Genomic DNA, 42,643 nt, shown 5'->3' on the forward strand with positions numbered 1-42,643 from the left:
ACAACAATCAGGGCGGCCCATAGAGGCCACCCGGGAGTCTTGCATGTCTGACGTATTCGACCCACGGGCCTTTCGTCGCGCCTTGGGCAATTTTGCCACTGGCGTGACCGTGGTCACCGCCGCCACCGTCTCCGGGCGCAAGGTGGGCGTGACGGCCAACAGTTTCAACTCGGTATCCCTCGACCCGCCGCTGGTGCTGTGGAGCATCGACAAGCGCTCCAACAGCCATGCCGTGTTCGAGGAGGCCAGCCACTTTGCCGTGAATGTGTTGGCGGCGGACCAGGTGCATCTATCCAACAATTTCGCGCGCCCCCGTGAAGACCGCTTCGCCCTGATCGAATACGAGCCGGGGGAGGGAGGCTCGCCGGTATTCGCCGATTGCTCGGCGCGTTTTCACTGTGAGAAATACCAGCAGGTGGACGGCGGCGACCATTGGATCATGATCGGCAAGGTGGTGGCCTTTGATGATTTTGGCCGTGCGCCGCTGCTCTATCATCAGGGCGCCTATGCCGAGGTCCGGGCGCTGCCTCCGTGCGCGCCCGAGGCGGTTTAGAACGGCACGGCGACCACCAGTTGGCTGTAGACATTGGTGCCGTTGCCGCCGATCTGATTGCCGCCGTTTTCGGCTGATTTATTCGGTTTGTACAGGCCGAGCAGCGGCGTGATGATCAGGTGCTCGTTGACGGCCCATTCGGCATACAGGTCCAGTTCGCGGCCATCCAGGTTCAATTGGCCGCGGGTGCTGACGGTGTTGTAGTCGAAGAACAGCGCCCCAAGCGTGACGTTCTCCAGTGGCTTGACCTTGAGCGCCACGTGCTGCACGGCGGTGTTGCTGTTGAAGGGGCCGGAATAGTTGCCCGCTACTTCGCCCTGCACCCAGGTGCCGTAGCCACGGTTGAAGCCTGAGAACATGCCGTCCCAGTTCTTCGAATAACGGGCGTAGCGGTAGGTCAGGTCCGGTGACCACGGCAGGTTGGTGAAGGTGTAACCGGCTTCGGCGTAGCCGGCATTTTCCTGGCCGTCGCGACGGCTTTGGCGCGCCAGTTCGAAGGCGAAGTGCGCGTTGTCGATACCGGCATTGCCGGTGCCGCGCAGGCTGTAGAGGTTCATGCCTTTGCGCTGGCGCTGCAGGTCGGTGGCGAAGCGCTCATCCACATCGATGCCGTGAATATAGGTCAACCCCAGGGTGCCCGGCGCGGCACTGTATTCCAGGGTGCCGGCGGCCATTTCGGTGAGGGCCTGGGCGCGGTTGTCGGATTTGATCCACATCAGGCTGCCATGCACGCCGTCCTTGCCACCCAGGCGAATCACCGCCGTCTTATCGAAGGCATGGCGTGCGGCGATGTAGTAGGCGCCGCCGCGATTGAACTCGCCGTCGCCCACACCGTTGCCCAGGTTGGGGCCGTCGTCGTTAAGGATAAAACCGTCGCCCAACATGATGATCTGGCGGCCAAACGACAGGTCCACACCGTCCTTGCCCAACACCGGGAACAGCTCCCCGGACCGCCAGCCGGCGAAGGCTTCGTCAAACTTGGTGGTGCGCTCGGTGCCGTTGGTCAACCCGGATGCGTCGCCATCGCCCCAGGTACCGGAACTCACCAGGTTGGCCGTGCCATACACACCGCCCAGGTTGCCCAGGCGCTGTTCGACGCTCAGGCCGTACTTGATGAACGCCTCACGCCAGGTGGAGCCGCCGCTGCGCCCATCGTAGTTCTTCGGGCTATTGAACATACCGTACACGGCGAGGAAGTTGCCGGTGACCTGAGTGTCGGCGTCGGCATACAACTCGATGGCCTGCGCCTGGCCCACCAGCAGTGCCACGCCCAGGCCGACCGTCTGGCGCAGGCGGCGGTTTTTCAGTGTGTGCTCCATTGTTATTGACCCCATCTTGGTTAAGAGTGAGGACGCATTAGGGCGAGCGGTATGAGGCCAAGTCTTTTCCCTGCGTGCCAGGCAATTGACTCTGGCCGCCAGGCCACACGCCCTGGCAGGCAGCAACAAAACCGGCGGCAGACAGGGGCAAGACGATCAACGGGAGTGGGGCGCAGAGTGCCGACACATTAAAAAAACCGCTTCGAGGACCCCTCCATGTCGATCAACGACCGACTCACCGCACACCTCAACCGGGGCACGGTAGGTTTTCCCACTGCGTTGGCCAGCACCATCGGCCTGATCATGGCCAGCCCGGTGATCCTCACCGCCACCATGGGTTTCGGCATCGGCGGCAGCGCCTTTGCCCTGGCGATGCTGCTCGCCGTGGTGATGATGCTGGCCCAGGCCACCACCTTCGCCGAGGCCGCGTCGATACTGCCTACCACCGGTTCGGTGTACGACTACATCAACTGTGGCATGGGTAGGTTCTTTGCGATCACCGGGACCTTGTCGGCCTACCTGATCGTGCATGTGTTCGCCGGCACCGCCGAAACTATCCTCGCCGGGGTCATGGCCCTGGTGAACTTCGAACACCTCAATACCCTGGCAGAGTCGGCCGGCGGCTCGTGGTTGCTGGGCGTCGGTTTCGTACTGGTGTTCGGCGTGCTGAATGCTTTTGGCGTCAGCGCATTTGGCCGCGCCGAGATCATCCTGACCTTCGGCATGTGGACCACCCTGATGGTGTTCGGCGTACTGGGCCTGATCGCCGCGCCGGCGGTGCAGTTGGAGGGCTGGTTCGGCGAGTCGTTGGTGGGCACCGACCTGGTTACCGTGCTGTCGCTGGTGGGCATGGCGATGTTCATGTTCGTGGGCTGCGAGTTCGTCACCCCACTGGCGCCGGACCTGCGCCAATCGGCCAAGGTGATGCCACGGGCGATGATGCTCGGGCTGATGGGCGTGGCCACCTGCATGTTCATCTATGGCGCGGCGATGAAACGCCAGGTGGAGAACGTGGTGCTCGATGTGGCGTCCGGCGTTCACCTGTTGGACACACCCATGGCCATTCCCCGGTTCGCCGAACAGGTGATGGGGCAGATAGGCCCGTTGTGGCTGGGCATCGGTTTTCTGTTCGCTGGCGCTGCGACCATCAATACCCTGATGGCCGGCGTGCCGCGCATTCTCTACGGCATGGCAGTGGATGGCGCCCTGCCCAAGGTGTTCACCTACCTGCATCCGCGCTTCAAGACGCCGCTGTTGTGCATCCTGGTGGCCATGTTGATCCCGTGCCTGCACGCGCTGTACCTGGGCGGCAACACCGACAACATCATGCACCTGGTGCTGGCGGCGGTGTGTGCCTGGAGTTTCGCTTACCTGTTGGTGACGCTGTCGGTGGTGATCCTGCGCATTCGGCGTCCGGACTTGCCCCGCGCCTATCGCTCGCCGTGGTTCCCGCTGCCGCAGATCGTCTCCAGCATCGGCATTCTGTTGGGCATGTGGTTTATCACCCCGCCCGGCATGAACCCGGCGGACATCTACGTGCCGTTTGGCGTGATGCTCGGCGTGACGGCCACCTACGCGCTGTTCTGGACCCTGGTGGTGCAGAAGGTCAACCCCTTCAAGCCCGCCTGCGTAGAGGAGGTGTTGGCCAAGGAATTCAATCACGAACCGGGGCACGCCCATGCAAGTTATAGCGACCTTGCGGCAAAAACTGTTTGAGCTGTTTCGTGCTGACCGCGCACCCAGTGGGTATCGGCCGGGGGTGACCCTGGCCCACCTGCGGCGTGATCTGGGCCTGGCAACCCTTGAAGTGGACGGTGTGGCCTTCGAAATTGTCGAGCGCACCGAGTCGCAGTTGTTGATGCACCTGGTGCTGACCGAATATGTCCTGCGCGCTCCTGCTGCAGCGGGTGGCGCTGGCAGCTTCGAAGTGCACCATGGCGGCGCGATCCGTCGCAGCGGCATTCATGTGCGGCGCCGCTCTGGCAATCAGGCACTGGGCCGTGAGTTGCAGGCGCGTCTGCTGGCTGACAGCACGTTGTTCCAAGCGTTAATGCCGCTGGATTTCAAGCGCCTGCGCATCGAGCTGCACGACCAGCAATGGTGCTTTCGCCTGGAGCATATGGGCGGCAGCGAGGTGGTCAACCGCATGCCGGCGTTTCGGCGCTACATTGCGCTAAGCCGTGCACAACGCGAGCATCTGCTCGCCACATTGGTCGGCCTGCACAGGGTACTGTCGAATCTCTGATTGGCACCATTAGTGCTTCTGCAAAGGGCAAACAGGTTGTTGTTGCGTGCATATAGATAACATGTTAACTATTGCGCAGAACAACAAGAATAACGCCACTGCGGAGACACCCCATGAGCATCCCACAGCATGCACCCGACGGGCTCGACAGCTGGAACCGCGAACTGCGCGCCGCGTGCGGCCACTTCGATACTCAGCTGGCTTTCAACCGGTCGCTGTTTATTGGCGAGATCCACAACCTGTCGCGTGGCTTGGCCATCCTGCGCACCAACGCCGGGCTGATCAAACGCCCGACGCACCAAGCCGACCATGACAACGACCAGGAATGTTTCCTGGTCAGCCAGCGCAGCGGCTACTCCCAGATCACCCAAAACGACCAGACCGTACAACTGGCCCCCGGAGAAATGCTGTTGATGGACTCGGTGGGCTCCATCGAAATCACCCCCTTCGGCCTGATCGAACACGCCTCGTTGTCCCTGTCGCGCAGTGCGGTGTGCAAGCACCTGGGTGGCCAGGCACGGGCCTTCGGCAAGATCTCCTCGACCAAAGCCTGCGGGCGCATGCTGCATGTGCTGATGGACCAACTGTGCAAGGACGACACCGACGAAGACGCCACGCAAGTGGAAGCGCTGCAAGCGGCCTTCGTCTCGCTGTTGGGGTCGGCGTTGGAGCAGGGCGATGAGTGTCGCGAGGGCGTTGCTGCGTTGCACGGCAATAACCTGCGCAGCTATGTACAAAAGGTCATCGATGAGTCCCTGAGCCAGCCAGGCCTGAGCCCGATCGGCCTGGCCAACCGCCTGAATATTTCGGTGCGGCATCTGTACCGTCTGTTTGAAGAACAGGACGACAGCGTCTGCCGCTATATCCAGCGCGCACGGCTCAAGCGCAGTGCGGATGACTTGACCAACCCGTTCCTGCGCAGTGAGTCGATCACCTCGATTGCGTACAAATGGGGCTTTACCGACTCGGCGCATTTCAGTCGGTCGTTCAAGAAGCAGTTCGAGGTGTCGCCCAAGGAGTTTCGTTCCAGCCGGTTGCAGGCGGTGGGGGCATAAACAGCTCCTCGTGATCGTTCCCACGCTCTGCGTGGGAACGCCGCCCCGGACGCTCCGCGTCCCGCTCCAGAAGTCGTGACGCGAAGCGTCACAGGATGCATTCCCACGCAGAGCGTGGGAATGATCGGGTTTCAGATTTCGGGCAGCGTCGCGCCACCGTCCACCACCAACGTCTGCCCGGTGATATAGCCCGCCAGGTTAGAGGCCAGAAACACCATCGCCCCGGCAATATCCGCTGCCGCGCCCAGGCGCCCCAGCGGCACACGGCGGGCGATGCTGTCATTCACGGCCGCATCGCCCAGGTTATCCATCGCCGGAGTGGCGATCATGCCGGGCTCCACGCCGTTGACCCGCACATTCAACGGCGCCAGCTCCAGCGCGGCATTGCGGATAAACCCATTCACCCCGGCCTTGGACGCCGCATAGTGGCTCAGCCCCGGGTAACCCACCCGGTTGCCGGTGACCGAAGACGTCACCAGCACGCAGCCCCGGCCTTGCTCGCGAAACCTCGGCAACGCCGCCTGGGTCAGCCAGAACAGCGCCGACAGGTTCACCGCCAGGGTGCGCTCCAGGATCGTTGGGGTGATGTCGGCAAAGGCGGTCAGCGGAAAGTACCCGGCGTTGTGCACCAGTACATCCAGTTGCGCCAAGCCTTGGACGCAAGCAAACACCGCTTTGGCATCCGCCAGGTCAACGCCAACGGCTTCAACTTGATGCCCCCGTGCGCACAACCGGGCAGCCACGGCTTCAGCCTGTTCAAGCAGACGGTCAGCAATCACCACCCGCGCACCGCGTTGGGCAAAGGCCTGGACGATGCCCAGGCCAATGCCCTGGGCGCCGCCGGTGACCAGCACGACCTGGCCGCTGAAATCCAGGTCATTCGTCATGGGCAGGCTCCAGGCGCGTAAACGCCAGCGTCGGCACGTCGACGATGCTGGCCCCACCGTCCGCCACCAACGTGGCGCCGGTAATGATCGAGGCGTCGTCGCTGGTCAGGAAGCGGCACACCTTGGCGATCTCGTCGGCACGGGCGGCGCGCCGCAGCGGGACATCGGCACACACCCGTGCATAGGCCTGCTGCAAGGTCTCGCCGTACGCCTCCATCAACGGCCGCATCTCCGCGTCGGCCATCGGCGTGTGCACCCAGCCTGGGCACACCGCGTTCACGCGCACGCCATGGGGGCCATAATCACGGGCCAGCGAGCGGTTGAGCCCGAGCAGCGCATGCTTGGCGGTGGTGTAGCCACACACCTCGGGGCCTGCCGCCAATGAGGCGATGGAACCAATCAGCACCATGTTCCCGGCGCTTTCCTGCAACAGCGGCAGGCAGGCGCGGGCGCTGTAGAACGCACTGTCGAGGTTGCTGCGCAGCGCGCCTTCCCAGGTGGCCGGGCTGGTCTGGGTCGCGCTGCCTAGCCCGTGGCCACCGGCACAGGCCAGCAGCACATCGAGGCGCCCGCAGTGGCTGCGGATTTGCTGGATAAAGCCGTCCCAGGTGTCCGGGCAGGCGGCATCGCCCACCAGGATCAGCCCGCCGGTGTCCTGCGCCACCTGTTCCAGGGGCTCACGACGCCGACCGATCAGCACCAGCCGTGCGCCTTCCTGTGCGTACAAGCGTGCGCAGGCAGCGCCGATGCCGGTGCCGGCCCCGGTGATCACCACCGTGCGCGGCTCAGTCACGGGGATACTCCGTGCGGTTGAGCACCTGGCAATAGGAACTGATCGGGAAGTTCGACAGCGCGTCGAAGGACGCCCCGGCATAGCCGAAGATCTTGCCGTCGCTGCGGTGCTGTTGCAGGTCGATCAGCACCAGGCCGAGGGTCGGTACGATCTTCTCCTGCCAGACGAACAGGTACAGCTGTTCGGCGATCTTGTAGTAATGGCAGCGGTCGGTGTCGCACAGGCCTTTCTCCACGCCCTCAAGGCATTGCCAGGCGTAGAATTGCGGGTTGAGGTAGATGTGTTCGTAGACCTCGCTGGGGCTGTAGCGATAGTGGTTGCGCAGGCCGACCAACTCGTCGGTGGGGGCGTGCAGGCAGTGGCCATCCTGCCACGGCCGGTCGAGGCTGCCGTGGAGGAAGTCGACCTGTACCGAGGTCAGCGGTTTGCCGGCCAGGGCACGGTGGTAGAGGCCTTCGTGGGTCTCTGCTGGTTCCGGCATACGGCCAATCACCGCGGTAAAGGAGGCATTTGGTGTGTCCAGCACCAGGCTGATCGACCAGCTTTGCCCGGCCTCGTGCTTGATAAAGTCCACCAGGTACAGGCCCGGGCGAATCGAGCTGGCGCGGTAGGCGGCGCTGCCGCTGGAGTGGCCATCGGCGGCGTGCCAGGCCAGGCGTTCCTGTTCGAAGCGGTGTTCGATCTGCCAGCCATTGGCAAAGTGCAGGGTGAAGGTCTGGCCGGCCAGGTCGGCCAGGTTCGGCAGGATGAACGCCTCGGGTGCAAACCCCTCAGCCAGGGCGCCCACGGTGATCCAGTCAGATGAATTCGACATGGCAACGCCTCCCTTACACGACGGCGAAGTAGTGTTTGACGAAACTCTCGCTGACCACTTCCCACAGCACCGGCGTGCCCTTGGTCACGAACCAGCTGTCACCGGCCTTGTAGCGGGTGGATTGGCCGGTGGACTCGTCGGTCAGCACCACTTCGCCGGTCACTACTGTGGCTTGCTCGGCGAAGGGGTAGACCATGCGGAACTTGCCCTGGGTCGTGCCGAAGTACGCACTGCTGACCGCATCGGTGGGCGCGCCAAAGGTCATCTTGCCGAAGGCGCGGACGTCGCCTTCGAGGATTTGCGAGCCGAGGTCGGCCACGGTGCCCCAGGCGTCGAGTTCCGACAGCTGGACGTTGTGTTTCAGGGCGGTAAGAGGCATGGCAGTGGTTCCTGTGAGTGAGAAAAGAGGGTTAGCGGCGCCCATTCCAGTAGCCGGAAAGTTGGTGCCAGGATTTGCCCGCCGTCAGCAGCAGGGGGCGAATCGCGTCCTTGCCGATGATGGTGGGGCGGTGAATCGAGCTGACCAGGTCATAACGCGCCGAGCCTTCGCTCATGCCTTCGGCCAGTACCTTGCAGATGATGTGGCTGGGCGTGACGCCAAAGCCGGAATAGCCCTGCACGAAAAACGCATTGCTGCGCCCCGGCAAGGTGCCCACTTGCGGGAACAGGTTCGGGCTGCACGCCATCGGGCCGCCCCAGGCCAGGTCGATTTTCACGTCCTTGAGGTAGGGGAAAATCTTCAGCATCAGGTGACGGTTCCAGGCTTTCAGGTCGCCGGGAATGTGCTCCACCAGGGGCGTCGCGGCGCCGAACAGCAGGCGGTTTTCGTTAGTCACGCGGTAGTAGTCGATCACCGGGCGGATATCGCTGTAGGCCCCACGGATCGGGCTGATGCGCTGGATCAACTCCTCGGACAACGGCTCGGTCATCATCTGGAACGCGTAGGTGTTGATGGTCGAGCGGTGCAGTTCTGGCTCCAGCTTGTTGAGAAAGCTGTCACAGGCCCACAGCAACTTGCTGGCGCGTACCGAACCGCGACCGGTGCGCACGGTGATGCGCTCGCCGTAGCTGACTTCCAGCGCCGGGCTGTTCTCGAAGATCTTCACGCCATGGCTGGCCAGTGCGGTAGCTTCGCCCAGCAGCAGGTTCAGCGAGTGCACATGCCCGCCACCCATGTGCAACAGGGCGCTGGTGTAGGCGGTGGAGCCGATGATCTGCTGCACATCGGAGCCGCCGAGAAAGCGGATTTCGTGCTGGCTGTTGATCGACTTGAAGTCTTTCTCCCAGGCGCGCAGGGTTTTTTCCTGGCGGGCGTTGAAGCCCATGTAGCCGTAGCCGTGGCAAAAGTCTGCATCGATGTTGTACTTGGCGATGCGGTTCTTGATGATGTCGGCGCCCAGGTCGCTGATCTCGAACACTTGGCGCAGCCCGTCTTCGCCCACGTCCTTCTTGATCTTCTCCAGGTCATGGCCGATGCCCGCCATGATCTGCCCACCGTTGCGGCCCGTGCCGCCAAAGCCCAGGTAGCGCGCTTCGAGCACCACAATGTTAGTGATGCCTTTTTCCGCCAGCTCAAGGGCCGTGTTGATCCCGGAAAAGCCGCCGCCGATGACCACGACGTCTGCGTCGATATCCTGTTCCAGGGTGGGGAAGCTGAGGTTGTATTTCTTGGTGGCGGTGTAGTACGTGGGGGTTTCGATGTTGATCATGGCGCAGCCTGAGAAAGTGAAGGAAGGCGCTAAAGCGGATGCCTCCATTAGGGCCCCTGGCGGGCTGGAAGTCTTGATCCTGCGTGCCCGGTTTTTTGATTCAGCGCGCCACGGGCGAGGGCACCTACAAGTTATAGCGCGCTCGCCGGCCGGGAATGTTAGAGTTTCGTTAAACTATTAACTAAATACTTCGTGACCCTGAGCCCTATGTCCACACCTCGACAATCCCTGACCCTGGCCTTGCTGCAAGCGCGCGAGGCCGCGATGAGTTTTTTCCGTCCATCCCTGAATGAACACGGCCTGACCGAACAGCAATGGCGCATCATCCGCATCCTTGAACAGCATGGTGAGTTGGAGATCTACCAACTGGCGGAACTGGCCTGCATCCTCAAGCCGAGCATGACCGGCGTGCTGGTGCGCATGGAAGCGGCCGGCATGGTGCACCGGCGAAAGGCCGAACAGGACCAGCGCCGGGTGCTGATTACCCTGGCGGACAAGGGCAAAGCGAGTTTTGAGTCCATGAGCCAGTGCATGGAGGCCAACTACCAGCGCTTGCAGGATCAGTTTGGCGAAGAGAAATTCCAGACCTTGTTGGGGTTGCTGGATGACTTGAAGAACATCAAGCGCTGACCTAGTGACTGAACCACCACCGGTCAACGGTGGGAGCAGGCAAGCCAGCTCCCACATGGATTTCAGTAGACACCACCGGTATTGGCAGCCACCGGTACGTCTTTGAACTTCCCGGCCAGGCTTTGCAGCCCCCGCATCAACACCGTGGTATCCACCCCCACCGCCACGAACGTCGCCCCCAACTCGATATAGCGTCGTGCGAGATTTTCATCTGCACTGAGAATCCCTGCGGCCTTACCCGCCTTGACGATACGCACGATGGCGTCCTCAATCGCCGCCTGTACCTGCGGATGCCCCGGGTTACCCCGATGGCCCATGGACGCGCTCAAATCTGCCGGGCCGATAAACACACCGTCCACGCCTTCGACGGCGGCAATGGCGTCCAGATTGGCCAGGCCCTCGGCATTCTCAATCTGCACCAGCAGGCACATCTGCGCGTCGGCCTGGTCGAGGTAATCGGCGATGCTGTTCCAGCGCGAGGCGCGGGCCAGGGCGCTGCCGACCCCGCGAATACCCTGGGGCGGGTAGCGCAGGGCGCGCACCCGTTCTTGGGCCTGGGCAGCGTTTTCGACCATGGGCACCAGCAGCGTCTGGGCGCCGATATCCAGCAGTTGTTTGATCAGCGCCGTGTCGCCGATCACCGGGCGAATCAACGCCTGGCTGGGGTAGGGCGCGATGGCCTGTAATTGCGCGAGCATCCCCGGCAGGTGGTTGGGCGCATGTTCGCCGTCGATCAGCAGCCAGTCGAAACCGGCGTTGGCCGCCAGTTCCGCGCAGTAGGCGTTGGCAAGGCCGAGCCACAGGCCGATCTGTACTTCGTGGTTGTGCAGGCGTTGCTTGAAGCGGTTGACAGGCATGTCCATGACAGCACTCCTGGGTTCAGACGAAGCGGCAGGCAATCGAGCCGAGCAGGTCGTAGTCGACGTGGAAGGTATCGCCAGGGCGGGCCGCCACCGGGCGGGTAAACGAACCGCCGAGAATCACTTGGCCGGGCAGCAGGGTGACGTCATAGGGCGCCAGCTTGTTGGCCAGCCACGCCACGCCCTTGGCCGGGTGGTTGAGCACTGCCGCCGAGACGCCGGACTCTTCGATCACGCCATTGCGATACAGTACCGCCGGCACTTTGCGCAGGTCGATCTCGGTGGGGCGCACCGCACGGCCACCGAGCACCACACCGGCGTTGGCGGCGTTGTCGGAGATGGTGTCGAATACCTTGCGCGTGGCGTTGGTGTGCGGGTCGACCTGCTGGATGCGGGCGTCGATGATTTCCAGCGCGGGGATTACCCATTCGGTGGCGTCGAGCACATCGAACACCGTGCAGTTGGGGCCTTTGAGCGGCTTGCCGAGGATGAAAGCCAGTTCCACCTCCACGCGCGGCACGATAAAACGCTCGAAGGGAATGTCGCTGCCTTCGTCGAAAAACATGTCGTCGAGCAGGGCACCGTAATCGGGTTCGGTGATATTCGACGACACCTGCATGGCCCGTGACGTGAGGCCGATCTTGTGGCCCTTGAGCGTGCGCCCGTCCTTGATCTTCTGCGCGACCCATTCACGCTGGATGGCGTAGGCGTCCTCGATCGTCATATCGGGGTAGTCGAGGGAAAACTGGCGCACCTGTTCGCGGCTGCGTTCGGCACGGTCCAGGTGGGCGGCGGCCGCGAGGATTTGCTGGGAGTCGAGCATGGCAACGGTCTCTAGTGTGGGTTGACGATGGCGGCCTGGGTGCGCAGCACCAGCAAGCCACCGAGGGCGATAAACAGCGCGAGTACGTACAGTGCCAGGCTGGCGCTCTGGGTGGCGTCGCGCATCCAGCCGATCAGGTAGGGCGCGAGGAACGCCGCGATGCTGCCGAACGAACTGATCATGGCGATGCCCGCGGCCTGGGTGGTGTGGGAGAGAAACGCCGGCGGCAGTTGCCAGAACATCGGCAGGGCGGCACTGGCGCCCATGCCGGCGACCACCAGCCCGCTCATCACCAGCAGCGCATTGGCGGGCGCCAGGCCCGCCACGGCGATACCGAACGCCGCCATCAGCAACGGCACGCACAGGTGCCAGCGGCGCTCGCGGTGGCGGTCGGACGAGCGCCCACAGCCGAGCATAAAGAAGCAACCGGCCAGGTACGGCACGGCGCTGAGCAAGCCGACCTGGCTGTCGCGGCCGATGCCGGCGCCGTGGATCAGGGTGGGCATCCAGAACGCCAGGGTGTTGACCGCCAGCATCACCGCAAAGTACACGGCTACCAGCAGCCACACCTGCGGGTCACGCAGGATGCCGCCGAACGAGGTGATGGTCTTGCGCTGTTCCTCGTTGCTCAGTTGGGTGCGCAGTTGCTGTTTTTGCTCGGCAGTCAGCCAGTGCACCGACTCGAAACTGTCCGGCAACCACTTGAGCACCACCAGGCCCAGCAGCACCACGGGCGCGCCTTCGATCAGGAACATCCATTGCCAGCCGCGCAGGCTGCCGACGTCGTGGAAGTTCTCCAGGATCGCCCCGGAAATCGGCCCGCCCAACACCCCGGCCATAGGCACGGCAATGGCAAACAAGGCGGTGACCTGGGCGCGACGGCGCGCCGGGTACCAGCGGTTCAGGAATACCAGGATCCCCGGAAAAAACCCGGCCTCGGCCACCCCCAGTAGAAAGCGCAGCACGTAGAACCCGCGCGCGCTCTCCACCCACAACATGCCGGTGGAGAGCAGGCCCCACACCACCATCAGGCAGGCGATCCAGCGCCGTGGCCCGACGCGGTCCAGGGCAATGTTGCTGGGCACGCCGAACAGTGCATAGGCGATGAAGAACAGACCGGCGCCAAAGCCATACACGGTGTCGCTGAAGTGCAGGTCGCTGCTCATCTGCATCTTGGCAAAGCCGATGTTGATGCGGTCCAGATGGGCGAACAGGTAACACACCAGCAACAAGGGCATCAGGCGCCAGGTCACCAAACGATGGGTGCGGTCGTGCTCGGCAAGCCGCAGGCTTGCAGTGGAATGGGCTGTGCTCATGATGGTGTTCTTCTTGTAGTTGTAGGAGCCGGGGTCGTTTCAGCTCGCCGCGTTGTTCAGGAACGCGTGCACATTGTTCTGCTTGAAGTTGAGCTGCGGGTGCAGCTCGATCATCTCGAACGACAACGCGAGCAAGCGCTGTGCCTGCAGCTCGGCGAAGTGCGCGATGATCACCGCGAACACCGCTTGGGCGACGGCCTCGCGCGTGGTCAGGTCGCGGCCATGACCGACCTTGAGGGTCATGTGCACAAAGGCATAGTCATGCTTGCCGTCGGCCATGCGCCAGGTGTCCAGGCGTACGCCGCGACTGCGAATGCCGCCCAGCGGAAACACACCGCTGTCGCCCAGCACGCGGTGGACTTTTTCAAACAGGCCGGGCAAGTCGGCCTGCTGTTCGAGGTTGTCGGTGTACTCAGCGATAAAGTGCGGCATGGGGCTCTCCCAGGGTTAAAGCGGGAAAATCGCGTTGATCTGGCCGGTGCCCGAACTGCCGAACGGCGGCGTGATGATCTCGGCCGGCTTGGCATAGTCCGGCCCACCCAGCAGGCCCAGGAGCATGGCGGTGTCGTGCATCTTGCCTTCGCCAAAACAGTGTTCGGCGTAGTCGGGCAACATGGCGCAGAACTCCTTGAAGCGGCCTTGCTTCCACATTTGCACGACATGCAGGTCCACCTGCTTGTCGAATTCGCGGGTCCAGTTGTGGATATTCGCCTCAGCCTCGCGGTCGTCCGAGAACCGATGGGACAGCGAGCCGGACGCCAGCACCAGTACCTTGCGATCGCTCTTTTCAATCGCCCGGCGCACGGCGGCGCCGAAGGCAAAACTGTCTTCCAGGCGATGCCAGGCGCACCAGGCAGCGATGGAAATGACTTTGAATTTTTCTGCGTCGGGCACGCCCATATGCATGTAGCGCATGGGCACCAGGGTGCCGTATTCCAGCTCCAGGCTCGGGATGTTGTGTGCCATGCTGCGCACGCCAGCCAGGTTGGCTTCGGCGGCGATCAGCTCGCCCAGCTCGGGGCAACCGGGGTAGGCGTAGTCCATGTTCTTGATGAAGTGCGGCAGTTCGTTGCTGGTGTAGGTGCCCTGGAACTGTTCGCCGCAGTTGACGTGGTAGCCGCTGTTGACCAGCCAGTGCACGTCGAACACCACCGCGGTGTCGGCCCCCAGTTCGCGGGCGCGCCGGCCGATTTCCTTGTGCCCGGCAATCGCCGCTTCGCGACAGCCGTGATGTTTGCCGGGCAGTTCCGACAGGTACATCGACGGTACGTGGCAGATCTTCGCTGCCAGAACCACTTCGCCCATGATGACTCTCCTGAATAATTATTCTTGTATGGCCTGTGAGGTCCCTGTGGGGGCTGGCTTGCCTGCGATGGCATCGGCTCGGTACGGCTGAAGGACCGCGGTGCCTGCATCGCGGGCAAGCCCGGCTCCCGCAGGAGGCTTGTTTGAGCCTGGGCTACACGCCCCAGCGCGGAATGTGATGACTGCCCATGGAAATACACACGTTCTTGATCTCGGCAAACACTTCGAAGCTGTACTGGCCGCCTTCACGCCCGGTGCCCGAGCCTTTGACCCCGCCGAACGGCTGGCGCAAATCCCGTACGTTCTGGCTGTTGATAAATACCATGCCCGCTTCGATACCGCGCGCCAGGCGGTGGGCCTTGCCGATGTCCTGGGTCCAGATGTAGGAGGCCAGCCCGTATTCGGTGTCGTTGGCCAATTGCAGTGCCTCGGCTTCATCCTTGAACGGAATCAGGCACACCACCGGCCCGAAGATTTCCTCCTGGGCGATGCGCATCCGGTTATTCACGTCGGCAAACACCGTCGGCTGGATAAACTGGCCGCGGCTCAGGTGCGCCGGCAGGTTGGCCGGGCGCTCCAGGCCACCGGCCAGCAGCGTGGCGCCTTCCTCCAGACCGATCTTGATATAGCCGGTGACCTTGTCGTAATGGGCCTGGGTGATCATCGAGCCGACCTGGGTCTTCGGGTCCTGGGGGTCGCCCACGATCAGGCGCTTGGCCCGCGCCGCGAATTCGGCGACAAATTGCGGGTAGACGCTTTCCTGGATAAAGATCCGGCTGCCAGCGGTGCAACGCTCGCCGTTGAGGGAGAAGATCGTGAAGAGTGCGGCGTCGAGGGCGCGTTCCAGGTCGGCGTCTTCGAAAATCAGCACCGGCGACTTGCCCCCCAGTTCCATGGAGTACTTTTTCAGGCCGGCGCTCTGCATGATTTTCTTCCCGGTGGCGGTGCCGCCGGTAAAGGAAATCGCCCGCACGTCCGGGTGGCGCACCAGTGCATCACCGGCGGTGGCGCCGTAGCCCTGGATCACATTGAGCACGCCATTGGGAATCCCGGCTTCCACCGCCAGGCGCCCCAGTTCATTGGCGGTCAGCGGCGACAGTTCCGACATCTTCAACACCGCCGTATTGCCCAGCGCCAGGCACGGCGCGGTCTTCCAGGTGGCGGTCATGAACGGCACGTTCCAGGGCGACACCAGTCCGCACACGCCCACTGGCTGGTACAGGGTGTAATTGAGCATCTGGTCGTCCACCGGGTAGGTGTGGCCGTCCATGCGGGTGCAGACTTCAGCGAAGAAATCGAAGTTGTGCGAGGCACGCGGGATCAACACATTCTTGGTCTGGTGGATCGGCAGGCCGGTGTCCAGGGTTTCCAGCTCGGCCAGGTGTGGCACGTTCTGTTCGATCAGCTCGCCCAGCTTGCGCATCAAGCGCGCGCGCTCTTTGGCCGGCGTATTGGCCCACTTGGGGAACGCGGCCTTGGCCGCCGCCACGGCCTGCGCGACTTCTTCGGCACCGCCGCTGGCCACTTCACCGATGGCCTCGCCGGTGGCCGGGTTGTAGTTGATAAAGGTGTCTTTGCTTTCGACCTCACGGCCGTTGATCCAGTGTTTGATCATGGTGCTCAAGCCTCTTTGCGCGCGGAGAAAAACTCCGTTTCACTGACAATACGGTTGACCAGGCGGCCCACACCTTCAACTTCCACCACCACTTCATCCCCCGGTACCACATCGGCCAGGCCCTCGGGCGTGCCGGTGGCGATCATGTCGCCCGGTTGCAGGGTCATGAAGCTGGACAGGTATTCGATGAGGTAGGGGATATCGAAAATCATGTCTTTCGTGCTGCCTTCCTGGCGCAGTTCGCCGTTGATCCAGGTGCGCAATTTCAGGTTGCCTGGGTCTGGCACATCGGCCACGTCGACGATCCACGGGCCGACCGGGGTGGTGGCGTCGCGGTTTTTCACGCGAAGGTTGGGGCGGTAGTAATTCTCGAGGTAGTCGCGGATCGCATAGTCATTGCACACCGTGTAACCGGCCAGGTAGTCCAGGGCGTCGGCGCGTTTGACGTTGCGCGCGGTCTTGCCGATCACCGCCACCAGCTCGCACTCGTAGTGCATGTAGGCGACGTTGTCCGGGCGCCAGGTGACTTGGCGGTGGCCGGTGTAGGTGCCCACCGATTTGATGAATGCCAGCGGTTCGGTCGGCGGCGTAAAGGCCAGTTCGGCGGCGTGGTCGGCGTAGTTCAAACCCAGGGCGAACATGTTGCCGGTGGCGGGTGGCAGCCATTGCACCTGGTCTTCGGCCAGCAACCGCCCATCCTCCAGGCGCACGCTGCAGTCGGCTTGCACCAATACGTTGTGGGTTGCACCTTCAAAGCGGATACGTGCGCGTTTCATGCCGATGCCTCTGCTGCAATGGTGTTGCTCAGTCGGCCTATGCCGGTGATGTCGACCTCAACCTGGTCGCCTGGCTGCACATCCACGCGGCCTTGCGGAGTGCCGGTGATCAGCACATCGCCGGGGTACAGGGTCATGAACTCGCTGATCTCGGCGATCAATTGCGGGATGTCGCGTACCCAATGGGCGGTAGAGCTTTCCTGGCGCAGCTCGCCATTGACGAACAGCTTGAGGCTCAGTTGATTGGGGTTGGCCACTTGATCCCGCGCAACCAGCCGTGGGCCCAGGGCGCAAAACCCATCGCGGCATTTAGCTTTGACGGCAGGGCGGTAGTAGCTGTCTTCCGGCAGGCTGAATTCATTCACCACCACATACCCGGCCACATGGGCCATGGCGTTCTCCGGGCTGACACGGCTGGCGCGCTGGCCGATCACCACGCCCAGCGCCGGGCCCGGTTGCAGGCGCTCGCCGTGCGGGTGTAACACCACGCCGTCGTGCCCATTGCGCGTGTTGGGGGTTTTGATAAACAGCACCGGCTTGGTCGGTGGCTGCTGGTAGGGCGCCTGCTGGAAGGCGGCGAGATGCTGGTCCAGCAGGCCTTGGTAGTTCAGCGCAACGCCGAACAGGGTGCCGCTGGCAACATCATGCAGGGTACGACTCATGCGTTTCTCCTGGCGGTGACGACGGCTGCACAGGCCGTTCGTTAAGTTGTTAACGTTATAATTAATATGTTAACTACCGTCAAGCGTGGCACACTGCGCTGGCCTCACAACAACAAGAAGAGAGCCCCGTGAAGCCGATTCCCAACATCAACATCGGGCAGGTCTACGACCAGCGCTACAGCGACGCCGAGGTGCATTACGACAAGCTCGGCAACCTGGCAGGTTTTTTCGGGCGCAATATGGCGGTGCATCGCCATGACCGGTTTTTCCAGGTGCATTACGTCAAGAGTGGCGCGGTGCGGGTATATCTGGATGACCACCAATACGTTGAATCGGGGCCGATGTTTTTTCTCACGCCGCCCACGGTGGCCCACGCTTTTGTCACCGAGGCCGATGCCGACGGGCATGTGTTGACGGTGCGCCAGCAACTGGTGTGGAGCTTGATCGACGCCGACCCCAGCCTTGCTTGCGGTGCCGCATGTGTGGCCTTGACTGGCGACGCCGAGGGTCTGGAGCCACTCTTCGAGGCGCTGTGCAGTGAGATCAACGCCGAACGGGCAGGGCGCGCCGCCGCCCTCGACAGCCTCACAAGGCTGATCATGATCCGCCTGCTGCGCCTGTGCGCCCACGCCCAGCCCGCACGTCCGACAGCCCATGAAGACCTGCGTATCTTCCATCGCTTCAACGAACTGATCGAAGCCCACTATCTGGAACATTGGCCGTTGGCGCGTTATGCCCAAGGTATTGGCGTGACCCAGGCGCGGCTCAATGAAGTGTGCCGGCGCATCGCCGACCTGCCCTCCAAGCGCCTGATCCTTGAACGGCTGATGCAGGAGGCCAAGCGCCTGCTGTTGTTTACCGGCAGTTCCGCGAATGAAATCTGCTACCAACTGGGGTTCAAGGACCCAGCGTATTTCAGTCGGTTTTTCTTGCGGTACGCGCAGATGACGCCGGGGGAATATCGGGTGCGTCAGTCGGCGATACGCTGAGGATTGTTCGGAGAAAAAGCGCAACGCTGAGGAATTTTCTGATAGCGGTCCGTTGAACGAGAAGGATGTTGTTACCTGTCTGGCAGGAACTTTTCCGACCGCCTGGCCACGCATGAGTACTTGTTCAGTGCAGGCTTTCGGCAGCGGCGGTGAGCAAGTAGCGCCTGATAGTTTTCGCTTGTCCTCCTTCAATTAAATGAGACTTCCTACAATGCTCACGCACACTCAGCCTGCTTACTCACCTGCGCACTCAACGTTTACACAGCCTGATAAAACCCTTGATCAACCCGTTACAGATCGACCCAATCCCTTGGGTCAATCACCGGCACATTATCCGATTGGCCCAAGCGTTAACTCAAACCGTGACGCAGAGCTGGGGGAGCTGTTGAGGTTGTTGGGGACATTAGTCGTGGCACTTAAAACATGGATGAGCAGGGAGAATGAGGCGCCGAAACCCCAGCCACCCGTTGTGGCTTACCCAACCCCTGTTGTGAGTTCGCCGCATAGACCACTGATGAATACGCAGACTGCACCTGACACCGTGCCAACCGTTAAAAGTGTATGGAAAGAACAATTGGCGCCCTTCATGAACCGGCCGAACCTGGCCAAGACCCGAAGCGCGTTTGATACCGAACTCGCTGAGATGTTTTCAGATAAAAACTATGAGCCAATCACTACGTTTATGTCTGAAAAACCCAAAGGGCAAAAGCCTGACGACCTGCGCAATGGGTTGCGTGCCACGTATGAGAACTTTCCTTACCTGGGCATCTTGGGCCGAGAGGAGCACGTGGCCGCGATCAAGGTTGTCATGGCTGCATTCGGGCAAAGCCCTATCGGGATTTTCAAGCACGTCGTCAAACATGGCGACCACTATGACGTGACGATGCGAGACGGCTTCAAGCTGATAATCACCGTTGAAGAACTTGAACTGGCGGCCAGGGCGGCAAAGTTCAGTGGCGGCGATGAAGGCATGGTCAAGGATGCGCAATTTCTGTTTGGCGTGATGAGCAAGCGCCAGCACATTGAGCTGGCGCGCGAGAGGGCCGCGGACCGTTTCTTCAGCCACTATGAAAAAGACAGCGCGTACCATGCCGAGGCTAGTTATCCGGGTGTACTGGTGGGGGCCGGAGGCGGCATCGACGGTGACACGGCGCTGTCCTATCTGGGGCTGAAAGAACATATGCAGGTCATCGAGGCCAGTGCTTTGGGGGCGCAGGTCGGGGTGCCGTTGGACAAGGGCGGGAGAAACAAGAACGGCGTGATTATTGAGGGCGTGATGGAGGGCCAGTTATACAACACGCCGGTTTCACCGTCATTGAAGGTAGTCACCCTTCGCGGGTAATTTGAAGTGTTCGGTAAGTGTCAGGAGGTTATCCAACATGTTAGTGTCTTGCGTTAATGCTGTTGCTCTTGGTCATGCCAGGGCGAGCGATGCTGTAACTTCTCCAGTTGTTGTGTCTTCTTCCAATCCGCCTGCGCCAGCCAGCGAAGCCAAACAACTGAGTAGCCTGGTAGGCGAGTTGGAACGTCTGTTGGCCACGTTATCCGCTCGGTTGAACCCCGACGTTGATTCAGTACCTTTGCCTGCGAGTGTCACCGATAACCGCACCGTCAATCGTGACGAATTCTTGAAAGGTACGCCTGCGAATACGGGCATCAAGCCCACTGATATTTTCAAAAGCTTTTACCAATTGACCGAAGGTAATTGCGTGACGATATCCGCCATTAAGGCCGTGATGATGAGATTCGGCCATAACCCTTACGGTATTTACAAATCCATCGTGGTCACCGACACCGGCTATCGTATTGTCACGCGCGATGGGTTCAAGCTGCACATCACCCATGACGAACTGAAGCAGGCCACGGCCGGCGCCAACTTCGGCTCCGACCGGCCCAACGATGTTCTGGTCAATGCACACTTTCTATATGCCGTCAGTGCCAAACGCGCCTACCTCGAAAATAATGACGGGGAGGCTAATAAGAGTTTTGCCGCCGCCATACGCAGCCTCAATGATGGCGAGTATCCGGGACAGGCCTTGCGTCGCCTGGGCTTGAAAGACTTCGTGGCGCCCGCAACCCTCCAGGACTTCCTGAACGGCGCTATCGGCACGGTCACCAGCGGCTTTCATTCGATGGCCGTGGTGGGCGGCTTCCTGGACAAATACGGGCACAAACAACCACTGGAAAGCGGCGATGCAAACCGGCGTGCCGCGGTTGGGCTCAAGTTACTCTAACGTCGTGTGTTTATCAGGCGCCCACCATCCATTTGGCCAGGCCATGCCGGCCGCTCACGCCCAGCTTGGCGGCTGCGCGCTTGAGGTAGGTCTCGATCGAGCTGTTTTTGACACTGAGTTTCTCCGCGATTTGCGGCACGGTACCGCCGGTCAGCAGACCGAGGCACACTTCCTGTTCCCGCGCCGAAAGGGTGATGTCGCTCAAAGACAAGCGTTTGTAGAATTCACGCTGCAACTGCGATTGTTCCAGCAGGGTATGGGCCGGCTCAGTTTCGGCGCGTGGAGCCTGGCGCAGGCTCTGGGCGTGCCGCTCCATCAACGGCAACAGTGTGTCCGACAGGCGCTTGAGAAACGACAACTCAGCCAGGGAAAACCCCTGCTGGGTCGGCGGACGGTAGAACGAAATCACACAACGTCGATTGCCCTGGCGCGATACCAGGTTGCATTGGTGGGAAGTGCCGCGCGGATGCGCGCTGTTGGCCTTGGCGTTCATTTGGATCAGCAGCGGGTCTTGCATGTGCAGCATCTGCCGCAACAGCGGGTGGTCGTTCAGCGCATGCAAGGTCTGGGGCACCGACAAATCCTTTTTCACCCCGGCGCTGCCCAGTAACTTGATGCCCAGCACGCGGTCGCGCAGTTCATCCAGGGTCCATTCGCTGAGGTCTACCAGGTGAATCGGTACCCACTTGCCCACCAACTGCAACATCGTGGCGGCGAAATGTTCGTCGCCGCTGTTTGAAATCAACTCGCCCATTTCGGCATAGAAAAAATGCGGGCCGCAGGTGCCGCCAATACTGGGGGTCAGACTCATAGCCATCTCATCCTTGATGTCGAAAACCGTCAACGGTTGCCCAGGGCCTGTGCAGGGCGCTCCGTACTGCTTGAACGTAACTCGGCGTTCGAAATTTCATTTAGCCATGGGGCTTTGTCCTACGTATGTAGCGGGAACGAGGGACACAAGCTGCCATAAAAACTGCGCCATTAAACCGACGTTTCTCATGAGTTGAGCCGGCTACGTACAGGCATAAGTTATTTTTAGTTTTGCTTAACTTACTGAAAATCATTAGGAAAATAGAAAAAACAGGAGGTATCAAAAACGCCACTATCGATCAGATGTAGCCAATCTCCTACAGCGCTTTAATCATTTCAGCCATGCACCGTCGGCCAAGGCCTATCCCTGCGTTTGAATGTCCGGGTTTCGGGTGACAGCCCCCCCGGCGGCCATGCTCCCATCCGGCAACTTCGGCGTAATGAGCCACCTCTGCGCGGCGAGTGCCTGACCCCCCATGAGAAGGATCTTATGCAGCATTCCTCCAGCCTGCCGGCCCGCTTCTCCCTCACTGGCGCCCAACAAGACATTTGGCTCGACCAACTGCGCGTGGGCGAGTCGCAATCCTGGCCCGGCGTGGTCTCGGCACCCTGGCGGGGTTGTTGGCGATCCTCAAGTCCGAGGCCTGCTACGTGTCACTGGACCCGGCCCATCCCGCCGAACGCCTGGAGTATCTGCTGCACGATAGCGCACCGGTTGCCATCCTGACCCAGCAGAACCAGGGACACGGCTGGCTGGCCCTTTACAAACCATGACAAAAGGCCAGCAAGCACAGTGCCTCAGCGTATCCCCGGAACAAACGCCACACTCCCTCCCTCACGCGCCCTGAACAACCGCTCCCCATTATCCGGCTGGGTCGTCACCACCTGATGATCCACCCCCAGAAACGCCAACGGCGTCGGCTCGTCCTTGGAATACTGCGTGACGATAATCGTGCGTTGCGGATCAAACCCCTGGCCGCTGGTTTTTTCCAACCAGGCCATGAACGCGACGCTGTTGCCCTGGCGCGGGAAGTCCTGGCTTTCGCTGACGTAGTAGAAAGGTTTACCGTGGTTTTGCAGGTACATGGGCAGCTTGTTGTCGACCTCTACCAGCACCAGTTGCCATTGGTTCCAGGGCGCGCTTTTCTCCGCCTGGGCTTGCAGGTCGGCGGCGAAGCGGGTAACGCCGCCGTTGCCATTTGTCCAAGGGTAGATCACGCCCAGCACCAGCAAGAGCAGGCCTGCGCTGAGGCCAAAGCCTGTTTGCCAGCGCAGCCAGCTCATCGGTTTTTTGCGCAGGCGTTCACTCAGCCACCAGGCGGCGAGCAGTTGGGCAAAGGGTACCAGCGGCAACACGTAGTAGCTGCGGCGGCTGCCGCTGGCGGTGAAGAATACAAACAACAGGCCCAGGCCCCACACTAGCCAGCGTACGTTGGGCGGCGCCTTGCGCCAGTTGCGCACGGCCAGCCACAGGCCAAGTAACCAGCAGGGTGCCCAGGGCAGGGTGTAGACCGGCAAGTAGATCAGGTAGGTGTAGATCGGCCCCATATGGTCGAAGGGGTCGAAGAAGCGCACCACGTTTTCCCGGAACACCAGCTCCAGGCCGCTCTCGCCGTAAGTGGGGGCGCCGTAGCGGTGGGACAGTACAAAGGGAATCGCGTACACGATGCCTGCGATGAGCAGGGCCAGCACCAGGCGCAGGTTGAGGTGGCGTTTGTAGCGGTGTTCGCTGAGCAAGTGTGGCAACAGCACCAGGCCCGGCAGCACCACACCGATCAAACCCTTGAACAGTGAAGTGGCGGCCAGCAACAGGAAAAACACCGTGTAGCGCCCCAGCCGCGTGTCATCCGGCCCACGCCAATACCACCACACCGCTGCCAGCACGCCGCACACGGTGAGGACATCGGCGGTGGCCACGCGGGCCCAGAACAGGAAGTAGAAGGTGGTGGCGAGCATCCACCCGGCAATCAGCCCGGTGCCTTTGCGAAACAGGCGTTCACCGATCAGGTACACCAGCCAAATGCTCAACCACGCGGCAATCACCGATGACAGGCGCAGCGACCACGGGCCGAGGCCGCCGAGCAGATGGGCAAACCCGGTGATCAGCCAGTAGGAGGGCAGGGGTTTGTCGTAATACGGCGTGCCTTTGAGGTATGGGTCGAAATAGTCACCGCTTTGCAGCATCTGCAAGGCGATATTCGCCCAGCGCGTTTCCGGCCCCCACAGGTCGCGGCTGCCCAGGCCCAGCAAGAGCAGCAAGGCCGAGGTACCCAGCAGTAACACCAGAGCGCCGCGTTCGGTTTTCCAGAAACTCATGGGATGTTCCCCGTGGCAGGCGCTGCATTCAAGGTTGTTGGGGGTAAATCGTCAGTACCAGGTTGCCCTTGCGATAGCGTTTGCCGCCGGGCGGCAACTGCCCTTCTTCACGGTGTTCGCTGGTGCTCTTGACCTGCATCAGCACGCCGACCGACCCGTGTTGGCGGGCCTCGGCCAACCAGGCCTGGACACTGTCCGGCGTGACCTTGCGCTGTGCCGCGTCTTGGTAGTTCAAGCCATAGCGCAGCTCGCCCTGGGTGTTATAAAACGCCACATCGGGCCGGCGCAGGCGCCAGGTCAAGGCCGATGCCAGGCCCAGGTCATTGCTTAGCAAAGCACGGGTAGGTTGCAGTTCGTCCAGATGTTCCAGCACGAATTGGTCGGGCATCTCGTTATCTTCGATCAGGGCCGGCATGCCCGCCGGTAGCAGGGCCACCAGCAAGCCAATGCCCAGGGCGGGCATCGCCCACAACGTCAACGGGCGCACCGCTTGCAGCAGGTTGGCGAGGATCCAGCCCAGCAGCACGATAAACGTCAGGGACAGGTTGAACATCTGCGCATGGCTATTGCCGTACAGCGGGCGGGTGATTTGCAGGTAAATCAGCGCCACCATGGCCGTCATGCCGAGCACGAAATTGAGCGCGCCGTTGATGACCAGTGGGCGCGCCTTGCCTTGCTTGATCAGGTCGATCAAACCGTGGCCCATCAACAAGGCCAGGGGCAACAGGCACGGCATGATGTAGGTCGGCAATTTACCTTTGCTCAGGCTGAAAAAGCCCAGGGGCAGCAGCAGCCACAGCGCGAGAAAGGCAATCGCCGGCTGGCGCTTTTCCTGCCAGGTTTTTAGCAGGGTGCCGGGTAGCAAGGCGGCCCACGGCAGGCACGCCACCACCATGATTGGCAGGAAGAACCACAGCGGCCGCGCATGCTGTGCGTTGTCGGCGGCAAAGCGGCGGATGTGCTCATGCCAGAAAAAGAAATGCCAGTAATCTGGTTCCTGCAGGTGGATCGCCAGGGCCCATGGCAGGCACACCAGCACGGCAACCAGCACCGCCAGCGGCCCGTAGCGCATCAACTCACCGACGCGACGCTGCCAGACCAGGTAGGGCACGGCGATCAACACCGGCAACAGCCAGGCCAGGAACCCCTTGGTCATGAATCCCATGGCGCAGGCCACGCCCAACACCGCCCAGGCACCCAGGCGTTCCCGTGGCGTGCGGCAGTCCAGGGCAAACCACAACGCCACCAGGCTCAGGTTCACCCACAGGGTGAATTGCGGGTCGAGGTTGGCATACCCGGCTTGCCCGGCTACCAGGCCAAAACTCAGGTAGAGCAGCGCGCAGGCAAAGCTCTTGCGCGGGTCATTCCACACGCGCCGGGCGAGCAGGTAGGCCAGCACCACGCTCAGGACTGTGCTCAGGGCCGAGGCGATGCGCACACCGAACAGGTTTTCACCGAATACCGCCTGGCCAAGGGCGATGAGCCAATAGCCGGCGGCGGGCTTCTCGAAATAACGCACGCCCATGAAGTGCGGCGCCACCCAGTTGCCGCTCATCAGCATTTCCTGGCTGACCTGGGCGTAGCGGGTTTCGTCTGGCGTCCATAAACCGTGAAAGCCCAGGGGCAACAAGATGAACACGGCAACGCCCAGCAATAGCCAGGCCAGAGGGTTTACGCGGGGCATGCGCACATCGCTCCATAACGTTCAAGTACGGGCAATGGCGGTATTAACTTAATAGGGTGAAGCATCGTAAGGGTCACTAAGTAGTTGTAGGGAAACATAAGTAACAGGCGCGACTAAACATGCCAGAACAGGGCTGTCGTTTTGCTGAACACGTTGTGGCTTAATATGTAAACAAGTGTAATTAAAGTTGTTTGAGTGCGGCGGTCCACTCTTCGCTGTTCATGGTGCCCATGGCCTTGAAGGTGCCGTTGGGCAGCACCTTGACGAACAGTGCGCTGCCGTACTCTGCAGCGGCTGCGTGAGGGAAGCCCAGGCTGGTCTGGAAGTCGCTCATGCAGGCGCTGTGGGTGATCAGCATCAGGTTGCGTCCCGGCTGTTTGTGGCCGAGGATTTCATCGCCCATGGCGTCGCCGCAGATGGCCAGCGGGCCGGGGGACAGCTCGGTCTTGCCGAACATGAACAGTGACGTCTGGGCGGTTCGCGTGGTGGGGCTGCTGAGTACGTCGGTCAGGGCCATGCCCAATGAATCAAAGGCTTTGCCCAGTTCGACGGCGCGTTCAGTACCGTTGATGGTCAGGCCATCGGCAGGGCCGAAGCAGGGGTTGGCAGAGCGGTCGCAGCGCTCCTCATGGCGCACCAGCACCACCAGCTCACCCTCGCGCCAACTGGCGAGCACCCCGGAGGTCAGCAGGCGATTGCCCACGCCCAGGTCCAGGGGCGAGCTGGGCCAGAATAAAAAGCCCGTCAACAACAAGGCGGTGACGCTGATGCCAAGCAGGTGCAGGCGGTATTTTCTCAGGCGTTTTAACCTTGACCTTTTGGGTTGGGGGTTGGCCAGGATCATGTCTGCCACGCGGTTCATCCTCGGCACTGTTTATTGTGTTTATAAAAAGGCTGCACGATTGGGCAGTTGCCCTTGGTGAGGCAGGAGACTGTCACAGCGCCGCTGTCTTTTTGCTGAACACTTGCATGTTAGGAGTGTCACTTGGATTAACTAATAAGTTGTGAGTTACCACGAGTTGGCGGGCACTTTAAAGTTCGGTGGATGGGCAGACGGTGAAATCCATGTGAAAAATTTGCGTGGGCAGGAGCGTCAGCCGTTATTCTCGTTGCTGGTCCTTCAGATGAGCGTTCTTATGTTGCAGGTGCAAGGTGTTGTTAAAAACTACGCGACCCCGCAAGGCCCGCTGACCGTCCTGGCCGGCGTCGACCTGCACCTGGGTGAACGCAGCAGCCTGGCGCTGATGGGCGAATCGGGCAGCGGAAAAAGCACCTTGCTGCACCTGGTGGCCGGGCTGGACCGAGTGGACGCCGGCAGCATCCGCATCGGCGAGCAGCGCCTCGACCAACTCAACGAAGGGCAACTGGCCCATTGGCGCCGCACGCAAATCGGTCTGGTCTTCCAGCAGTTCAACCTCATCGGCAGCTTGCGCGTGGAAGACAACCTGGCGTTCCAGGCGCGGCTGGCGGGGCGTTTCGACCCGCACTGGCAAGCGCAATTGGTGGAGCGCCTGGGACTGGGCGACTTGCTCCGGCGTTACCCCGAGCAACTCTCCGGTGGCCAGCAGCAACGGGTTGCCGTCGGGCGGGCGCTGGCCTCGCGACCGGGTTTGTTGCTGGCCGATGAGCCCACCGGCAACCTCGACGAAGCCACCAGCGATGAAGTGCTGCAACTGCTGTTGGACCTGCTGCGGGACAGCCCCACCAGCCTGCTGATGGTCACCCACAGCCCGCGCCTGGCCGCACGGCTTGACCGGCAAGTGGTGCTGCACCGTGGCCGTGTCGTGCCAATGGACGCGCGCTGAAATGGCGCTGTTTTACTGGACGCTACGCGCATTGCTGAGCCACTGGCGGCGCCATCCGGTGCAATTTTTCAGCGTGCTCACCGGCTTGTGGCTGGCCACCGCGCTACTGACCGGCGTGCAGGCCCTCAACAGCCAGGCGCGGGACAGCTACGCACGCGCCAGCCAATTGATCGGTGGCGAACCCCAAGCCAGCCTGGTTGCGCCGGACGCCGCCAGTTTCCCCCAGGCACTGTTTGCCGAGCTGCGCCGCGCCGGCTGGCCGGTATCCCCGGTGGTGCAGGGGCGGGTGGTGCTCCAGGGGCGTGACCAACAGCGTCTGCAACTGATGGGCATCGACCCTGTGTCGTTGCCCGGCAGCGGCAGCGTGGCGGGGCAACGCTTGAGCCAGGCGCAAATGCTGGCGTTCTTCGAGCCGCCGGGGCGTACCTGGGTCGCTGCGCAAACTTTGCAGGCGCTGGGGTTGCATGAGGGCGAGCAGCCGCTGACTTCTACTGGGCAACGCCTGCCACCGTTCCAGGTGCAAGCGGATATGGCGCCCGGCCTGCTGCTGACGGATATCGGTTTTGCCCAACCCTTGCTCAACATGCCCGGGCGCCTGTCGCGCTTACTGTTGGACAACACCTTCGCCGCCCGCCACCCCGCGCCACCCGCCGCGTTGCAACTCAAGCAGGGCGAGGACAACAACCTGTCACGCCTCACCGAGAGCTTTCACCTGAACCTGGATGCGGTGGGTTTTTTATCCTTTGTGGTGGGGTTGTTTATCGTGCATGCGGCCATCGGCCTGGCCCTGGAACAGCGCCGTGGCCTGCTGCGAACCTTGCGCGCTTGTGGAGTCAGCGCACGCATGCTGATCCTGAGCCTGGGCGTCGAATTGGGCGCTTTGGCGGTGTTGAGCGGTGTGCTCGGTATCGCCAGCGGCTACCTGCTGGCCAGCCTGTTGCTGCCGGATGTCGCCGCCAGTTTGCGTGGCCTGTACGGCGCCGAAGTCGCTGGCCAATTGAACTTGAGCCCCTGGTGGTGGCTGGCCGGCCTGGGCGTGAGCCTGCTCGGCGCGTTGCTCGCCGGAGCCAGCAGCCTGTGGCGCGCAGCGCGTTTGCCGTTACTCGCGCTGGCCAACGCCCAAGCCTGGCATCAAGCCCATGGGCGCTGGCTGCGGCGCCAGGGCTGGGTGGCATCCGCCGCCTTGCTGATCGCGTTGCTGGCACTGTGGCTGGGCGATAGCCTGGCCGCCGGGTTTGTGCTGATGGCGGCCTTGCTGTTGGGCGCGGCGTTGGCGTTGCCGGTGCTGCTCAACGGGTTATTGAAAGCGGTGCTGGGGCGCAGCCGCTCGGTGCTGGGCCAGTGGTTCCTGGCCGATTGCCGCCAACAACTGCCGGCCTTGAGCCTGGCGCTGATGGCGTTGCTGTTGGCCCTGGCGGCGAATATCGGCGCCGGCTCCATGACCTCGGGCTTTCGCCAGACCTTCACCCATTGGCTGGAGCAGCGTCTCACCGCCGAGCTGTACCTCAACCCGCAAAATCCGCAGCAGGCCGAGCAACTGACGACGTGGTTGACCCGTCAGCCCCTGGTGCAGGCCGTATTGCCCGCCTGGCAGGTGGCGGTGCAACTGCAAGGCTGGCCCGCGGAGGTGTTCGGCGTGGTCGACAACCCCACTTATCGTCAACACTGGCCGCTGCTGGAGGCGGTGGACGCGCCCTGGGACCGCTTGCTGCAAGACGACAGCCTGATGCTCAGCGAACAACTGGCGCGACGCCTGAAGGTGCAACTGGGCGACACGGTGTCCATCCCCACTCCGCAGGGCACCTGGGCGCCGAAGATCGTCGGCATCTATGCCGACTACGGCAACCCCAAGGGCCATCTGCTGGTCAATGTCCAGCACCTGTTGGCGCATTGGCCGACGCTCTCACCGGCGCGCTTCAACCTGCGGGTGGCGCCCGCCGACGTGCCGCCGCTGATCCGTGAGGTGCAGCGTGAGTTCGCCCTGGAAGACAGCCGCATCGTCGATCAACAGCAACTCAAAGGGTGGTCCAGCCAAGTCTTCGAACGCACCTTCGCCGCCACCGCGGCGTTGAACAGCCTGACCCTTGGCGTCGCCGGCGTGGCATTGTTCATCAGCTTGCTGACCCAGAGCCAAAGCCGCCTCGGCCAACTCGCGCCGTTGTGGGCGCTGGGCGTGACGCGCCGACAATTGATGCTGCTCAACCTCGGCCAGACCTGGCTGCTGGCGGTACTCACATTGATCCTGGCGTTGCCGCTGGGGCTGTTGCTGGCGTGGTGCCTGGATGCGGTGATCAACGTGCAGGCCTTCGGCTGGCGCCTGCCGTTGCAAGTATTCCCCGGGCAGCTTGCGCAATTGCTGGGGCTGGCGATGCTTGCCACCTTGCTCGCGTCGGCCTGGCCCCTCTGGCAGCTGTACCGCAGCCGCCCGGCGGATTTGTTGAGGACGTTCGCCCATGAAGATTAAGGCATTGGCGTGCATCGCCTGGTTACTGCTGAGCGGCTGCGACCAGGCGCCCGCACCCGAGGACAGTTTCGCCGGGCTGGGCAGCGATGCGGCGGACTTTGCCCAGGTGGTGCCCGGCAAAGTCTTCAGTTTCCCCGAGGACCACGGGCCCCATGACGGCTTTCGTATCGAATGGTGGTACGTCACGGCCAACCTCAAGGATGCCCAGGGCAATGTCTTCGGCGTGCAATGGACGCTGTTTCGCAACGCATTGAAGGCCGGTCCCGTCCAACCGGGCTGGCGCGATTCAACCGTGTGGCTCGGCCACGCCGCCGTCACCTCCGCCACCCGCCACTACGCCGCCGAACGCCTGGCCCGGGGTGGCGTGGGGCAAGCCGGGGCCCAGGCAGAGCCGTTCAACGCCTGGATCGACGACTGGAACTTCGCCAGCCGCCCCGGCGCCGCCAGCCCCCTGGCTGACATGCAACTCAAGGCCAGTGGCGCGCAATTTGCCTACGACCTGCACCTGACTTCCAGCCGCCCGCTGGTGCTGCAAGGCGACCATGGCTACAGCCGCAAATCCGACCAGGGCCAGGCGTCGTACTACTACAGCCAGCCGTTTTTCACTGCCAACGGCAGCGTCAGCCTCGACGGCCATACCTACCAGGTCAGCGGCCCAGCCTGGCTCGACCGCGAGTGGAGCAGCCAACCCCTGGCCGCCAGCCAGACCGGCTGGGACTGGTTCTCCCTGCACCTGGACCGCGGCGCGCAACTGATGCTGTTTCGCGTGCGGCAGAAAGACAGCGACGGTTACCTCACCGGCACCTGGATCGACGCCCAGGGCCACACCCAGACCTTGCACAACAGCGACATCCAACTCACACCGCTGACCACCACGGCCATCGACGGGCGCAACATTCCCACACGCTGGTCGCTGAAAATTCCCGGCAAACAGCTGGACATCACCACCGAAGCCGTCAACCCGAAGGCGTGGATGGACCTGGGTATTCCGTACTGGGAAGGGCCGGTGCGGTTTGAGGGTGGGGTGGGGTATTTGGAGATGACGGGCTACTAGGAGGCTACAGCTGAGTTAATTTTTCCCTACGACTCGACGGGTAATACTCCCACAGATTTTTTAAAAAATACTGTACATGCATACAGTCTTGTCCTACAGTCCATCCCAGGTGACCGGATGTCACCGGTTACCTGAGCTTCAATTTTTTAACTATGGATGGATAAAAAATGAAATCGAAAAAAGCCTTCATTCTGGGCGCGGCCATGGCGGCCTCTTGCTTCGTTTCGGCCTTTGCCCTGGCCGAGCAAACCCCGGCAAAACTCAGCGCGCAGGCGGTCAAGCAGGCCGTGGACAAAGCGTTGAAACCTGGCGGTACGCTGGAAAAGGCCAGCGTCTCGGGCGAGCTCAAGCAAAAGCTCAATGCGGCCAAGACCGGGCAGTCCAACGTCGTCAAAAAAAGCAAGGCAGCCGTCGGTAATGTGGCGATCGACTCCCCGGTTGGCCAGCTGGAAAAACCTGACTCGGCGCACATGAAACAGGCCGCGGTTGCAGCCTTCACGCCGTTGTTTCCCACCTTGGATATCAACACGCTTTACACTCTCACCGGTGTGGAGACCGGCGCGCAAATCGCTTACCACTTCAACCTGCCGAAAAACGCGCGAATCCAGGTGCAGCTGCTGAACCAGAGTGCCGGCACGGATATGTCGTTGACGCTGTTCCATGACGACGGCCAAGGCAACCTGACGCCGTTGGGCACCTCGGATAACCCCGGCAGTGCCGATGAATACCTCAACGGCGTGTTGCCGGCTGGTGACTACTACTGGTTCATGGTGGCCAATGCCGCGAGCAACTCGCAGTTCAGTTTCGGTGTGGCAGTGGACAGCAATATTGATGCCTACGAGCCCAACGACACTGAGCAAACCGCGTTCGCGCTGCCGGATGCCTTGAACCAGGTGACCGGTAACCTCGACAGCGTCAATGACGTGGATTACTTCTCCTTCGTCTCGTTGCGTGGCCAAGGTGTGGGCATGTTCCTGGGCGATGACGGTGCGGGCACGCGTAACCAGTGGATCTTCGAACGGTTCGATGGCACCCAGTGGGTGGAAGTCCCGCAGGGCTCTACTTCTACCTATCCCAACCTGACGCCGGGCTACACGGTCAAGGTGCGCGTGCGGGCCAACCCGGCGGTGGCATTGAACCCTCAGGCTCAATACAAGCTGACCCTCGGCTCGGCGCCACGCCTGAACCAGCACAATGTGAACGGCGATAACGTGGTGCGGATTCCCAGCTCGATCTTCCAACTGGCCACCCAGGCGGCTCGCAATCTGAGCTGGAGCACCCAGTGGTCAGACAGCACTGGCGAGCCCCTGCGCGGCGTCACTCCTGTACTGCGGGTCGACAAGCATTTTGGCGCCACTTACAACTGGGTCGACTATGAGGCCAAGACTGGCATCACCGGCGCGGCCTCGGGGAATGTCGCGCTGGGCACCTGCTCTGGGGACTACAAAGTGCGCTACCCGGACAGCGCCTCGGGCCAGACCTACAACTGGGAAACCTGGTTCAACGAGGGCGGCTGGCGCATCGAGCTCAGGGAGTTCCCTGGTGTGGGCGTGGGTGGCAATACCGTCCAATACGTCAGCCTCGGCCACATCTGCAGCCAGACTATCGTGCGCTGATTGATTTATGTGTGTGAAGCGGGGGGCAGTCCAGTTGGACTGCCCCTTTTTTTTACCGCGGGTTCCCAATGCAAAGTGCCAAATAGATAGTCCATCAACGGCAGCACGATATTGAAGTTACGGCCCTGCATCAGCTCACGACGGTGATGCAGGGCATGCAGGCGGTGCATCTGGCGAATCCATGGCAGGCGTGCCACCGGGTGTTCGGCAGGCAGGTGTTCGCAGGCATGGAACACTTCGTAGAGCAGGTAGCCAAGGATCATGCAGCCTGCAAACAACCCGGCAACGTTGGAGCTCAGTTGGCTGAGCAGCCACCAGGCGGGAAGGGTGATGGCCAGGCTGTGCAGCATGATCAGCCAGGCTGGAAACAGGATGACGCGCCAGTCCCGAGGGCTGTCGTAGGTCATGTGGCCGGGGGTGAAGAAGCTGTGATGATCGCCGGTGTGGCGTGCGTAGAACAGCCGGGCGAATGCATGTTTGTGATGGCCCAGGTGGCGGTGCACGAGGTAGATGCACAGGTTGAAGAACAGCAGGGTCAGGGGCACGGTCAGCCACTGCAGGGCGGTGATATCGGCGGTGGAGGACCAGGCCAGCGTGATGCAGGCGATGCCGTAGCCAAGCACGAATGCGGCGTGCAGCCAGGGGTTGTAACGCGGGTTGACGCTTGCGCGGTAACGGTCGCGGAAAGTCTCGGTCGGGTGGGGCATGGCCGGCTGCTCGCTGTGTTTTTATTTGAGGCTGAGCTTAGTTGGCGTAAGCGGATGTGCGAGTTTTTACTGACCACCGCATCCCCCTGTGGGAGCTGGCTTGCCTGCGATGGCGGTGTATCAGGGCCAGATAAGTAGACTGACACTGCGCCATCGCAGGCAAGCCAGCTCCCACATTTTTGCCCGAGGCCGACCAGTGGAGACTTGCACAGGTCTGAATTAATTGTTAGCTTCTGGCAAAATGTTAACGATAACATTTGCTCTAAAAATAAAAACAAAACAGAGATCCACGCCATGAAAATGCTCCCAAAAACCCTGTGTTTACTGGCTGCCAGCATCACCCTAGGCAGCGCGACCCCCGCGTTTGCCGACGCCGCCAAGCCCATCCGCATCGGCGCCTCGTTCCAGGAAATCAACAACCCCTATTTCGTCACCATGAAAAACGCCCTGGAAGAAGCCGGCGCGACCATCGGTGCCAAGTTGATCATCACTGACGCCCGCCACGACGTGTCCAAGCAGGTCAGTGATGTCGAAGACATGCTGCAAAAGGGCATCGACATCCTGTTGATCAACCCCACTGACTCCGTCGGCGTGCAATCGGCCGTCAAGTCGGCCCATGCTGCCGGCGTCGTAGTGGTGGCGGTGGATGCCCAGGCAGATGGCCCGTTGGATTCGTTCGTGGGCTCGAAGAACTTCGACGCTGGTTTCCAGGCCTGTGAGTACCTGGCTAAAACCATCGGTGACAAAGGCAATATCGCTATCCTTGACGGCATCGCCGTGGTGCCGATCCTCGAACGTGTGCGCGGCTGCAAAGAGGCGGTGGCCAAGCACCCGGACATCAAGATTGTCAGCATCCAGAACGGCAAACAGGAACGCGATCAGGCCCTGACCGTCACCGAAAACATGTTGCAGGCCCAGCCTACCCTCAAGGGCATTTTCAGCGTGAATGACAATGGCTCCCTCGGCGCGCTGTCGGCCATCGAAGCCAGCGGTATGGACGTGAAGCTGGTCAGCGTCGACGGTGCGCCGGAAGCGATCAAGGCGATCCAGAAACCCGGCAGCCATTTCATCGCCACCTCGGCCCAATACCCCCGCGACCAGATCCGCCTCGCCCTGGGCATTGCCCTGGCCAAGAAGTGGGGCGCCCAAGTACCGGCCAGCGTGCCGGTGGACATCACCCTGATCGACCAGGCCAAGGCCAAGGACTTCAGCTGGTAAACCCCCCAGGCCCCGCGTAGTTCGTGGGGCCCAGGTCTTCCTTCTGAGTGCGAGGTCGGCGGTATGAGCAGTCTTCTGAAGCTGGAAAACATCTGTAAGCGTTACCCGGGGGTGCAGGCCCTCAAGGCCATCAACCTGCAAGTGGAGCGCGGCGAAATCCACGCCTTGCTCGGGGAAAATGGCGCGGGCAAATCCACCCTGATGAAGATTCTGGGCGGGGTCGAGCACCAGGACGAAGGGCAGATCCTTATCGATGGGCAGGCCCGACAATTTGCGACCTATCGGGATGCGATTGCCGCCGGGATTGGCATTGTGTTCCAGGAATTCAGCCTGATTCCCTACCTCACGGCGGTAGAAAATATCTTCCTTGGCCATGAGCTGAGCAACCGCTTCGGCCTGTTGCGCAAACGCGAAATGGCCGAGGCCGCGCAGGCGTTGTTCCAGCGCCTCGGGGTCAGCATTGACCTGCACTGCGCGGTCAAGCACCTGAGCGTGGCCGAGCAGCAGTTTGTCGAAATCGCCAAGGCCCTGGCCCTGGATGCACGCCTGCTGGTGCTCGATGAGCCGACCGCGACACTGACTCCCAGTGAGGCCGAGTTGCTGTTCGAGATCATGCGCGAACTCAAGCGCCAAGGCGTGGCGGTGATTTTTATCTCGCACCATCTGGAAGAGATTTTCCAGGTCTGCGACCGCATCAGCGTCCTGCGCGACGGCAGCAATGCAGGCGTTACCGAAGTGGCCGACAGCGATATCGATCACTTGGTCGAGATGATGGTCGGCCGCCGACTGGAATGCAGTTTCCCGCCCAAACCCAGCAGCGAACGCGGCCCCTTGCTGCTGGAGGTCAAGGATATCCAGCTGGTGCGCAACGGCCCCCACAACCGTTTCAATTTGCACAAAGGCGAGATCCTGGGCTTCGCCGGCCTGGTGGGCTCGGGCCGCACCGAGCTGGCCCTGGGCATGATGGGCGCGCTGCCCACGATGAGCAAAGACGTGTGGCTGCGCGGGGAAAAAGTCAGCCTCGATGACCCGGCTCAAGCCCTGGCCCACGGCATCGGCCTGCTCCCCGAAAGCCGCAAGAGCGAAGGGCTGATCACCGCCTTCAGCATTCGCGAAAATATCTCCCTGAACAATTTGCCCAAGTATCAGCACGCCTCGGGCCTGATCGACAAGGCCCGCGAGTGCGCCAGCGTCGAAGCGCTGATGCGCCAGCTGTCGATCAAGGCGCCCAGTGGCGAAAGCCTTGTGGTGAACCTTAGCGGCGGCAACCAGCAAAAAGTCGTGATCGCCCGCTGGATCAACCACCACTGCGACGTGCTGGTGTTCGACGAACCCACACGCGGCATCGACGTGGGGGCCAAGGCGCAGATCTACGCGTTGATGCGCAGCCTCACCGAACAGGGCTACGCGATCATCATGATTTCCTCCGAGCTGCCCGAAGTCATCGGCATGTGCGACCGCGTCGCCGTGTTCCACAAGGGCGCCATCGTCAAAGTACTGGAAGCGTCCGCCGTCAATCCTCAAGAGGTCATGCGCCATGCAACAGGGGGCTCAAGTGAATACGTCCATTAACACCGCCGGCACCGGCCGGTTGCGCCTGAACCTGGCGCGGCTGCTGCGTTCGCCGGCGTTTTATCCCTTTGTCGGGCTGGTGGTGGTGACCCTGGTGATGATCCTCGCCAGCGACACCTTCCTCACCGCCAGCAACCTCTCCAACATCGCCCGCCAGGTGTCGATCAACGCCATCATCGCGGTGGGCATGACCTGCGTGATTCTCACCGGCGGTATCGACTTGTCGGTGGGGCCGGTGATGGCGTTGTCCGGCACCTTGACCGCCGGGCTGATGGTCGCCGGGTTGCCGCCGGGCCTGGCGATTGGCGTCGGGCTACTAGTGGGCGTGGCCTTCGGCATCGGCAACGGGCTGTTCGTGGCGTACCTGCATATGCCGCCGATCATCGTCACCCTGGCGACCATGGGCATCGCCCGTGGGTTCGGGCTGATGTACACCGACGGCTATCCGATTTCCGGCTTGCCAGAGTGGTTCGCATTCTTCGGTCGCGCCAGTGTGTTTGGCCTGCAGGTGCCGATCCTGATCATGCTGATCACCTACCTGGCGGCCTATGTGCTGCTGCAACACACCCGCATCGGCCGCTACATCTACGCCATCGGCGGCAATGAAGAAGCGGTGCGCTTGTCCGGGGTGCGAGCGGCGCGTTTCAAGCTGCTGGTGTATGGCATCAGCGGCTTCACCGCCGCGATTGCCGGGCTGGTGCTCACCTCGCGCTTGATGAGCGGCCAGCCGAATGCCGGCGTGTCGTTCGAGCTGGATGCGATTGCCGCCGTGGTACTGGGTGGTGCGTCGATTGCCGGCGGCCGCGGAGTGATCATCGGCACCTTGCTCGGCGCCATGCTGCTGGGCGTGTTGAACAACGGTTTGAACATGCTTGGCGTGTCGCCCTACGTCCAGAGCGTGATCAAGGGCGGGATCATCTTGCTGGCGATTTTCATCAGCCGTCAGCGCCATCGTTAATACTTCACTACACAGGACCGAACACATGGACAAGCACACTCACATGCAAGCCGTCGTCTGCCACGGCCCGAAAGACTACCGCCTGGAGCGCATCGGCAAACCCCAGGCGCGTACCAATGAGCTGGTGATCCGTATCGCCGCCTGCGGCATCTGCGCCAGTGACTGCAAGTGCCACTCGGGCGCGGCGATGTTCTGGGGCGGCGACAACCCCTGGGTCAAGGCGCCGGTAGTACCGGGCCACGAATTTTTCGGCTACGTGGTCGAAGCCGGCGAGGGCGCCGAGGAGCACTTTGAGGTCAAGGTCGGTGACAAGGTCATCGCTGAACAGATCGTGCCGTGTGGCAAGTGCCGCTTCTGCAAATCGGGCAAATACTGGATGTGCGAAGTGCACAACATCTTCGGCTTCCAGCGCGAAGTGGCCGAAGGCGGCATGGCCCAGTACATGCGCATTCCCAAGACCGCCATCGTGCACAAGATCCCCGAATCGGTGTCCCTTGAAGACTCGGCGCTGGTGGAGCCGATGGCCTGCTCGATCCATACCGTCAACCGTGGCGATATCCAGCTCGACGACGTGGTGGTGATTGCCGGCGCGGGTACCCTTGGCCTGTGCATGGTCCAGGTCGCCGCGCTGAAGACCCCGAAAAAACTGGTGGTGATCGACATGGTCGACGAGCGCCTGGAACTGGCGAAAAAGTTCGGCGCCGATGTGGTGATCAACCCCGCCCGTGACAACGCTCGCGAGATCATCAACGGGCTGACGGACAACTACGGCTGTGACGTCTATATCGAAACCACCGGCGTACCGGCCGGCGTCACCCAGGGCCTGGACCTGATCCGCAAGCTCGGGCGCTTTGTCGAGTTCAGCGTGTTTGGCGCCGAGACCAGTGTGGACTGGTCGATCATTGGCGACCGCAAGGAGCTCGACGTGCGCGGCGCGCACCTGGGCCCGTATTGCTACCCGATCGCCATCGACCTGTTCGAGCGTGGCCTGGTCACCTCCCAAGGCATCGTCACCCATGATTTCCCGCTGGACGACTGGGCCGAGGCGTTTGAACTGGCCAATTCGACCAAGTCGATCAAGGTGCTGTTGAAGCCGGTGCTCTGAGATGGACTACGTCATCGGTGTAGACATTGGCACCCAGAGCACCAAGGCGCTGCTGGTGGATGCCCAAGGCACGATCATCGCCCAGCATAGCCACGGCTACCGGGTGGACACCCCGAAAGTGCGCTGGGCCGAGCAGTGGCCGCAGGTGTGGCTGGATGCTGTCGAAACTTGCGTGGACCAGTGCATGGCCAAGGCCGGGGTGCCGGCGCCGCTGGTCAAGGCGCTGTGCATCAGCAGTTTGTACGGTGGTTCTGGCATTGCCGTGGATGCGCAGATGACGCCGCTGCACCCGTGCCTGATCTGGATGGACCGCCGCGCCGGCGAGCAGGTGGCCTGGGTGCGTGAACAGGTGGACCTGGAGCGCTTGTTCGCCATCACCGGCAACTCGGTGGACAGCTACTACGGCTTCACCAAGATGCTCTGGCTCAAGCAGCACCAGCCTCAGGTGTGGGCGAATACCCGTTACCTGTTGCCGCCCAACAGCTACATCAATTGGTGCCTGACCGGCGAGTTGGCGGTGGACCACAGCAGCGCCGGGAATATCGGCGGTGTCTACGACGTGGCGGCGCGCAACTGGTCAGGCGAGATGCTGGAGGCGTTGGGTATCGCGCAGTCGATGATGCCCGAGCGGTTGCTGTATTCCGGCGAGGTGGTGGGTGGTTTGCTTGCAGACTGGGCCGCACGCCTGGGCTTGCAGGCGGGCACGCCGATCCTCGCTGGGGGCGTGGACGCGGCCATGGCGACCCTGGCGGCGGGTGTCACTCAGCCAGGCAATCATGTGGCGATGATCGGCACCAGCATGTGCTGGGGCTACCTGAACCAGCAGGTGGATGCGCGCCACGGTTTGGTGAGCATGCCCCATGTCTACAACGGCCACCGCGACCTGTACATCTTCGGCGGTGCGATCACCGCCGGGGCCTCGGTCAGCTGGTTTCGCGAGCAGTTCTGCCAGGCCGAAGAACAGCAGGCCCAGGCCACGGGGCAAGACAGCCTGGCGCTGCTGGAGCAGAGCGCGATGAAGATTCCGGCAGGCAGCGAAGGCGTGGTGTTTTTGCCTTACTTGATGGGCGAGCGCAGCCCGGTGTGGGATGACCGCGCCAGCGGCAGTTTTGTCGGGCTCAACCTCTACCACAGTCGCTTTCACCTGTACCGCGCGGTGCTGGAGGGCGTGAGTTTTGCCCTGCGCCACAATATCGAAGCGGGCAGCCAGGGCGCGCATTCCCTGGACCCGCGCTTGATTGTGGTGGGCGGGGCGAGCCATTCGGACCTGTGGATGCAGATCATCGCCGACGTCACACGCTATCCGGTGTACACCATCGTGCAAGAGGTAGAAGCGGCCCTGGGCGCGGCGTTGTTGGCGGCGCATACGGTGGGGCTGGTGAGTGATGGGCAGATGGACACGGGTTGGGTGCAGTTGCAACTGCGGGCGCAGCCCAAGCGGGAGAATGTCATGACCTATGACCGGGCGTTTGCCGAGTACCTGAAGCTGTATCCGGCCCTGAAACCGGTCATGCACAACCTGCAAACCCCCTGATTCAACACTGTCCAAAATGTGGGAGCTGGCTTGCCTGCGATAGCGGTGTATCAGCACCCGATAAGGAGACTGACACTGCGCTATCGCAGGCAAGCCAGCTCCCACAGTGGGTCTTCATTGGTTTTGAGATCTTTATTTATGACTACCACCTTCGACTTCTCGCACCAGCGCATCCTCGTCACTGGTGCCAGCAGCGGCATCGGTCGCGAAATTGCCCAGCAACTGATCGCCAGCGGCGCTGAAGTCTTCGCTCTCGGTCGCGATGCCCAGGCGTTGGCTGCATTGGGGTGCCACACCCTGTGCGTAGATATCGCTGACAGCGTCGCCCTCGACAAAACCCTGCAAGATTTGCCGCCTCTGCACGGTCTGGTCAACTGCGCCGGTATCTCACGCCTGGAGCCTGCCGCGGCCATCAGCGCCAGCGCCTTCGACCAGGTGATGAGCGTCAACGCCCGCGCCGCTGCGCAAGTGGCCAGCCGGGTCGCGGCAAAGATGATCGAAGCGAACATGGCCGGCAGCATCGTCAACGTCTCCAGTCAGGCGTCGTTGGTGGCGCTGGACGATCACCTGAGCTACTGCGCCTCCAAGGCTGCACTGGATGCGATCACCCGCGTGCAATGCGCCGAGTGGGGCCGTTTTCGCATACGCGTCAACAGCGTCAACCCCACCGTGACCTTGACGCCGATGGCGGCCATGGCCTGGTCCGACCCGGCCAAGCGCGACCCGGCGCTGGCAGCGATTCCTTTGGGGCGTTTTGCGCAACCGGCGGAAGTGGCGCTACCGGTGCTGTTTTTGCTTAGCGACGCGGCGAGCATGATCAGTGGCGTCAGCCTGCCGGTGGACGGCGGCTACACCAGCCGCTAGCCGTTTTCCAACTGCCCGGCGATGACCACTTTGTCCCGTGGCTTGTGCGGGTCTTGCAGGCGGTCAAGTAGCAGGCGCACGGCACTGCTGCCGGCCAGGGATGCATCATGGGCTACGCAAGCGATGGGCACGCCGAAGATATCGGCGAAGGGCAGGCGGTCGATGCCACAGATGGTCAGGCTGTCATGGGCGATGTTGTGCATGCGCAAGGCGCGCAGGGCGCCCAGGGTGATCAACTGGTTGAAGCCCATGATCGCATCCGGCGCCGAGTGTGCGGCCAGGTAGTCGAGAGTATGTAAATAAGCCGGCATCAGCGTGTAGTCGCCCGCCTGCACCTCGACCTGGATGTCGGGATGTTCGGCCAGCACTTCCCGCAGGCCCTTGAGGCGCTCCACGCTGATGCGCGAGTGCTCGGGGCCGGTCAGCACCAGCAGGCGCTTGAGGTTCGGGGTTTGGCGTAACAGGTAGTGCGCGGCTTGCAGGCCGCTGTGGTAGTTGTCGAGCACAACACGGCTGAACGGGCTGTCGTGGATCGTGCGATCGAGCAGTACCACCGGGGTCTTGCCGTTGCCCAGGCGCTCCAGGTAGTCGGGCTGGTAGCTTGGCTCGTCGGAAACCGGCGACAGGATGATCCCCGCCACGCGGTAGCCCAGGAGGGTATCGACTGCCTTGCTTTCGAGTTCTTCAAGTTCATCGGTGTCCACCAGCATGATGGTGTAGCCGTGCTTTTTCGCCTCGCGGGAAATGGCCTTGATCATCTCGCTGTAGAACGGGTTGTCTACCGATGCGGTGATGACCCCGAGGATCAGGCTTTCACTGCGCTTGAGCCCACGGGCGAAGGCGTTGGGCACGTAGTCGAGCTCGCGAGCCACTTCAAGAATGCGCGCCAGGGTGGCGGGTTTGACCAGGTCGGGTTTGCTCAGGGCCCGGGACACCGTAATGGTGGTCATGCCGACCCGTTTGGCAATGTCGCTGATGGTGACGGACTTTTTCTTGTTCATCGGTAAGGCTGCGAGAGGAAACACCAGCAGGCTAGCATGTGCGCAGATGTAGAGTGATTCAAATCAGCGGATCCCAGCGTTGCGACCAGTCGCCTTCGGCCTTCACCACCGCGCGTAGCAGTTCCAGGGCTTGCTGCAACACCGCCGAATCCCGCGCCCGCGAGTACACCAGGTAGGTCGGAAAGCTGAATTCCGGCGCCTTGGGCACGCGCTGCATCACGCCGCTGTCCAGGTAGCTTTGCACCACCCGTGTGCGGAAGTAGCCGGCACCGCCGTTTTCCAGAATGTACTGCAACGCCAGCGGCCCCAGGTTGAAACTCAGCGCGGCACGCGCACGGTCGGGCAGGGCGGCGTCGTGTTGCTGGCGAAAACCCTGGCCCCAGTCGATATACACGTAGGGCGAGGGTTTGCTCGCCAGTTGCACCAGAATCAGTTTTTCTTCCAGCACCTGCTCCACCTGCAAGCCCGGCCAGTATTGCGGCTGGAACACCAAGGCGGCGTCGAGCACACCCAACTCCAGTTGGCGCAGCAGGTACTCGCCTTCACGCACCTCGGTGCGCAGCGCGTGCCCCGGAATGTGCTCGCGCAGCGCCTTGGCCCAGCCGAGCATCAATGGGTTGCACAGGCTGACCTCTCCGCCGATATGCAGCACATTGCGATAGCCATCGGGCAACGGCAGGTCGCGTCGCGCCGCTTCCCAGGTCTGCAGCAACTGGTTGGCGTACACCACGAAGGCCTCGCCGTCGGCGGTCAGCCGCGCACCGGCACGGTTGCGTACAAACAGCGTGCAGCCGAGCTGGTTCTCAAGGTTTTTGACACGAGCGGTGATAGCGGTCTGGGTGACGTGCAGTTTCTCGGCCGCTGCGGCCAGGCTGCCGCAGCGGGTGATTTCGAGGAAGGTGCGTGCCAGTTCGATGTCCATGAAGCCCCCGGGGATGAATAGGGGCATTGTAGAGCGATGCAGGATTGGAATGCGATCCATGTGGGAGCTGGCTTGCCTGCGAAATCGCTGGTTCAGTTAGCCCATTGGCCTCTGACACACCGCTATCGCAGCATAGGTATCTACATAACTTTGGTACGACGCTGTATCTGTGGCGAGGGAGCTTGCTCCCGTGGCGGCCTGACAGCGACGCTTATCCACCTGACGCGCCGCAGTCCTATGTGGGAGCTGGCTTGCCTGCGAAGACGGCCTGACAGTCAACTGGGATGTTGGATCAGAGCGCGTACATATCCGTTATTTAGGTAACGGCCACTTAGGGTTCCGCCCTGACGGCGGCTCACTTTGCAAAAGCGGCAAAGTAAGCATGGGCCTGTCCCCCGGCAGCGTACGCCATGAAGCTGGTTATCCAG

38 protein-coding genes and 2 pseudogenes are annotated in these 42,643 nt (G+C 61.9%); 19 read left to right on the forward strand and 21 right to left on the reverse strand.

Annotation, left to right across the window (positions count from 1 at the left end; translation table 11 throughout):
- Positions 1–43: 43 nt before the first annotated feature.
- Positions 44–517: pseudogene (locus AC4PS6_RS03355) on the forward strand (flavin reductase family protein); the annotation flags it as partial.
- Positions 518–549: 32 nt separating this feature from the next.
- Here the strand turns inward: AC4PS6_RS03355 and AC4PS6_RS03360 are convergent.
- Positions 550–1,872 carry an alginate export family protein gene (locus AC4PS6_RS03360; RefSeq protein ID WP_336827436.1) on the reverse strand — a complete coding sequence of 441 codons (1,323 nt, stop codon included), beginning with the start codon at positions 1,870–1,872 and terminating at the stop codon, positions 550–552.
- Positions 1,873–2,088: 216 nt separating this feature from the next.
- Here AC4PS6_RS03360 and AC4PS6_RS03365 point away from each other — a divergent pair, with 216 nt between their 5' ends.
- The 3 genes from AC4PS6_RS03365 (at position 2,089) to feaR (ending at position 5,172) form a co-directional block, all read left to right on the forward strand.
- On the forward strand, positions 2,089–3,588 hold the full coding sequence (locus tag AC4PS6_RS03365) for an APC family permease (protein WP_060767783.1): 1,500 nt from the start codon (positions 2,089–2,091) through the stop codon (positions 3,586–3,588).
- Entirely contained in the window at positions 3,551–4,117 is a 567-nt protein-coding gene (locus AC4PS6_RS03370; protein WP_336827437.1) for a DUF3156 family protein, read from the forward strand. Before AC4PS6_RS03365 ends, AC4PS6_RS03370 begins: the two co-directional genes overlap by 38 nt.
- A 113-nt stretch (positions 4,118–4,230) precedes the next feature.
- Entirely contained in the window at positions 4,231–5,172 is a 942-nt protein-coding gene (gene feaR, locus AC4PS6_RS03375; RefSeq protein ID WP_014719084.1) for a transcriptional regulator FeaR, read from the forward strand.
- Positions 5,173–5,303: 131 nt separating this feature from the next.
- Here the strand turns inward: feaR and AC4PS6_RS03380 are convergent, their stop codons facing one another.
- Genes AC4PS6_RS03380 through AC4PS6_RS03400 form a run of 5 tightly spaced genes read right to left on the reverse strand, consistent with a single transcriptional unit; the run spans position 5,304 to position 9,375 of the window.
- The gene (locus AC4PS6_RS03380; RefSeq protein WP_103451910.1) at positions 5,304–6,059 is read right to left on the reverse strand and encodes an SDR family oxidoreductase; all 756 of its coding nucleotides are present in this window, start codon (positions 6,057–6,059) and stop codon (positions 5,304–5,306) included.
- Complete coding sequence (locus AC4PS6_RS03385; RefSeq protein WP_336827438.1) at positions 6,049–6,852, reverse strand: SDR family NAD(P)-dependent oxidoreductase; 804 nt, start codon at positions 6,850–6,852, stop codon at positions 6,049–6,051. Before AC4PS6_RS03385 ends, AC4PS6_RS03380 begins: the two co-directional genes overlap by 11 nt.
- Positions 6,845–7,666, reverse strand: a complete 822-nt coding sequence (locus AC4PS6_RS03390; protein WP_096144681.1) for a molybdenum cofactor biosynthesis F family protein — start codon at positions 7,664–7,666, stop codon at positions 6,845–6,847. The genes AC4PS6_RS03385 and AC4PS6_RS03390 overlap by 8 nt, the downstream gene beginning before the upstream one ends.
- 13 nt (positions 7,667–7,679) lie before the next feature.
- The gene (locus AC4PS6_RS03395) at positions 7,680–8,045 is read right to left on the reverse strand and encodes a cupin domain-containing protein (protein WP_019821177.1); all 366 of its coding nucleotides are present in this window, start codon (positions 8,043–8,045) and stop codon (positions 7,680–7,682) included.
- Between the two features lie 31 nt (positions 8,046–8,076).
- Positions 8,077–9,375 carry an NAD(P)/FAD-dependent oxidoreductase gene (locus AC4PS6_RS03400; RefSeq protein WP_020301330.1) on the reverse strand — a complete coding sequence of 433 codons (1,299 nt, stop codon included), beginning with the start codon at positions 9,373–9,375 and terminating at the stop codon, positions 8,077–8,079.
- 207 nt (positions 9,376–9,582) lie between these two features.
- On the opposite strand from AC4PS6_RS03400, the gene hpaR reads away from it, so the two are divergent.
- Entirely contained in the window at positions 9,583–10,005 is a 423-nt protein-coding gene (gene hpaR, locus AC4PS6_RS03405; RefSeq protein ID WP_014719078.1) for a homoprotocatechuate degradation operon regulator HpaR, read from the forward strand.
- A gap of 62 nt (positions 10,006–10,067) precedes the next feature.
- Here hpaR and hpaI read toward each other — a convergent pair whose 3' ends face one another.
- The 8 genes from hpaI to AC4PS6_RS03445 form a co-directional block, all read right to left on the reverse strand.
- The gene (gene hpaI / locus AC4PS6_RS03410) at positions 10,068–10,868 is read right to left on the reverse strand and encodes a 4-hydroxy-2-oxoheptanedioate aldolase (RefSeq protein ID WP_019821182.1); all 801 of its coding nucleotides are present in this window, start codon (positions 10,866–10,868) and stop codon (positions 10,068–10,070) included.
- Positions 10,869–10,884: 16 nt separating this feature from the next.
- Positions 10,885–11,688 carry a 2-oxo-hept-4-ene-1,7-dioate hydratase gene (hpaH, locus tag AC4PS6_RS03415; protein WP_019821184.1) on the reverse strand — a complete coding sequence of 268 codons (804 nt, stop codon included), beginning with the start codon at positions 11,686–11,688 and terminating at the stop codon, positions 10,885–10,887.
- 11 nt (positions 11,689–11,699) lie between these two features.
- Positions 11,700–13,004, reverse strand: coding sequence for an MFS transporter (locus AC4PS6_RS03420; RefSeq protein ID WP_020301328.1), 1,305 nt, complete (start codon positions 13,002–13,004; stop codon positions 11,700–11,702).
- A gap of 39 nt (positions 13,005–13,043) precedes the next feature.
- Positions 13,044–13,436 carry a tautomerase family protein gene (locus tag AC4PS6_RS03425; RefSeq protein ID WP_014719074.1) on the reverse strand — a complete coding sequence of 131 codons (393 nt, stop codon included), beginning with the start codon at positions 13,434–13,436 and terminating at the stop codon, positions 13,044–13,046.
- Between the two features lie 15 nt (positions 13,437–13,451).
- Positions 13,452–14,309, reverse strand: coding sequence for a 3,4-dihydroxyphenylacetate 2,3-dioxygenase (hpaD, locus tag AC4PS6_RS03430; protein ID WP_014719073.1), 858 nt, complete (start codon positions 14,307–14,309; stop codon positions 13,452–13,454).
- A 154-nt stretch (positions 14,310–14,463) separates the two neighbouring features.
- A complete protein-coding gene (gene hpaE, locus AC4PS6_RS03435; protein WP_014719072.1) occupies positions 14,464–15,924 on the reverse strand; it encodes a 5-carboxymethyl-2-hydroxymuconate semialdehyde dehydrogenase in 1,461 nt (486 codons plus the stop codon).
- 5 nt (positions 15,925–15,929) lie between these two features.
- On the reverse strand, positions 15,930–16,700 hold the full coding sequence (locus tag AC4PS6_RS03440; protein ID WP_019821191.1) for a fumarylacetoacetate hydrolase family protein: 771 nt from the start codon (positions 16,698–16,700) through the stop codon (positions 15,930–15,932).
- Positions 16,697–17,362, reverse strand: coding sequence for a fumarylacetoacetate hydrolase family protein (locus AC4PS6_RS03445; RefSeq protein ID WP_014719070.1), 666 nt, complete (start codon positions 17,360–17,362; stop codon positions 16,697–16,699). The genes AC4PS6_RS03440 and AC4PS6_RS03445 overlap by 4 nt, the downstream gene beginning before the upstream one ends.
- Positions 17,363–17,490: 128 nt before the next feature.
- Here AC4PS6_RS03445 and hpaA point away from each other — a divergent pair, with 128 nt between their 5' ends.
- The 3 genes from hpaA (at position 17,491) to AC4PS6_RS03460 (ending at position 20,585) form a co-directional block, all read left to right on the forward strand.
- The gene (gene hpaA, locus AC4PS6_RS03450; protein WP_014719069.1) at positions 17,491–18,351 is read left to right on the forward strand and encodes a 4-hydroxyphenylacetate catabolism regulatory protein HpaA; all 861 of its coding nucleotides are present in this window, start codon (positions 17,491–17,493) and stop codon (positions 18,349–18,351) included.
- A 514-nt stretch (positions 18,352–18,865) separates the two neighbouring features.
- Positions 18,866–19,693: a type III secretion protein gene (locus tag AC4PS6_RS03455; RefSeq protein ID WP_336827439.1), complete on the forward strand. Its 828-nt coding sequence runs from the start codon at positions 18,866–18,868 to the stop codon at positions 19,691–19,693.
- A gap of 37 nt (positions 19,694–19,730) precedes the next feature.
- Positions 19,731–20,585, forward strand: coding sequence for a hypothetical protein (locus AC4PS6_RS03460; RefSeq protein WP_230957575.1), 855 nt, complete (start codon positions 19,731–19,733; stop codon positions 20,583–20,585).
- 13 nt (positions 20,586–20,598) lie between these two features.
- Here the strand turns inward: AC4PS6_RS03460 and AC4PS6_RS03465 are convergent, their stop codons facing one another.
- The gene (locus AC4PS6_RS03465; protein WP_020301322.1) at positions 20,599–21,396 is read right to left on the reverse strand and encodes a helix-turn-helix transcriptional regulator; all 798 of its coding nucleotides are present in this window, start codon (positions 21,394–21,396) and stop codon (positions 20,599–20,601) included.
- Between the two features lie 572 nt (positions 21,397–21,968).
- Here AC4PS6_RS03465 and AC4PS6_RS03470 point away from each other — a divergent pair.
- Positions 21,969–22,133, forward strand: a pseudogene (locus AC4PS6_RS03470) (AMP-binding protein); the annotation flags it as partial.
- Positions 22,134–22,193: 60 nt separating this feature from the next.
- Here the strand turns inward: AC4PS6_RS03470 and AC4PS6_RS03475 are convergent.
- From AC4PS6_RS03475 to pmrG, 3 genes are all read right to left on the reverse strand, one after another.
- Positions 22,194–23,711 carry an ArnT family glycosyltransferase gene (locus AC4PS6_RS03475; protein WP_336827441.1) on the reverse strand — a complete coding sequence of 506 codons (1,518 nt, stop codon included), beginning with the start codon at positions 23,709–23,711 and terminating at the stop codon, positions 22,194–22,196.
- 28 nt (positions 23,712–23,739) lie between these two features.
- The gene (arnT, locus tag AC4PS6_RS03480; protein WP_492180683.1) at positions 23,740–25,395 is read right to left on the reverse strand and encodes a lipid IV(A) 4-amino-4-deoxy-L-arabinosyltransferase; all 1,656 of its coding nucleotides are present in this window, start codon (positions 25,393–25,395) and stop codon (positions 23,740–23,742) included.
- 181 nt (positions 25,396–25,576) lie between these two features.
- Positions 25,577–26,257 carry a lipopolysaccharide core heptose(II)-phosphate phosphatase PmrG gene (pmrG, locus tag AC4PS6_RS03485; protein WP_019821204.1) on the reverse strand — a complete coding sequence of 227 codons (681 nt, stop codon included), beginning with the start codon at positions 26,255–26,257 and terminating at the stop codon, positions 25,577–25,579.
- Positions 26,258–26,531: 274 nt separating this feature from the next.
- On the opposite strand from pmrG, the gene AC4PS6_RS03490 reads away from it, so the two are divergent.
- The 4 genes from AC4PS6_RS03490 (at position 26,532) to AC4PS6_RS03505 (ending at position 32,334) form a co-directional block, all read left to right on the forward strand.
- A complete protein-coding gene (locus AC4PS6_RS03490; protein WP_020301318.1) occupies positions 26,532–27,200 on the forward strand; it encodes an ABC transporter ATP-binding protein in 669 nt (222 codons plus the stop codon).
- Between the two features lies 1 nt (position 27,201).
- Entirely contained in the window at positions 27,202–29,664 is a 2,463-nt protein-coding gene (locus tag AC4PS6_RS03495; RefSeq protein ID WP_336827443.1) for an ABC transporter permease, read from the forward strand.
- Complete coding sequence (locus tag AC4PS6_RS03500; protein ID WP_103451903.1) at positions 29,654–30,718, forward strand: lipocalin-like domain-containing protein; 1,065 nt, start codon at positions 29,654–29,656, stop codon at positions 30,716–30,718. The genes AC4PS6_RS03495 and AC4PS6_RS03500 overlap by 11 nt, the downstream gene beginning before the upstream one ends.
- 167 nt (positions 30,719–30,885) lie before the next feature.
- Positions 30,886–32,334 (forward strand): hypothetical protein, encoded by a 1,449-nt coding sequence (locus tag AC4PS6_RS03505; protein ID WP_020301315.1) that lies wholly within the window; start codon positions 30,886–30,888, stop codon positions 32,332–32,334.
- A 5-nt stretch (positions 32,335–32,339) separates the two neighbouring features.
- On the opposite strand, the gene AC4PS6_RS03510 is transcribed toward AC4PS6_RS03505, so the two are convergent.
- The gene (locus AC4PS6_RS03510; RefSeq protein ID WP_336827444.1) at positions 32,340–33,041 is read right to left on the reverse strand and encodes a sterol desaturase family protein; all 702 of its coding nucleotides are present in this window, start codon (positions 33,039–33,041) and stop codon (positions 32,340–32,342) included.
- 294 nt (positions 33,042–33,335) lie between these two features.
- Between AC4PS6_RS03510 and AC4PS6_RS03515 the strand changes: the two genes are divergently transcribed.
- The 6 genes from AC4PS6_RS03515 to AC4PS6_RS03540 all read left to right on the forward strand — a co-directional run bounded on the left by AC4PS6_RS03515 (position 33,336) and on the right by AC4PS6_RS03540 (position 40,292).
- Positions 33,336–34,259, forward strand: coding sequence for a substrate-binding domain-containing protein (locus AC4PS6_RS03515; protein ID WP_014719049.1), 924 nt, complete (start codon positions 33,336–33,338; stop codon positions 34,257–34,259).
- Positions 34,260–34,322: 63 nt separating this feature from the next.
- Positions 34,323–35,831 carry a sugar ABC transporter ATP-binding protein gene (locus AC4PS6_RS03520; protein WP_019821216.1) on the forward strand — a complete coding sequence of 503 codons (1,509 nt, stop codon included), beginning with the start codon at positions 34,323–34,325 and terminating at the stop codon, positions 35,829–35,831.
- Positions 35,797–36,789 (forward strand): ABC transporter permease, encoded by a 993-nt coding sequence (locus AC4PS6_RS03525; RefSeq protein ID WP_014719047.1) that lies wholly within the window; start codon positions 35,797–35,799, stop codon positions 36,787–36,789. Before AC4PS6_RS03520 ends, AC4PS6_RS03525 begins: the two co-directional genes overlap by 35 nt.
- Before the next feature lie 25 nt (positions 36,790–36,814).
- Complete coding sequence (locus tag AC4PS6_RS03530) at positions 36,815–37,894, forward strand: erythritol/L-threitol dehydrogenase (RefSeq protein ID WP_014719046.1); 1,080 nt, start codon at positions 36,815–36,817, stop codon at positions 37,892–37,894.
- 1 nt (position 37,895) lies between these two features.
- Positions 37,896–39,428 (forward strand): FGGY-family carbohydrate kinase, encoded by a 1,533-nt coding sequence (locus AC4PS6_RS03535; RefSeq protein ID WP_336827445.1) that lies wholly within the window; start codon positions 37,896–37,898, stop codon positions 39,426–39,428.
- Positions 39,429–39,566: 138 nt separating this feature from the next.
- Complete coding sequence (locus tag AC4PS6_RS03540; RefSeq protein WP_014719044.1) at positions 39,567–40,292, forward strand: SDR family oxidoreductase; 726 nt, start codon at positions 39,567–39,569, stop codon at positions 40,290–40,292.
- On the opposite strand, the gene AC4PS6_RS03545 is transcribed toward AC4PS6_RS03540, so the two are convergent.
- Positions 40,289–41,293 (reverse strand): LacI family DNA-binding transcriptional regulator, encoded by a 1,005-nt coding sequence (locus AC4PS6_RS03545; RefSeq protein WP_014719043.1) that lies wholly within the window; start codon positions 41,291–41,293, stop codon positions 40,289–40,291. The two genes, AC4PS6_RS03540 and AC4PS6_RS03545, sit on opposite strands and share 4 nt — an antisense overlap.
- Positions 41,294–41,351: 58 nt before the next feature.
- Positions 41,352–42,215: a LysR family transcriptional regulator gene (locus AC4PS6_RS03550; protein WP_014719042.1), complete on the reverse strand. Its 864-nt coding sequence runs from the start codon at positions 42,213–42,215 to the stop codon at positions 41,352–41,354.
- Positions 42,216–42,643: the final 428 nt, after the last annotated feature.

Source organism: Pseudomonas sp. DW-iso17, from assembly GCF_058725345.1.

Excerpts from the sequence above, each read along its gene's own strand:
- AC4PS6_RS03360 (WP_336827436.1), bottom strand. The coding sequence starts at position 1,872 with ATGGAGCACACACTGAAAAACCGCCGCCTGCGCCAGACGGTCGGCCTG.
- AC4PS6_RS03365 (WP_060767783.1), top strand. The coding sequence starts at position 2,089 with ATGTCGATCAACGACCGACTCACCGCACACCTCAACCGGGGCACGGTA.
- AC4PS6_RS03370 (WP_336827437.1), top strand. The coding sequence starts at position 3,551 with ATGCAAGTTATAGCGACCTTGCGGCAAAAACTGTTTGAGCTGTTTCGT.
- feaR (WP_014719084.1), top strand. The coding sequence starts at position 4,231 with ATGAGCATCCCACAGCATGCACCCGACGGGCTCGACAGCTGGAACCGC.
- AC4PS6_RS03380 (WP_103451910.1), bottom strand. The coding sequence starts at position 6,059 with ATGACGAATGACCTGGATTTCAGCGGCCAGGTCGTGCTGGTCACCGGC.
- AC4PS6_RS03390 (WP_096144681.1), bottom strand. The coding sequence starts at position 7,666 with ATGTCGAATTCATCTGACTGGATCACCGTGGGCGCCCTGGCTGAGGGG.
- AC4PS6_RS03395 (WP_019821177.1), bottom strand. The coding sequence starts at position 8,045 with ATGCCTCTTACCGCCCTGAAACACAACGTCCAGCTGTCGGAACTCGAC.
- AC4PS6_RS03400 (WP_020301330.1), bottom strand. The coding sequence starts at position 9,375 with ATGATCAACATCGAAACCCCCACGTACTACACCGCCACCAAGAAATAC.
- hpaR (WP_014719078.1), top strand. The coding sequence starts at position 9,583 with ATGTCCACACCTCGACAATCCCTGACCCTGGCCTTGCTGCAAGCGCGC.
- hpaI (WP_019821182.1), bottom strand. The coding sequence starts at position 10,868 with ATGGACATGCCTGTCAACCGCTTCAAGCAACGCCTGCACAACCACGAA.
- hpaH (WP_019821184.1), bottom strand. The coding sequence starts at position 11,688 with ATGCTCGACTCCCAGCAAATCCTCGCGGCCGCCGCCCACCTGGACCGT.
- AC4PS6_RS03420 (WP_020301328.1), bottom strand. The coding sequence starts at position 13,004 with ATGAGCACAGCCCATTCCACTGCAAGCCTGCGGCTTGCCGAGCACGAC.
- AC4PS6_RS03425 (WP_014719074.1), bottom strand. The coding sequence starts at position 13,436 with ATGCCGCACTTTATCGCTGAGTACACCGACAACCTCGAACAGCAGGCC.
- hpaD (WP_014719073.1), bottom strand. The coding sequence starts at position 14,309 with ATGGGCGAAGTGGTTCTGGCAGCGAAGATCTGCCACGTACCGTCGATG.
- hpaE (WP_014719072.1), bottom strand. The coding sequence starts at position 15,924 with ATGATCAAACACTGGATCAACGGCCGTGAGGTCGAAAGCAAAGACACC.
- AC4PS6_RS03440 (WP_019821191.1), bottom strand. The coding sequence starts at position 16,700 with ATGAAACGCGCACGTATCCGCTTTGAAGGTGCAACCCACAACGTATTG.
- AC4PS6_RS03445 (WP_014719070.1), bottom strand. The coding sequence starts at position 17,362 with ATGAGTCGTACCCTGCATGATGTTGCCAGCGGCACCCTGTTCGGCGTT.
- AC4PS6_RS03455 (WP_336827439.1), top strand. The coding sequence starts at position 18,866 with ATGAATACGCAGACTGCACCTGACACCGTGCCAACCGTTAAAAGTGTA.
- AC4PS6_RS03460 (WP_230957575.1), top strand. The coding sequence starts at position 19,731 with ATGTTAGTGTCTTGCGTTAATGCTGTTGCTCTTGGTCATGCCAGGGCG.
- AC4PS6_RS03465 (WP_020301322.1), bottom strand. The coding sequence starts at position 21,396 with ATGAGTCTGACCCCCAGTATTGGCGGCACCTGCGGCCCGCATTTTTTC.
- AC4PS6_RS03475 (WP_336827441.1), bottom strand. The coding sequence starts at position 23,711 with ATGAGTTTCTGGAAAACCGAACGCGGCGCTCTGGTGTTACTGCTGGGT.
- arnT (WP_492180683.1), bottom strand. The coding sequence starts at position 25,395 with ATGCCCCGCGTAAACCCTCTGGCCTGGCTATTGCTGGGCGTTGCCGTG.
- pmrG (WP_019821204.1), bottom strand. The coding sequence starts at position 26,257 with ATGAACCGCGTGGCAGACATGATCCTGGCCAACCCCCAACCCAAAAGG.
- AC4PS6_RS03490 (WP_020301318.1), top strand. The coding sequence starts at position 26,532 with ATGTTGCAGGTGCAAGGTGTTGTTAAAAACTACGCGACCCCGCAAGGC.
- AC4PS6_RS03495 (WP_336827443.1), top strand. The coding sequence starts at position 27,202 with ATGGCGCTGTTTTACTGGACGCTACGCGCATTGCTGAGCCACTGGCGG.
- AC4PS6_RS03500 (WP_103451903.1), top strand. The coding sequence starts at position 29,654 with ATGAAGATTAAGGCATTGGCGTGCATCGCCTGGTTACTGCTGAGCGGC.
- AC4PS6_RS03505 (WP_020301315.1), top strand. The coding sequence starts at position 30,886 with ATGAAATCGAAAAAAGCCTTCATTCTGGGCGCGGCCATGGCGGCCTCT.
- AC4PS6_RS03510 (WP_336827444.1), bottom strand. The coding sequence starts at position 33,041 with ATGCCCCACCCGACCGAGACTTTCCGCGACCGTTACCGCGCAAGCGTC.
- AC4PS6_RS03515 (WP_014719049.1), top strand. The coding sequence starts at position 33,336 with ATGAAAATGCTCCCAAAAACCCTGTGTTTACTGGCTGCCAGCATCACC.
- AC4PS6_RS03520 (WP_019821216.1), top strand. The coding sequence starts at position 34,323 with ATGAGCAGTCTTCTGAAGCTGGAAAACATCTGTAAGCGTTACCCGGGG.
- AC4PS6_RS03525 (WP_014719047.1), top strand. The coding sequence starts at position 35,797 with ATGCAACAGGGGGCTCAAGTGAATACGTCCATTAACACCGCCGGCACC.
- AC4PS6_RS03530 (WP_014719046.1), top strand. The coding sequence starts at position 36,815 with ATGGACAAGCACACTCACATGCAAGCCGTCGTCTGCCACGGCCCGAAA.
- AC4PS6_RS03535 (WP_336827445.1), top strand. The coding sequence starts at position 37,896 with ATGGACTACGTCATCGGTGTAGACATTGGCACCCAGAGCACCAAGGCG.
- AC4PS6_RS03540 (WP_014719044.1), top strand. The coding sequence starts at position 39,567 with ATGACTACCACCTTCGACTTCTCGCACCAGCGCATCCTCGTCACTGGT.
- AC4PS6_RS03545 (WP_014719043.1), bottom strand. The coding sequence starts at position 41,293 with ATGAACAAGAAAAAGTCCGTCACCATCAGCGACATTGCCAAACGGGTC.
- AC4PS6_RS03550 (WP_014719042.1), bottom strand. The coding sequence starts at position 42,215 with ATGGACATCGAACTGGCACGCACCTTCCTCGAAATCACCCGCTGCGGC.